The sequence below is a fragment of the Pseudomonas sp. P5_A2_2 genome (assembly GCF_054177685.1).
Genome location: NZ_JBGCUL010000005.1, coordinates 1 through 57671 on the forward strand (window position 1 = coordinate 1; position 57671 = coordinate 57671).

The window sequence follows — 57671 nt, forward strand, 5'->3', positions numbered from 1 at the left end:
GCTCTATCGTGGTTCGTTTGCCTTCCTGAGCCAGAGCTACGACAAGCAGGTTCCGGATTCGACGCCCTTCATGATCTACGACCTGGTCGGTGGTTCGTACAACATCAACGGTGTAGTCGGCCCTTACGGCGGCATTAAGTACATCGAGCCGCTCTCCAAGGCGCAGTGGTCTTCGGAATCCCTGGCCGGCGCCGGCATTCGCTAAGCCAACCGCAAGCAAACGCTCCCACATGAGCTGCACGGCGCGAGGTGTGGCGCGGTTTTCCGATGAGGACGCAGTATGTGTTCGTATAAAAATAATATTTTGCGGCTGGCGTTTGGTGTCGTGCTCGGCCTGTCGCACGGCATCGCCCAGGCGGCCAATTACGTCGATGTGCTGGACCTGCCCGCCAGGGTCAGCGCCTTGGCGATCAACAGCCCTTTGTCCGGCATGGCCCGCGCCGGCGGGCGCGTGATCGCCGTCGGCCAGCGTGGCCATATTCTGTTTTCCGATGATGCCGGCAAGCATTGGCAGCAGGCCGCCGTGCCGGTCAGTGCCGATCTCACTGCGGTGAATTTTCCGACCACCACCCAGGGCTGGGCGGTGGGTAATGACGGCGTAGTGCTGCACAGCATTGACGCTGGTGCGACCTGGCACAAGCAACTCGACGGTCGCCAGATCGGCGCCTTGCTGGTCAAGCATTACACGGCGCTGGCCAGCGCCGAACCGGGCAATGAGCAATGGCCCCAGTTGGCTATGGAAGGCCAACGACTAGCCGATCAGGGCGCGGACAAACCGCTGCTCGACGTCTGGTTCGCCAACGACAAAACCGGCTATGTGGTCGGCGTATTCAACCTGATCCTGCGCACCGACGATGGTGGCCTGACCTGGACGCCATTCCAGGACCGCACTGACAACCCGCAAGGTTTCCACCTCAACGCCATCGCCTCCACCGGTGACAGTGTGTACATCGCTGGCGAGCAAGGCCTGTTGCTCAAGTGGGACGACAGCGCCCAACGCTTCAATGCCATGCCGACGCCTTATCAAGGCAGCTTCTTCGGCGTGCTCGGCAAGCCTGGCGAAGTGCTGATCTACGGCCTGCGCGGCAACGTGCTGCGCAGCACCGACGGCGGCCAGAGCTGGACTGCGCTGGACAGCGGCCTGCACGTCAGCATCACCGCGGGCCTGATCGATGCCCGTGGCAACTATCGCTTGTTCACCCAGGGCGGGCAGATGCTGGTCAGCCAGGGGACGGGTGCGCAGTTGCATCTGGTGCGGCAACCGGCACCGACCCCGGTCGCCGGTGCCGCCCAGTCCGCCGCTGGCGCCTTGGTGCTGGCCGGCAGCCGTGGTGCCCGGACGCTGTCCGCCGACCCAGCCCTCGAACCCTAAGAGCGAGAACCCAGACATGGGCAATATCAAACAAGACGCCATGCCGGTGATCCGCGAACTGCGGGATTTCGACCAGCGCTCCGGCAACCTCCTCGAACGGCTGGTGTTCAACTACCGGCCGCTGTTCATGCTGCTGATGGCGCTCGCCACCGTGGTGCTGGGCTTCATGGCCGTGACTCGCCTGGAGTTGCGCCCCAGCTTCGAAAAAATGATTCCGCAGAGCCAGCCCTACATCCAGAACTTCCTGGAAAACCGCCAGTCGCTGCGCGGTCTGGGCAACTCGGTGCGGGTGGTGGTCGAGAACACCCAGGGCGATATTTTCGATCCGCAATACCTCGACGTGCTCAAGCAGGTCAACGACCAGCTGTTCCTCACCGAAGGCGTCGACCGCGCCTGGATGAAGTCGCTGTGGAGCCCGGCCGTGCGCTGGACCGAAGTCACCGAGGACGGTTTCCAGGGTGGCCCGGTGATGCCCGACAGTTATCAGGGCTCGCCCACCGACATTGAACAGCTGCGTCAGAACATTTCCCGCGCCGGCATCGTTGGCAGTCTGGTGGCCAGCGACTTCAAGTCGACCATGCTGATCGTGCCGCTGATGGACAAAGCCGCGGCCGGTGGCCAACGCATCAACTACCACGCCTTCTCGCAGATGCTCGAAGAGCAGTTGCGCGACAAGATCGAATACGTCGGTGACAGCGCTGCGCGTAAATCCGGGGTCGAAGGCACCGGCCATTACAAGGTCCGGGTAATCGGCTTCGCCAAGCTCATGGGCGACCTGATCGACGGCCTGATCCAGGTGATGATGTTCTTCGGCCTGGCCGTGGTCACTTCGCTGATCATCATCTACGCCTACACCCGATGCGTGCGCAGCACCCTGCTGGTGGTCGGCTGCTCGCTGATCGCGGTGGTCTGGCAACTGGGCATCGTCGCCTGGCTCGGCTACGCCATCGACCCGTACTCGGTGCTGGTGCCGTTCCTGATCTTCGCCATCGGTGTGTCCCACGCGGCGCAGAAGATGAACGGCATCATGCAGGACATCGCCCGTGGCACCCACAAACTGATCGCCGCGCGCTACACCTTCCGCCGTCTGTTCATCGCCGGTGTCACCGCACTGCTGGCCGATGCCGTGGGCTTCGCCGTGTTGATGTTGATCGACATTCCGGTGATCCAGGACCTGGCAATCACCGCCAGCATCGGTGTCGCTGTACTGATCTTCACCTCGCTGTTGCTGATGCCGGTGGCGCTGTCCTACGTCGGAGTCGGCGCCAAGGCCGCCGAGCGTGCGCTGAAAATCGACAACCGCGCAGAGACGCACAAAGGCTTCGGCAGACTGTGGGACGCGCTCGATCGCTTCACCACCGCCAAGTGGGCCACCGGTGCCGTGCTGGTCGCCATCTTGATGGGCATTGGCGGCTATGTGGTCAGCCTGAACCTGAAGATCGGCGACCTCGACAGCGGGGCGCCGGAGTTGCGCGCCGACTCGCGCTACAACCGCGACAACGCCTACATCACCCAGCATTACGCGCTGTCCAGCGACCTGTTCGCGGTGATGATCAAGACCGCGCCGGAAGGCTGCCTGAACTACCAGACCCTGGTCCTCGCCGACCGCCTGGCCTGGGAGCTGCAACAGTATCCGGGTGTGCAGGCGACTGCGTCCTTGGTCAACGCGGTACGTCAGATCACCGCCGGCACTTATGAAGGCAACCCTAAGCTCAACAGCATCCAGCGCAACCAGGACGTGCTCAACTACGCCGCGCAACAGGCCTCGGTCAACTCGCCGGAGCTGTTCAACACCGATTGTTCGCTGATGCCGGTGATCACCTTCCTCAAGGATCACAAGGCCGAAACCCTGGACGCGGTGGTGGCGATTGCCGACAAGTTCGCCAAGGAAAACAGCACCGCGGATCGCCAGTTCCTGCTCGCCGCCGGTACTGCCGGTATTGAAGCCGCGACCAACATCGTGGTGCGCGAAGCCAATCGCACCATGCTGCTGTACGTGTATGCGGCGGTGACGCTGTTCTGCCTGATCACCTTCCGCAGCTGGCGCGCCACGCTGGTGGCGCTGTTGCCGCTGGTGCTGACCTCGATCCTCTGCGAAGCCTTGATGGTGGCCATGGGCATCGGCGTGAAAGTCGCGACCCTGYCGGTGATCGCCCTCGGCGTGGGCATCGGCGTCGACTACGCCTTGTACCTGCTCAGCGTGCAGTTGCACTTCCAGCGCCAGGGCTTGCCGTTGTCCCAGGCTTACCGCAATGCCGTGTCGTTCACAGGCAGAGTGGTCGGGCTGGTGGGCATCACCCTTGCCGCCGGCGTGGTGTGCTGGGTGTGGTCGCCGATCAAGTTCCAGGCCGACATGGGCATCCTGCTGACCTTCATGTTCCTGTGGAACATGCTCGGCGCGCTGATCCTGATTCCGGCCCTGTCCTGGTTCCTGCTGCGCGAACGGGCCCCTCAGCCCGGTTCTGTCGCGGTAACCGAAAACGCTGAATCCACTGAACGTCCCGGCATGCCCCATGCCGTGACCACTTCCGAGTAAGCCAAGATGTCTGATTACAAAGCTCCCCTGCGCGACATGCGCTTCGTACTCAACGAGGTTTTCCAGGTGTCCCGGCTCTGGGCACAATTGCCCGGCCTGGCCGAGGTGATCGATGAGGAAACCGCCGCCGCCATCCTCGAAGAGGCCGGCAAGATCAGCGGCGAAGTGATCGCGCCACTGAACCGCGCCAGCGACGAACAGGGCTGCACCTGGAACGACGGCGCGGTCACCGCCCCGGACGGTTTTGCCCAGGCCTATCAAGCCTTCGCCGAAGGCGGTTGGGTGGGTGTCGGCGGTGATCCGCAGTACGGCGGCATGGGCATGCCCAAGGCGATTTCGGCGCAGGTCGAAGAGATGGTCAACTCGGCCAGTCTGTCGTTCGGCCTGTACCCGATGCTGACCGCCGGCGCCTGCCTGTCGATCAAGGCCCACGCCAGCGAAGAACTGAAAGCGGCTTACTTGCCGAACATGTACGCCGGCACCTGGACCGGTTCGATGTGCCTGACCGAAGCCCATTCCGGTACCGACCTGGGCCTGATCCGCACCAAGGCCGAACCCCAGGCCGATGGCAGCTACAAGGTCAGTGGTAGCAAGATCTTCATCACCGGCGGCGAGCACGACCTGACCGAAAACATCATCCATCTGGTGCTGGCTCGCCTGCCCGATGCACCGGCCGGGCCGAAAGGCATCTCGCTGTTCCTGGTACCGAAAGTGCTGGTCAACGCCGACGGTTCGCTGGGTGAAAACAACGCGCTGTCCTGCGGTTCCATCGAACACAAGATGGGCATCAAGGCCTCCGCCACCTGCGTGATGAACTTCGACGGCGCCACCGGCTGGATCGTCGACGCGCCAAACAAGGGCCTGGCGGCCATGTTCACCATGATGAACTACGAGCGTCTGGGCGTGGGCATCCAGGGCCTGGCGCAGGGTGAGCGTTCGTACCAGAACGCCGTCGCATACGCCCGTGACCGCCTGCAAAGCCGCGCACCGACCGGCGCGCAGCACAAGGACAAAKCGGCCGACCCGATCATCGTCCACCCGGACGTGCGCCGCATGCTGTTGACCATGAAAGCCTTGAACGAAGGCGGCCGTGCGTTCTCCAGCTACGTGGCCCTGCAACTGGACATCGCCAAGTACAGCGAAGACGCACCGACACGCCAACGCGCGCAGGATCTGGTATCGCTGCTGACCCCGGTGGCCAAGGCCTTCCTAACCGATATGGGCCTGGAAACCACTTTGCACGGTCAGATGGTATTCGGTGGCCACGGCTACATCCGCGAATGGGGCCAGGAGCAACTGGTGCGTGACGTGCGCATCACCCAGATCTACGAAGGCACTAACGGCATCCAGTCCCTGGACCTGGCCGGGCGCAAGATCGTTGGTAGCGGCGGGGCGCTGTACCGCTTGTTCGCTTCGGAAATCCGCGAATTCACCGCCAGCGCTGGCGCTGATCTCGGCGAGTTCACCCAGCCGTTGAACGCCGCCGTCGACACCCTCGACGAGCTGACCGCGTGGCTGCTCGACCGGGCACAAAACAACCCGAACGAAATCGGCGCGGCCTCGGTCGAGTACCTGCACGTGTTCGGCTACACCGCGTACGCCTACATGTGGGCACGCATGGCCAAGGTCGTCATGAGCGGCGATGCCGAGGACGATTTCTACATCAGCAAACTGGCCACCGCGCGTTTCTATTTCGCCCGGTTACTGCCGCGTATCCACTCGTTGAGCGCATCGGCCAAGGCCGGCAGCGACTGCCTTTACGAGCTGCAAGCCGATCAGTTCTGATCGAAAGGACAAGGAACCTTAATCATGATGGCGACAAAAATAATCCCGCCCGCCGACGGCGCTTATGCCTATCCCTTGCTGATCAAGCAAATGCTGCTGTCCGGCGTGCGCTACCAGCCGGGTCGGGAAATCGTCTACGCCGACAAGCTGCGTTACAGCTACCAGACCCTCAACAAGCGTATTCGCCGCCTGGCCAATGCGCTGACGGCGGCCGGGGTCAAGGCCGGTGACACTGTGGCGCTGCTCGACTGGGACAGCCACCGTTACCTGGAGTGCTTCTTCGCCGTGCCGATGATCGGCGCGGTGCTGCACACGGTGAACATTCGCCTGTCGCCGGAGCAGGTGCTGTTCACCATGAACCACGCCGAGGATGACCTGGTGCTGGTGCATGATGATTTCCTGCCCCTGGTCGAGCAGATCCACGGACGGCTGGAAACCGTAAAAGGCTACCTGCAACTCACCGACGATGAAGCGACCACGACCTCGCTGCCGGTGCTGGGCGAATACGAACACCTGCTGTCCCTGGCCCCGGACCAGTACGACTTCCCAGATTTCGACGAGAACTCGGTCGCCACGCTGTTCTACACCACCGGCACCACCGGTGACCCGAAAGGCGTGTACTTCACGCACCGCCAACTGGTCCTGCACACCCTGAATGCCGTCGGCACCCTGGGCGCCTATCAGGGCCAGCCGCTGCTGCGTTCCGATGACGTGTACATGCCGATCACGCCGATGTTCCACGTGCATGCGTGGGGCGTGCCGTATGTCGCGACCCTGATGGGTATCAAGCAGGTCTACCCCGGCCGCTACGAACCCAACAGCCTGGTCAGGTTGTACCGCGAAGAGAAGGTGACGTTCTCCCACTGCGTGCCGACCATTTTGCAGATGATCCTCAATTGCGAGGAAGGCAAGGCGACCCGTTTCGACGGCTGGAAAATGCTCCTGGGTGGCAGCGCGCTGACCCTGGGCGTGGCCAGCGAAGCCAATGCCAAAGGCATGGTGGTACACGCCGGCTACGGCATGTCCGAGACCTGTCCGTTGCTGTGCCTGACGTACCTGCGTGATGAAGACCTGCAACTGTCCGCCGAAGCGCAACTGCCGATCCGCATCAAGACCGGCACGCCGGTGCCGATGGTCGACCTGAAGATCATCGACGCCGACGGCAATGACGTGGCCCATGACGGCGAGTCCCTGGGCGAGATCGTGGTGCGCGCGCCGTGGCTGACCCAGGGCTACCTGAAAGCCCCGGACAAAGGTGCGGAGCTGTGGCACAACGGCTGGTTGCACACCGGAGACATGGCCTCGATCGACAAGCTGGGCGGCGTGGAAATCAAGGACCGCATCAAGGACGTGATCAAGACCGGCGGCGAGTGGATCAGCTCTCTTGAACTGGAAAGCCTGATCAGCGAACACCCGGGCGTGATGTCCGTCGCCGTGGTGGGCATTGCCGACGAACAATGGGGTGAACGCCCGATGGCCATGGTCGTCTGCGAACCGGGGCATTACCTCGACCGCAAGATTCTGGAGGTGCATTTGCAAGCTTTCGTTGACGGCGGGCGCATCAACAAATGGGCGATCCCCAAGCAGTTCAAGTTCGTGACCGAAATCCCCAAGACCAGCGTCGGCAAGATCAACAAGAAGCTGATCCGGGAAACTGAAGCGAACTGAGGGATAAACCTGCCGCTGCTGCTGTTGTTGTAGGAGCGAGCCTGCTCGCGATGGACTGGAGAGCGCCGCGTTTAACCAGTAAACACGCGTAATCGTTAACGACCATCGCGAGCAGGCTCGTTCCTACAAGAATCCACCGTCACCAGGCGGTTTCTGGATAGTTTGCGGGGCGTCATCTTTGTCATAGTCCTCGCCAAAGATAACGCCCCGTCGGTCGCGGTTTTCAGCGCTTGTGCCAAGCTGAACGGGGTATTGAACCGCCGCGTATTCAATTGCCGGTCAGTCAAATCCCAGGAAGCCCACGACATGAACTTCACCCGTGCATCAAACGTCCGCCACGAGTTCTACAAAGCCGTCTGGTTCTATTTCAAAGTGGTGTGGCCGATCTTCTCGATACTGCTGATAGTGATCATTGCGTTCGGCCTCATCATCGCCCAACTGGAAGGATGGAGCCCGGATGACGGTGTCTACTTCGCCTTCGTGACGGGCCTGACCATCGGCTATGGAGAACTGGTGCCCAAATTGGGCGTCTCGCGAGTGCTGGCAGTGTTGCTGGGTTTCAACGGCGTACTGATGACCGCGACGTTCGCGGCGATCAGTGTGCGGGCGATTGAAGTGACCGTGACGGCGGCGCGGAAGGGGGATGAGTAGGGCAAATCCCAACCACAACACAAATCCCCCTGTAGGAGCGAGCCTGCTCGCGATGGCTGCGTAACATTCAGCATTTGTGCTGGCTGATACACCGCTATCGCGAGCAGGCTCGCTCCTACAGTTGTTTAGCTGTTCGGTCGGGATCGTCCAAGACTAAGCCTCCCAACCCGCCCCAGTCACCGCCGCCTGCACCAGCGGGTGCAAATCCGCCCCTTGATGCTCCGTCTGCCAGGCCAGCAATTCCTTGCGCATGCTGGGCGCCCAGTACATCTGCATATGATTGCGCACGCTGAGCACCGCCTGTTGCTGGTCCGGCTGGCTGGCAAAGTACTGGGCAATCTGGTTGGCCATCTTGATCAGGTTGTCCGTACTCATCGGCGCACCTCGGCTTTGGTCCCGCGTTCCTGGCGACGAGCATCAAGCAGGCGCTGTTGTTCGTCGCTGAATTCCTGGAAGCGCTTCTGCCACTCCGAAGGGTGGTACACGCGGCTGACCTCCACGGCGGTGACCTTGTACTCCGGACAGTTGGTGGCCCAGTCGGAGTTGTCGGTGGTGATGACGTTGGCGCCCGACTCCGGGAAGTGGAAGGTGGTGTACACCACGCCCGGGGCGACCCGTTCGGTAATCCGCGCACGCAGCACGGTCTGCCCGGCGCGGCTGCCGATGCCGACCCAGTCACCTTCGTTGATGCCACGGCTCTCGGCGTCGCTCGGGTGGATTTCCAGGCGGTCTTCGTCATGCCAGGCGACGTTGTCGGTACGCCGGGTCTGGGCGCCGACGTTGTACTGGCTGAGGATGCGCCCGGTGGTCAGCAGCAGCGGATAGCGACTGTTGACCTTTTCCTCGGTGGGCACGTAGCCGGTGAGCATGAAGCGCCCCTTGCCACGCACGAATTCTTCGATGTGCATGGTCGGCGTGCCGTCTGGTGCCTCGGCGTTGCACGGCCATTGCAGGCTGCCATGGCGCTCAAGTTCGGCGTAGCTGACGTTGGTGAAGGTCGGCGTCAGGCTGGCGATTTCATCCATGATTTGCGATGGATGCTGGTAATTCATCGGGTAGCCCAAGGCATTGGCCAGGGCCACCGTGCCTTCCCAGTCGGCCTTGCCGCCCAGGGGGTCCATGACCTTGCGCACCCGGGAGATGCGTCGCTCGGCGTTGGTGAAGGTGCCGTCTTTTTCCAGGAACGAGCAGCCCGGCAGGAACACGTGGGCGAACTTGGCGGTTTCGTTGAGGAAAATGTCCTGCACCACTATGCATTCCATGGCCGACAGAGCCGCGGTGACGTGCTGGGTATTGGGGTCGCTCTGGGCGATGTCTTCGCCCTGGCAATACAGGCCCTTGAAGCTGCCACCCAAGGCTGCCTCGAACATGTTGGGGATACGCAGGCCCGGGTCGGGTTGCAGGGTGACGTTCCAGGCCTGTTCGAACTGCGCTCGTACCACCTCGTTGGAGACGTGCCGGTAGCCGGGCAGCTCATGGGGGAAGGAGCCCATGTCGCAGGAGCCCTGGACGTTGTTCTGTCCACGCAGCGGGTTCACGCCCACGCCTTCGCGGCCGATGTTGCCGGTGGCCATGGCCAGGTTGGCGATGCCCATCACCGAAGTACTGCCCTGGCTGTGCTCGGTGACACCCAGGCCATAGTAGATCGCCGCATTGCCACCGGTGGCATACAGGCGCGCAGCGGCACGGATGTCGGCAGCGGCTACACCGCAGACAGGGCCAAGGGCTTCCGGCGAGTTTTCCGCACGGCTGACAAACTCACTCCAGATCGCGAAATCGCTACCCTCGCAACGGGCGTCGATAAAGGCCTGGTTGAGCAGTCCTTCAGTGACAATCACATGAGCCAAGGCGTTGAGCATGGCGACGTTGGTGCCGGGGCGCAGGGCCAGGTGATACTCGGCGCGGGCATGCACCGTATCCACCAGATCAATGCGTCGAGGGTCGATGACGATCAGCCGCGCGCCTTCACGCAGGCGGCGTTTGAGCTGGGAGGCGAACACCGGGTGGGCGTCGCTGGGGTTGGCGCCCATCACCAGGATCACGTCGGCCTGCATCACCGAGTCGAAACTCTGGGTGCCGGCGGACTCGCCCAACGTTTGCTTCAGGCCATAACCGGTCGGCGAGTGGCAGACCCGCGCGCAGGTGTCGACGTTGTTGTTGCCGAAGGCGGCGCGCACCAGTTTTTGCACCAGGTAGGTTTCTTCGTTGGTGCAGCGGCTGGAGGTGATGCCGCCAATGGAGTCGCGGCCATATTTTTGCTGCAAGCGGCGGAATTCACTGGCGGCGTAGGTCACTGCTTCATCCCAGCTGACTTCCTGCCAAGGGTCGCTGATGTGCTTGCGGATCATCGGCTTGGTGATGCGATCCGGGTGGGTGGCGTAGCCCCAGGCGAAGCGCCCCTTGACGCAGGAGTGGCCGTGGTTGGCCTGGCCGTTCTTGTCGGGAACCATGCGCACCAGTTGGTCGCCTTTCATCTCGGCACGGAACGAGCAGCCCACGCCGCAATAGGCACAGGTGGTGATCACGCTGCGTTCGGGCTGGCCCAGTTCGACCACGCTTTTTTCCATCAGGGTCGCGGTGGGGCAGGCTTGCACACAGGCGCCGCAGGACACGCATTCCGAGTCGAGGAAATTCTCGCCACCGGCAGCGGCCACGCGGGATTCGAAACCGCGTCCGGTAATGGTCAGGGCAAAGGTGCCCTGGGTTTCTTCGCAGGCGCGCACGCAGCGGTTGCAGACGATGCACTTGCTCGGGTCGTAGTCGAAATAGGGGTTGGAGGTGTCTTTCACGTCCTCCAGATGGTTCTCGCCTTCATAGCCATAACGCACTTCCCGCAGGCCAACCTGGCCGGCGACGGTTTGCAGCTCGCAGTTGCCGTTGGCCGAGCAGGTCAGGCAGTCCAGCGGGTGATCGGAGATGTACAACTCCATGACGTTGCGGCGCAGGGTCGCGAGCTTGGGCGTCTGGGTGTGCACGCTCATGCCTTCGCTGACCGGCGTGGTGCAGGACGCCGGATAACCGCGCATGCCGTCGATCTCCACCAGGCACATGCGGCAGGAGCCAAAAGGTTCCAGGCTGTCGGTGGCACAGAGTTTGGGAATGGTGGTGCCCAGCAACGCGGCGGCGTGCATCACCGAGGTGCCTTCGGGCACGCTGATGCTGCGGCCGTCGATGTTCAGGGTGACTTGTACCTGACTGTCGCGGGCCGGCGTACCGAGGTCGATATCGGTTTTCGGGTCGAAGAGAGTGATCATTGCTCGGCCTCCGAGGCTTGCAGACCGAAGTCAGCGGGGAAGTGCTTGAGGGCGCTGGCCACGGGATAAGACGTCATGCCGCCCAACGCGCACAGCGAACCGTATTGCAGGGTGTCGCACAGGTCCTTGAGGATGATCACCTGCTCATCACGACTGTTTTGGTCTGGCGCGGCCAGCAGGCGGTCGATCACCTCGACGCCACGGGTCGAACCGATACGACAAGGCGTGCATTTGCCACAGGATTCCTCGGCGCAGAACTGCATGGCGAAGCGTGCCATGCGGGCCATGTCCAGTGTGTCGTCAGCCACCACTACACCACCGTGACCGAGCATCGCGCCGATGGCCATAAAGGCTTCGTAATCCAGCGGCGTGTCGAATTGCGAAGGTGGCACCCAGGCGCCGAGCGGGCCACCCACCTGTGCCGCCTTCAACGGCCGGCCACTGGCGGTCCCGCCGCCGTAGTCTTCCACCAGCTCCCGCAAGGTCAGGCCAAAGGCCCGTTCCACCAGACCGCCGCGACGCACATTGCCCGCCAACTGGAAGGGCATGGTGCCCAGCGAGCGACCCATGCCGTAATCGCGATAAAACTGCGCACCCTTGGCCAGAATCAGCGGCACCGAGGCCAAGGTCAGCACGTTGTGCACCAGCGTCGGCAGGCCGAACAACCCCTGCAACGCCGGAATCGGTGGCTTGGCGCGAACGATCCCGCGCTTGCCTTCGAGGGAGTCCAGCAGCGCGGTTTCTTCACCGCAGATGTAGGCACCGGCACCGACGCGCACTTCCATGTCGAAGGCCTGGCCGCTGCCGCCGACATCGGCGCCCAGGTAACCGGCATCTCGGGCGATGTTCAACGCTGCACGCAGCGTGGCCACGGCATCCGGATATTCCGAGCGCACATAGATGTAGCCGTAGGTGGCGCCGACGGTAATGCCGGCAATCGCCATGCCTTCGATCAGCAGGAAGGGGTCGCCTTCCATCAACATGCGGTCGGCAAAGGTACCGGAGTCGCCTTCGTCGGCGTTGCACACAATGTACTTCTGCGCAGCCTGAGTGCCACGCACCGTGCGCCATTTAATCCCGGCGGGGAAGGCTGCGCCGCCACGGCCACGCAGGCCGGAATCGAACACTGCCGTCGCGGTCTGCTCGCCGCCAATGGCGATGGCCTGGGTCAAACCCTCGAAACCGCCGTGGGCCCGGTAATCCTCCAGCGACAGCGGCTGGGTAATGCCGGCGCGGGCGAACAACAGGCGTTGTTGAGACTTCAGATAAGACAATTCTTCCACCAGGCCCAAGGCCAGCGGATGCGTGGATGGCTCGCCTTGCAGCGCATCAAGCACCGACGGCACATCGGCCGCCGTCAGCGGACCGAAGCCGATACGACCTTGCGGGCTGTCCACTTCCAGCAGCGGTTCCAGCCAATACAGACCGCGCGAACTGGTGCGCTGCAGCTCCAGCGGCAGATTGCGTTCCCGGGCCTGAGTGATCAGGGCCACAGCGACCTCATCGGCACCCACGGCACAGGCAAGAGAATCACAAGGCAGATAGAGCGTCGGCATCATGCGTCCTCCCGGCAAGCGTCGAGCAGGGCATCCAGCCGCTCGGCACTGAGCCGCGCATGCACCCGGCCATCCAGCTCCAGAGCGGGCGAACAGGCACAAGCACCAAGGCAATACACCGGACGCAAACTGATGCTGCCATCGGCGCTGCTGCCGTGATCGTCCAGTTGCAGGCGCTCGCGCAACTGCGCGGCCAACTGCTCGGCACCGCGGCTCTGGCAGGACTCGGCCCGGYACAACCGCAGGATATGCCGCGCGGGCGGTGCGGTACGGAAGTCATGGTAAAAACTGATCACCCCGCGAACCTCGGCCTGACTCAGGTTGAGGGCATGGGCAATCTCGGGGACGGCGACATCGGGGATGTAACCGATGCTCTCCTGAATATCATGAAGAATGGGCAACAGCGCACCCGCAGAGCCCTTGTGGCGCTCCAGCAGACTGTTGACCACAGGCAGGTGCAACATCTCATCAGGCATTCAGCAATCCTCACAGTCACGGACAAACCAGGTGGTTGTCGGTTGTCCGAAAGTGTCGGCTGCGGCATTTACACCACGTCACGGTATCGTGGCATCTACAAACCGTCGGCCAGGGCACCCTGAGCGGGCATCTTGTTGTGCCCGGCACGGTCTTCGCCGCACCTCTAAAGGGGCATAAAAGCCAGATTGCCACGCGGCCCTTGATTCGGCTGCACCAGAGCGACGTGTTCGGTTCTGTCTACGACTATCATTAAGTCTAGATGAGCGCTGCAAGGGGCGTTCACACACTGGCCTAATGCCCGAAGGGCTTGTCGATGGCTGATGTATAGCAAGCATTACATGACAAAAAAAGCATCAGATCCTAGGGCAAACCAAGGCTCAGAACTGCTGAAAACGCTGTAGGAGCGAGCGTGCTCGCGATGGACGCAAATGATGACGCAGCCGTTCCAGCATGCTGCGAAAAACCTGGTTGATTTTCAACTGTCCATATCAAGTTCGAATTTAAGGGTGTCGCCTTTAGCACTGAAGACAGGAACCCACTAATACAAAATTACATAAGGATGTAGCACCGGGAGCAGACAAGCAGATGGAGCGGTTTAGAAAAATATTTCACGTTGTTTCGTAATTACTCAAAACAGCAGTCAGTGATTAATTAAGTTTTCCGAAATATCAATGAGTTAGCGTGGTCCTACGGCCCGCGGTGTAGGACGCTGTAGTGCGTTTCCTCGCATTTCTAATTTGCACAATGAAAGAGATCGGCGCTATTTATTCGAAACAGCGAACCGGGATGCGTTCGCTGGCCATCATTCATCGCAACATCGACAAGGAAACTGTCATGACTAAAACCACCACTGCGCAGTCCTCCCCACAAGCCCAGGAAATCTTCACCAAGGAAGAACTTCAGGCGCTACGTGAAACCATCAAAAAGTCCCGAGTAAAAGTCTCGGAAACCAAAGCACAAAGCTGTGCCTATCACCGCTGAGTGACATTGAACGAAAAGCGGGAAGGGATTTTCCTGCTTTTCCAGAATTACGCTTTTATTCACAAGGTCATATCGTCTCTAAGAGAGGAACGATGTATGCGGGCAACTTTTATTGGCCATCAAACGTGGCTGATTGAGCACGGTGCTACGAAAATCCTCATCGACCCTCTGCTGTGTGAGGATTTTGGTCTGGTCGATCAGTATCGCATCGACATCTATCCTCCCAGATCCGTAGATCATCGCGCCCTCGCGGATGTTGACCTGATTTTTCTGAGCCACGAGCATTCCGACCATTTTGATATTCAGTCCCTTAATTTGTTGCCGCGCAGCGCGCAGTTTGTGGTGGGGGCGACGATCGTGGAACCGGTCAAGCAGTGCATTCGTGACCTGGGTTTCCGCCTGACGGAAATCGACAGCACCGAACCGTTGGTGGTCAAGGACTTGAGCCTGAAGTTCTATCCGGCGGATCCGAAGACTGCGTTCTGGGAAAGTCGGGTCACGCAGATTCACCTGCAAGAGGCCGCGGGGCCTGTGACTGGTGTGTTCATCGCGGTGGATGCGCTGGTGTCGGAGCTGTTCAAGAACGATATCGTCGAAGAAAAAGTGGCGCCGCCGAAGCTGATCATTGTTTCCAACAATTCGCGGGTGTCGCCACCGGGGGCTTTTCAATCGCTGGAAAACTGGGCGAAAAATGCTCCGAACAGCAATCGAAAGACCGGCCCGCTAGGGCTTGGTGTACTGAATTCGGTGCTGACTACCTATCTGGAGGACTTTCCTGCGCAACCCGAACACATCGCCATGTGCGGAGGCGGATTCATAAAGCGTTTCGACGGTTTTGCCGCGTTTCCCTTTTCCGAACAGCCGATGCTCAGCCAGGTGGCCAATCAGCTCAGCCTGGACGTCAACGTCATTGGTCTTCTGCCCGGCGAAAACATCGAGCTCGATGCGCCGGACCCGGTCAGCCAATCAATTGACTGGATCAAGGTCAATCACCTTCAACACAAGTTGTTGATCGAGGAGCTGGAAACCTTTATCGACAGCAAGCGCTGCATCGAGGTCGCCACCTCGGTGTTACCCGATTTCGACTCACCCGCGCAGTACTTCGAAACACTGCGCCGTTGTCAGGACGAGCTCGATCGGTTGGCGAAAAGCCTGATGTTGTTTATCACCGGTCGCAAGGCTTTGCAGATGTCGCATTACCGCGGCAAGAAGCTTGGCCAGCGCCGGATAGTTTTCAGTTTCTTATCGCAGGCGCTTGGTCTGCGCCACAGTTATGCATTGGACATGTGCAGTGGCAGATTCGAAGCCGAGCCAATGACCAATCTCGACGCACTTATGGCGCAATATCCCTACGGTGTCTGCATGCCGCTGGTGGACTTCATGGGCGTGGCCGAGGGTGATACGCAGATCTGGGACGTTGTGGGCGTCTCGATCAAATCCTGGTTCGAACACGGGATTTTTGACGGGCTGATTCCATTTTTCTACAGCTATTACGGTGAAAACGGCAGCCCGCAATTGCTGGGCAAAATCATCACCCGTGCCATGGGCTCTCTGGAGGTCAAGGCATGCAATTGATTAATATCGGCCATCAGAGCTGGTCGGTAACCGCCGGCAGCACACATGTGCTTATTGATCCGGTACTGGGGGAAGGCTTTGGCTCTGACCCGCATTGCAGTTTTCGGATAATCCCCTCACGGACGGTGTCGATCGCGCAGATGCCGGCAGTGGAGGCGATCATCTTCACGACCGAGCACCTGCAGCACTTCCACCCCGCGACCCTAGCGCATTTGCACAATGTATACCGGCACAAACTCAACAGCACCCGAGTGTATGTGCCTGAACTGTTTCCCCTAGTCGCGCGAGAAATGCTCCAAGAGTGTGGTTTTCACGTTTTCTGCATTGAAACCCAGCAGGATTTCGAAGTCGGAGAGCTGCGTTGTCGTTTTTACATGCCGCGCACGGATGTATTGTTCTGGGACAATCGCGTGGCATCAATCTACCTTCGCGATAGCGGGGATCGGGCGCTGTTCATTCAGTCTGACACGCGAATAGCGGACAGCTTCTATGTCGAGGCCAACGCCGGAACCATTGCGCCGCCCAATGTGATGGTGGTCACCAACAACTTTCAGGCCAGTGCTGATGGTTGTTCTATCGGGCTGGACAACCTGTTGCCGGTCGCGGACCCGAAATACGGCCGAATATCAGGGCTGAGGTTATTGGACGAGATCGTGACGCGGCCCTCGAGAAGAATTGAGGCGCCTGTCACGTTGCTGATTGCCGGTAACGGTTACATCGATCCCAAGCAGAAAATCCACCATTTGTGGAGCAACCGTCAGTTGGCGCAGATCGCGAGCCAGATGTCGCTTCTCAGAAAGGTGTATGCGCTGGCGCCAGGCGACAGTTTCGACGTGAACACCGCGCTTCCGGGTGACAACGCACACTGGATTAGCCTGACGGATGACCCACCTGAGCAACAAGAAAGTCCCCCCCGTAATGCAGGGGAAGTAGTCAGCCTGCAAGAACTCAAGGTTCATCTCGACGCGATGGCCAGGACATGGACGATTACGGCCTATGGCCAAGTGCTCATGGCGCAGACACATTATCTCGGGCGTCCATTGGGCGCCCGCAGGCTGGTAATTCAAATAGTGGTAGAGGGCTCGCAAAGCATCGATTTTGTCCTGGATGTTTCCAGAGTCGAGTTTGTCCGCGTCGAAAGCCTGGGCGCCTCGGCGATCAAGCAGTATCCCTTTGGCATTCGGGTTGACCTTGCGGATTTCAGTCGGTTGATCATGGGCGAGTTGCAAGTGTGGGAACTGATCAACATCTCAGCATCCCAATGGTACGTCTGTGATCGCTATGACAGCCCGTTGGCATTTTGGCTTGAGTTTTACAGCGAGCAGGTGGATGAGGAACGTGCTCGGCGCAGTTATCAATTTTCTCTGGTCAACGGCGTATGAGTGGCGCAGGCGTTTTTCGGAACGTAACGCTCGAGCCGATGGCGGATGCTTGCGCACATCAGCTCACCCAAGAGACTCAGACGTGGCTGGATAGTCTGACGGGAATGAGGCTTTTTCAGCCCCTTGAACAAATCGCTGGGTCGAGCAAATCGATAGTCTGGAAGGGCCGCATCGCTGGCTCCGCACAGCAGGTTGTGATCAAGCGCTATCTCGAGAAACGGCTTTATCAGGCTGAAGTCGAAGGCTACCTGGTGTTCCGCGGCGGGCCAATTGCTCGAATTCTGCATCACGATGCGACGCTGCATGCAGTTGTGCTCAGTCACGTTCCGGGACGTTCCGCGCAAGCGACACGCCGGGATCTGGATCGAATTATTCAGGCCTACGCCTTGATGCATCAGGCCGCTGTTTCAAATCTGACCGTGGCTAGGGCTTCGGAAGCGTTCGAGCCTGACTCATGCTGTTGCGCAAAGGCCGGTTCCGGTCTTGAACGACACCCGGTGAGTGTCGGAGACGTAAAGCCGGAACACATCATAATCAGTTTGGAGGGGGTACGGATCATCGATCTGGAAACCTGGTCGCTGCAGCGTACGGTCTGGTTCGACGTCATGTCGGCGGCAAATTTCATCTTGCCGCACATGAAGTGCGCTCCGGATTTGGCCTGGATCGTTCAGCGTTACTGTCACTATCGCGGCTGTTCGATTGATGAATACGACTTTCGCAAAATTCACCGTTGCTACCAGGCCGTCCAAGCGCTCTCGCCTCATCGCGACTATGTCGAAAGAGCCATCCAATGAAGTGGATGTACTGCTTCACCCCGCCGATCAAGTTTACACAAACAGACAGTACATCTGTCTGCCGTTTGCGTGGCGGCATTCTGCGCGTCGCCTTCAGGCTTTCGCCACTCGCGACGGTGACTTACCTGCTGCTGCTCGTCTCGCAGTACATCATTGCGCTGCTGTTCATCTATAAATTGTCGAGTCTGGTAGGCGGGCAAGGTATTGACAGCTTCGCGGTGGGCGATGGTGTCATCTTGCTGATGTTGGGGGGCTGTTCATTTCTGGTGGTAGTAGGGCAAATCAATGCCGAACGATACTTCAACTTGCGGTTCTGTAACATTTTCGGTCATTTGCTTTCGATGCATGTGAGACCCAGCGTAGCGCTGCCAGTGCTGGAAAGGMTGGCTTCGCGTGACCTCACCGTGGTGATGGACGGAGTGGGTGCTTCGCTGAATCTGTTTGCGATCCCTTCGTTTTTGCTGTTGGCCACGTTGGGCGTGGTGGCAATGTACGGCCCTGTGGGACTCGCCGTAGTCGGAATGATTGCTGTGTTCATTCCGGTCTCCTACGGACTCTCCAGGCTTGCTGATCGTAACTACAACAAGATCATGGATAAGGTGACCAAGCGAACGGAACAGTGCTCGCAGTGGCTGCAACATGGGCCGTTGCTCAAACAGTTCGCCGACCAAAGCGAGCAGCAGCGCATTGGCAGCACCCTGAATGAAGAGCTGTGCCTGCGCAATCGAGATACGTTGTTGCGCGGTGCAGACAGTTACATCGTTGGCTTCGGGCGTCTTGTGCCTTTTATCCTGTTGGCGAGTATCGGTGCAACGGCTTATCTGTTGTCCTGGGAAGGCGCTGTTTTCTGGCTGGCCATCCCGTTGTTGTCGGCGATGCTCGGCATGCCAAGAGCTTACCTAAGCTATAAAACGGTCGGTCGATCCCTTGACGAACTGGATACACTGTTCGTTGACTGCTGCTCAGAGTCACCCGCCCGGTCCGGTGTCGCTGACTCTCGATATGAGATCCTTTTCGATGAGAACTGGCCAGTCTGGCCTTCCACACTCCTGGGTCTGATTCCTGGTGTTCTGCCCGAAGACACCACGCAAGTCCATGCGCTCATGACGCATTTCAGGCTCGTGCCGGAATTGGGCAAGACGCCCCGCGAGGTCGCAGACAAATACATCGATCTCGACGCCAGCAATCTTTCCAGTGGCCAGCGCTTGCGCTTGCAACTAATTCGGGGCGTTTTTCTTGCCCGTCTGCAAGGTCGGTGCTTATTGATCGATAACGATCTTTCATCACTGGACAGCGCCGCGGCACTAGCTGTCAGAGATACGTTGTCTGCCTTCGCAGATATACGTTTTTGCACCACGGCATCAAAGGCGCTCGATAGTCGGCGCAGCGACGAGTACCAGGGAGGCGCAATGGATGCCCCCAAACCCAAAAATCAGTCGACTGCATCGAGCGGATATTTCGGCCTCGTGCAACTTCTGAAGTGGTCCGTCTGGGGCGTGATCGCTTTGTTGGTTCCCGCCGTGATGATGAGCTACGCAGGCAACCTCACCTTGCCGGAGTACGATCCAGGCGCAGGCTGGATACTGGCCTATGTCATTGCGGGCATCGCAACAGGTATCTGTGCCGGCCTTTATATCGAGTCGTCACTGCGCGCGCGTATGGCGCAGGCACTCAGGGAAGGACTGCGGGATACGCGCGCTGGAGGCAGAACCAACCACCTGCAGGTTGTGTCGCGTGATGTCACTACCGCATTTGAACGTATCGCCTGGTACGCCCACGACATGGCGTGGGTCGGTGCGTTGCTGACGTGCAGCATCGGTGCTCTGTGGTTCGGTTTTGGTCTGTCGGGGTTGATGCTGGCTGGCGTTTTTACTGGCGCACTGGTTTGCCTCTATCGACTGTCAATGAACGAGTTGTACCGCTCGAGATTAGCAACCGTCGCCGGATTCGATGCCCTGATCAGGTCGACGCAGGGCAGTCATTCTCTTTCCGGTGCAGGCATCAGCGGGCTCGAAAAGCTTGGCGGGTGGCTGGCTCAGACTCGCCAAACTGTCGTTCTGCAAGGCCTGGCCCATTTCTATGAGGCATGCATGATCAGTGTGATTGCGCGCACCATTTGTGCCGCCAGCTGTACCTTGCTCAGCGATATGGCCATTGTCTTGATCGTCATGCTTGGCGCATTTCATCAGGCGTCCGGCGCCGGTTTTGTTCTGGCTGTCACTGCGTTGTTGTTGGTGCGCTCAGACTTGTCCAATGTCTTTCTTGCCATTACTGGGTTCAAATCGCAGTCCATTTCGGTTGATCGATTGCTGAGTTTCAGTTCGAACAAACTCAAGGTTCCTGTTCGGATCAATGGCAAGACTATTCATATCAGCGGTTTCAGCGCCCGACGGGGTTACCTCCCACTGACAATGCAAAGAAGTGGCCTGCAACTGCTCCGGGGCGCTTCGGGAACGGGCAAGAGCGATTATCTGAAAGGCATTGCCGGGGTGATCGAAGTCCAGAGTGTGGCGCAAGACTCTTTGATCCCAGACCACTCATTACAGACCTGGTACTTCAATCCGACGGTCATGGAGCTGATCTTCAAGACTAACGATGTGGTTGGGGCTTTGATGGAATGGCTGGAAGCCCTTCCGGCCGACGGCAGCCAACTGGTGTTGCTGGATGAAGTGTTTCTGTCACTGACGGTTTCAGCTGCAGTCGATGCAGCCACGCGACTGCAAAATTATGGCCAATCCTCCACGAATACATTGGTGCTGATAGACCACAGGCTTGACCTTGATCCCACCATCGACTTGCTGGAGATTGTCCGCTGATGCCTTCCCCGAATAGCTTTGACACGCAACACCCCGACATTTATTTGGGGGATCGCGGCTTCCTTCAGCGTTACGGCAGCCCGTACTCCAATAAAGAAGTGGAGAGCTGGGCGAGGACGGTATCGCAGCGTTCGGGGCTTGGTCTTTGCAGTGGCGATTGGGTAACGGCGCAGGCTTTCAGCCAAGCATTGAAGGACGTCACGTTTCGACATCTCTACCATTCCCGGTTTCTGATTAAAGTCATCGACAAATCGTCGGCGAGGCTGCTCAGCGTCAGTGAAGTCCAACAGAACCCGACCCATTACTATAGATCGTCGCAATACGAATTCCTGCCGGATCTTGAGCAGATCGACGCGGACATCGAAATCATCAATCGCTTTGCGCCTCGTCTGGTCAGCGTCGGTGGTGACTGGCTCGATATTTTGCTGGCGCAAGGCCATACCTCGTTGATTGAGCAAATTGTCCGAGGACTCATCACTCGAGCAGTGTCAGGCACGCAATGGTTGATGTTGACGTTCAATCTGACCGATCAATGCCTGTGGCTGCTGGAGCATCTAAGGTTCGATGGCGTCCTGACATCTGTCAACCTCCTGCAAATGGATGACGTTGCAACCCTCGCTCATCTTCAAACGATCAAACATCGCTGGCCGCTGTACGCGTTGCACTGTCTGGCTGGCGGCATCATTCCACTGGCGCCGGCGCTGGATTATGCGTTGAACCATGTGGGGGTCAGGGCTTGCATCGTCGGAGCTGGCAGTGCGGAACATATTGCCGAATTGATCAAATTCGAAGCGTCCAGCGGGAGGTATCGATGACCCTGATTTTGATGCGTCGCGCCTCGCAACTGCGAATGCCCGCCAGTCTTGAGAGCTTTCAAGCGATAGCGGCGGCGCATGCTGATGCCTTGTTTGTCTCGGGCTGCTCTCGCTGTTATCAGCAGGATCTGGTTTTGGCCGCTGAATGCGGGTTGGAAACATATGAATGGCCAGAAGAGTATTACGACCCGGAGTTGATCTTTGGAGCGCGCAAGGCGGATTGGTTACTGGATGAGCACGCCGGCTTGGATAACAGCGATTCTCTCGCCGTGATTTATCACAAATTCGCCGCCCGGTTACAGGCAATGCTCGAGTCCGGAAAAAATCGAACCATGGTGCTTTACTTCGACCAGTTGATGCTTGAACTGGTGGTGGCCTGTTTGAGTGGGCAAGGTGTTGCTCTGCTCAAATCATTTTCACTGTATCTGGATGAACACGCGCTTGCCATATTTGGCCGCATTTGTTTCGGCGTAGGATTTCAGTGGGTGTTACTGCAATCCAATATCCGCGCGGCCGACGCGTTTTACACCAGGCCTGAACTTAGACTGGTCACTTGATGACCATTGGTAAATGGATGTTCACGAGGAAATGGAGATTTCATGGAACCGCTCAGAAAAGACTATCTTGAAGCCCGAGCTTTTTACTCGACCGATTCATTGCGTATCGGTGACGCCTATGTGATGCATGAGTGGGAACGCCCTCTGATCCAGCATCTGGTCGATGGTATGGCATTGAGTGACCGGGATGAAGTGCTGGAAATCGGTTTCGGCATGGGCATTTCCGCCACCATGATTCAGCAAGCGCGGCCGGCCGGCCACACAATTGTCGAACCTCATCCGCAGATACTGGATCGGGCCGACGCGTGGCAAACAGGGCGTAGCGGTGTGCAGTTGATTCCCGGCTACTGGCAGCAACTGCACGGAATGGATAAACGTTTTTCAGCGATTTTCTTCGATCCCTTCAATGACGACATCGAATCAGTCATTGAAGAAAACCTGCAATTCATTGTGTTTGCAGCACAGTCACTTTTGCTTGAAGGTGGACGCCTGGCGTTATTTTGCATTCACCCATGGCTTGATGAACTCTATCAGAAGGTCATTTATGAACATTATCGACGGGTAGAAGTAAGTCCTGTTGAAGTTGCGGTCAGAGAGACTGACGATCCGACCCGCGAATCGGGTGGGCGAATGATATCGGTCATATTGCACAAGTAATTAAAAGCTCATCCAATCAATCCATTTAGACAGGTATTGAATATGAATAATATTACTGCAGTGTTGGGCTTGTTGTTCTTTTACACCCATTTCGGTCATGCGCAAGCAACTTCAGTCGAGGTGCCTGTTGTTACAAGTAAGGCGATGACCATTGTTTTCGAGCCACCACAAGGCAAGGAAAAAGAGTTTCTGGAACAGTTCGTCCAATCCCAGGCGACCTATATGAAAACCTACGGCCGTAGTGCCAAGGCTGGCGTGAAAGTCATCAACCTGGTGCCGACGGAGCCGGGTGAGCCCCTGATTCATTTGATGATCTATCAGGACATGGCGGCTTATGAGCGGGCGAAGAAGATTTTTGCGTCCCGTGAGGCGCTGGCAGGGTATATCGACGGGCATGTCAAAGCCTATGGTGGTTATGACATTCCCAAAGAGTATCTCGCCAGCAGCAAGGTGTACCTGAGCAATGTGCTGACAGATTAGGCCTCGCCATGTTCAGAATGATCGCTGTCGTGATGATTTGGCTGACTCAGTTCTGGGGACAGGTACTGGCGCAGCCAGCCGTTGACAGCCTGATGGTCAGCAACGGCTGTATCAATTGTCACGGTACGTCCGGGCTGAGGGAGGGCGGGATCATTCCGTCGATCGCAGGTCAGCCGCATGCCTATCTGTTGCAAACACTCACCCAATACCGCGACGGCTCCCTCAAGGGCACCATCATGAACCGGGTAATGGAGCGGGTGGACGAGAAACATGCGCGGTTGCTGGCCAGCAGATTCAGCTCTATCAACGTGAAGGCGCGTTCGACTGTCGATGTCCACGCAGCGCCCGGCGAGTCTATCTACAAACGTCAATGTGCCGGGTGCCATGACGACAAGGCTGATTCCTCGCCTCGGTTACGAGGCCAGAATATCGAATACACCCGCGCCGTCATGGACGACTTGCAAAAGGGAAKGCGAACGATGTCAGCAGACATGACCGCAGCGGTGTCGGCATTGAGCGACACAGAACTGCAAAGTGTTCTGGCCTATCTGGAAAACTGGACTCTGGAGCTTGACCACTGATGGATCAGGAAAGAAGACGGCTACTCAAGTGGTTGGCGACGGGGATTGGTCTCTCGACCTTTTATACGATGGCGATGAGCGCAGGAGCGACCCGGCGAGGAGACTTTACGGTTGTAGTCATCGGTGGCGGTTTTGCCGGTGCGACCTTTGCCCGCACACTGAAGCGGCTTGACCCCGAAGTTCGTATCGTCCTGGTTGAGCCCAACCCGCAGTACCATAGCTGCCCCTTGGGGGCTGAATTCCTGGTCGGAAAACGCAGCGAACAATCGTTGAAGTTCAATTACCAAAGACTAGTCGAGAGCGGGATAGAAGTAGTTTACGACCACGCGATTTCGATCAACCCTCAAACGCAGCAGGTCTACACCCGTACGGGTCACATTTTCGGTTATGACCGCTGCGTGGTGGCAACGGGCATCGGTTTCCGGCATCACACGATTGCCGGATACGAACCCGCAGATGAGCAACTGTTTCCCCATGCCTGGGGTGGTGGCGAACAATTGCGCCTGCTAAACCGCCAGCTAATGGAAATGCGCGACGGTGCCACGGTATTGATCGCCGCACCTCAGGATGATTATCGATGCCCGCCAGGGCCCTACGAAAGGGCCAGTCTGATTGCGCAATACCTGCAAAACCACAAGCCGAAGTCGCAAGTGATCGTGCTTGACGCCAAGCCACGTTTTGCCAAACAGGCTCAGTTCGAACAGGCGTGGACGCAACTTTACGATTACGGCAGCGAGGACAGCGTTATACGCTGGATCGGCGCCAGGGAAGGAGGAACCGTGCGGGCGCTGGACAGGGAGGGACGTCGTCTGTTGACCGACTCAGGTCCTGTTGCTGGTGATGTAATAAACATCATTCCCGCTCAGCGCGCGGATAATTTTGCCCATCGCAACGGTCTGGCGGCGGATCACGGCTGGTGTCCAGTCAATACGCAAACTCTTGAGTCGCTACAGGTGCCGGGCGTGCATGTCATTGGCGACGCGGCCTATGCCGAGAAACTGCCGAAGTCGGCATTTGCGGCTACTTGTCAGGCACGTGTCTGCGCATTGGCAATCCACCATATGCGACGTGGATTACCGTTGCTGAAACCCTATTACATGAATGTCTGCTATAGCCTTTGTGGAGATGACTACGGCATTTCGGTGTTTCTGGACTATCGGCATGACGCCGTCACTAACATTATTGAAGTAGAGACTTTGCGGATTACACCACTGGAGGCTGTTCGGGAAGATCACTCTCGTGAAGCGCGGTCAGCCTACAGCATGTTCGAGAGCATGGTGAAAGAGGCGTTCGGGTAGTGATAGCTGTTGGGGAATCATCTCCCTCGCCACTAAACTGCATATCAACACACCTTGAACCGCCCCATGATCGCGCTCACCCGACTGCGCATTGAAAGCCCCGATTGACTCGGGGCTAACTTCACAGTCTTACAGCGACTAATCCACAGCCTTCGCCTCGGCCCGTTTCTGTGTCGTCACAACCGTCCGGTCCCGCGTCAGCACCTTCACCGCATCATCCACCAATGCCTTACTCAGCGAGGTCAGATAATGCGCAGCCCAGGCGTGGCGGTCAGTGTCTCTGGCATAGGCGGCATCTTCAGTGAGGGTTTTGGCCAGGAACAGGAAATCGGAGGCCATGGATAATGCATCGCCGAGAGGAACGCCGCGAGTGACATGGAACAGCGCTTGATCCGCGCAGTAGATGGCCGGTGTCAGGCCGATGGTTTTGAGTTCAGGTTGTTCGGTCATTGGCCACCTCCGAGGATGGAGAGGCAATGGGGGAGGGGGTTACGCGATTGGGACTTGTGTGAAAGGAAAAGCCAAATTTCGTACACATTGACTTGGTCATTTGGCTGCGGCAGCATTGATGTCAATCGCGCCCGATCCTCTGGTGCTGGCTCAGTCCGGCATTACGTTCGGGCCTTCTTGTTTCTGGAGCATGGAAGTTGACTGCCCCAGCTTCTCAATAAGCGTTGTCTAACCAATCCCAGAAACCAGGATAAAAACCCATCCGGTAATGAGTATTTTTCGCCTGTATGTAGGAATTCGCGTCTAGCAAATAACTCAAAATCCAAGTTTCTTTTTAGAATAGTCAGATAGCTTGTGCGGCTTCACGCCAATCAGACGCGCTGCATCTCGATAAAGCATTCTTCCACTTAATGCTTCACTTGCCACTGCTGTAGCAAGCGTTTTGCTGACTCGCCCTGTCTGCAGTCTGTTGTATGCCGGCGTGCCATTCTTGCTGCGAGCTTTGTGCTCAGCGATCTTTCTGGCAATAAATGCACCATATTCGGATGGTGTTATGAGATTGAAAGTCAGGGCGCGCCTGGCTATCACCCAGCCACTAACATGGAAGAATTTTGTTAAGGAGGGAATGTTTTCTTGCCATTCAATGTCAGCCTCCCAAGAGGCGAGGAATTCGCGCTCGGGCGTTAATAGCTCTGCCGCTACCGCATTACACAAGATTTCTTCCGATCTATGATTTGCAGGGTCACCGTCAGATACGCCAGAACGACCTATCCAGATATGAGACAGTTCATGAGCTAACGTGAACAGTCTTGCCTCAGGGCAATCGGCTGTATTGATAAAAATGACCGGCGCTAATTTATCGCTGATTGCAAAACCTCGGAACTCCTCTACAAACAATGGCCTGCTCGTATTGTTGTTGACAATGCTGTTACGCATTACAAGGATGCCCGCTGTTTCAATTCTGCTTATCAGGTCCTTGAAGTAGTCATCAAAATCTCCGCGGGTTGGTTTGTTCGGTATGCCTAAGGTCGCTCGGATGTCTGCAACGATTACTGCCACGCTGTCGCTTACCGAAAACCTTCCGACAATTCTATTTTCAGTGACGCCTTGGCTGATCAGGTAGTCGCGATACCATTCTTGTCTTTCCATGGCCCACCTGATGGTATCCATGAGGGAGAGACTGTATCCGTGGTCACGTTTTCCATTGATTGTTCTGAGATCCGGCAGCGGAAGGCTTTCCACTGGTGGCTGAGACAAGTAGAGGTACCCAAACGGGATGTACGTCTGTCGGGCGTAATTCATGGCTTGGTTGAAGGAGGGCTTTTTCTTGCCTTGCTCCCAGGCCAGCACGTTGTCTTCCTGCGTACCAAGACTTTTGGCCAGGGTGCTCGTGCTCAGGGATGCTCGCTCACGCGCCCATCGCAGAACGTCCGGATTAATCAGCGCTTCCATGTGTGATTCCGTTTTGGTGTCATAACCATTCCAGCAAAAATGCCTCTACATAGCCAATTCAAACGATAGCCGTATCTGACTACAAGGGAGGGGGGCCGTCACGTGTTTTTGGTCACCGAGCGCAGCATATTTGTAAGCCCCGAATAACTCGGGGCTCATCGGTCCTCAGGCGCTATCCTTCGGATTTCGCCGTCGGCTGCTTAGGTGTCGTTGTAGAAGTACGATTCCGCGTCAGCACCTTCACCACATCATCCACCACCGCCTTCCCCATCGCCGTCAAATAATGCGCAGCCCAGGCGTGATAGTCCGTATCCCTGGCATAAGCCGCATCCTTGCTCAGCGCCTTGGCCAGAAACAGAAAATCAGAAGCCATCGCCAACGCATCCCCAAGGGGAACATCACGCGTGACATGGAACAGCGCTTGATCCGCGCAGTAGATGGCCGGTGTTAGGCCGATGGTTTTGAGTTCGGGTTGTTCGGTCATTGGCCACCTCCGAGGATGGAGAGGCAATGGGGGAGGGGGTTACGCGATTGGGAGTGGCGTAGAGGGGAAAGCCAAATTTCAAACGGATTGATACTGCGTATTATCCAACTCCTTGATACGAGGAGCTGCCACGTTCGTTACCACACGAATGGGTGACAGCTGTGCGCAGGGTGGAAAACCGGGAATCAAGGAAACCGGCACGCCCGAAGACGTCCCACGCACAGCCGCCATAACTCACGCCGCAGGCATTAAAAAAGCGCCGGCAGACGTGATGGGGGCGCTGTTGCGCCTTGAATTACGCGGGTTTCCACACCCGGTCGCTGAATTGGCAGCGACGGTGGGAGGGTATCGTGCAGACCTTTTTCCCGCAACCTCGAAATTGCGTTCCGCGCGTATGTGCAATCAGGTATCGCGTAGTCGTAGGTTTCTAGCAGTATTCATATAATGTGCTAGTTTTAATCGAAACACCGAGTTTGGAGGCTGGTGCCGTACGTAAAATGTCAGGGTTAAATGCTGTTGCGTTTAGTTTGATTGGAATGGAAGCGAGGTTTGAAAGAATATAGTTTACTGCAATGTAAATATATACAGGGAGTGCGAATGAAAATTTGTGGGGTTGAGCTTAGTGGGGGTGATGCTATATTTGCGATTGTCGATGACGGTAACTGGCAGGAGTGTAATACCAAGAAGATAACTTTTGGTGATAGCTTGGATAGACGGTCGGCTAGGTTTTTTTATGAGGCTGTTAATGCATTTGCACGTGATCAACATATAGAGCTATTTGCAATAAAGCAAAGACAGGACTCAGGAAGGTTTGCTGGGGGCGGAATTACTTTTAAGATGGAGGCGATATTTCAGTTGTGCCCGGATGCGGATGTGATAGTGGTTCACAGTAAAACGATAGCAAAAGACCAAAAAAAGAATAATTGGCTTCGGCCTGATAGTATGAACAAGTATCAGGAGGTTGCATATTTTACAGCTCAGTGTGCATCAAGATGAGTTTTTATATTGGTAGCGCTCTCCCGAAACCGATAAGGGAGTGTTTGCTTCGGTTGGCTCAGAATATAGAGCTAGAGCGAGAGTCCAATAAAGGTGCGAATGGTTATTTATTTTTTGGTAGAAATAGGGTGAGTGGTATTCGTGTCGCAGTAAAGTTTTACTACTGGGGAGGTGATAAGTCATTGCATGTTGAACYCCAGGCACTATCTGAAATACGATCGCCAAATGTAATTGAAATTTATGATGCTGGTTACGCTGATACCTCTTACGCATATTTTGTCACCCCATACTATGAAATTGGGGACGCAGATGAGTACCTAAAGCGAAATGTAGGGAGCTTAGCTGCGTTGGACCTTACCTGTCAACTTCTGAATGGTCTAACTCATCTGCATCAGCAAAGGCTTCTACATCGAGATCTGAAACCTGAAAATATTTACATAAAAGATGAAGGTGTAGCGGTTATTGGGGATTTTGGATCAATAAAGAAAATTCCTGAGGGTAATTCAGTTGTTCCTGGTTCGAAGCATTCAATGCTCTATAGGCCTCCTGAATCAATTGATTCAAATCGATATGGCTTTACTGGGGATGTATATCAGACTGGTGTTTTTCTTTACCAGGCTTTGGGCGGATTTCTGCCATATGAGGAGATTGCGTGGCTAACTAATTCCGAGTTAAAGCATTATGAAGGGTTACATTGTCCTGGAGATCAGACGATGTTTGCTGATCAATGTCTGAGAACGAAAATTTCAAAAGGTCGCATTCTAGATTATGCCTCACTGCCTGCATGGGTGCCTGAAAACCTTAGAAGGATTATTAGAAAGGCATGCCATACCAATCCAGAAAATAGGTTTTCTACAGCATCAGAGTTTCGCTTGAAACTACATGACACTCGTCGAAATGTGTCTGATTGGAAGGTTGTTGATGCTATCCCAACGTGCAATGTTGGTGGGCGAAGTTTTAGATTAATAACTAGCCCTGGAGGTTCAATTGTGGAGAAGCGAGTAGGAGGGGGGTGGAGGCGTGCTAATAATTTCGTTGGGAAGAGTGATCAGGAGTTGTGTCGTGCTATTGACGCTAGCCAAGGTTGATACAAGGTCTATAAACAACTGGGGAAGTTAAAGTATTTGTTAAAGTCTTTATTTTGTGTATTTGCTGAGCGTCTAAGTTGTCGATGATCTGTGGTTATTTTTGAAAAAAAGCTCTTCACTTGTGTTAAGTGAGGGGGGTAGTGATGGTCAGTCAGAAGTCATTGATCAAGTTTTTCAAATTATCCTTTTTTTCTAATTTTTTTGACTAAATGAAATTTATGGCTTGACTCAAGATCTCGAGAAAAATGAGGGAAAATTTATTATTGGATTAAGTTGGCAAATAAATCCGTCCCCATTAAGTCCAAATGATATCGCTAAGGACGATGACGACGAATATAGTGATGACTATATGAGTCCAGAATGGGATGAGGAAATGTGACGGGGGGTAGAATTTCGTGAGGATTATTGTTGCTTTGTTATGAAGGCGGTTATCCGTGTGGTGGTTTGTTGTTTTTTTGCTCAAATAGAATGTTTAGCTTTATTAAGTCGAAAATATTTCCAATCATTGTGAGTCCATTAATTGCTCCCATGAACATTATAAAGGCAGAAGCAATCAAAAAATTATGGTCTGCGATAAACTTTGATAAAATTGAAAAAATTACTGCTAATAGCTCAACTAGTACTACGTATCCAAATGCTTGTAGAAATGTGTTTAAGGCTCCTCGTGAAGAAAGCCAGTTGTAAAAAGCTGAATCTGTTTTTGAGAAAATTGTCCAGATTAACGCTAAGGCACCAGCAAGGAGAATTGAGAAGATATATGCGGCCGCATCACTGGCAATAACGGATACGAACTTTGCAGTTTCAGCAAAACCATAGGTCGCACAGGTGAGAGTCGTAAGTATGGCGGATAAAATTATTTCACTTAAATACGCCCAGGCAATTTTAGCTTTTGTTTTCATGGCTATCTATCTCTGGGTGAATGCGGTCAATTTCTGCAAATACAGATTTTATCGCTTGTTTAGCTTCTTTTGTTTTTAGATTTGAGCTTAGTCCTCTGATAAAGTCTCTGAGTGCTTTGATATTTCCGCGAACCGCGTCGGTTCCGGAGTTTGCTTCTTCGTAATCTTCTCCCTTGAAACCGGCAATATATACATCTCCTACTTTATATCCTTGCTCCGCTAAAACTGCTGAGGCATATGGTCGAGCATCAGTAGCTTGCGACATTCCATTAGGGTTCTTCATGTCTTGTGTTATTTCTCTAAGGTTGCTCTTTACAAGATCGTCATAGAGGTCGCGAGTATATCTGTTCAGTTCTGGGTTGGGGATTCGTAAGGTTAATCTCATCCTTGTTACTTTGTCGAAAGATAAAAATAGACCGACTATTCCATTTTTCTCAGGAATTGGCTCGAGAGAGATGTAAGACATTTTTCCAATATTTAGCGAGGAGGTATTAAGTATTTTTTCAATGAAATCCTTCCACGCTGTTTGGCTCAAATCTCCTGTGTGTTCTACCGCTACTAAATGTCGGCTCAAGTCTACTAAAACCACAGCAGCGCTTGCGAGTGGTGGGTAGGAGGATGATGTGCCAGAAGAAATCCCGTCATCAGTGACGATTAGGCCATCTTTTTCGAGAAGGCTTCGTGCAAGAACAAGATGAATTAGTTCCCTGCCGTCGCCTAGCTCAGTTAGGTCCAAGTACTCCCGAAGGCTCCACTTAAAAACAGCACTTCTTGTTTCTTGGGTTTGATCCATCTCACTTGAGGTACTAAGTTTTAGTACTTTAATTAGATCTGCATCCCCGCGTAGTCTTTGATCAACTCCTACAGAGAACATGTCCTCTGCATCTACTATGTTTATTCTGAATAAACTAAAGGTGAATTTCCGGCTCATTACATTCCCTGTTATGTTGGTCTACGGTATTTTTGCTCAATCATGATGATATCACGGCGTCATCATGGGGTGTCGAGCGTGCGACTGACACATCCCAGCAGAAACTTAGATGTATCAGGCTCAAGTAGGGACCTGCCACTCACTGAATTTCTTTCAAATAATCCTTAAGTGCGATAAGCGGTGCATCGAACTGGTCCGTCGTCAACGCATCCCTGAGCCCACCCGCCAACCTTTGTAGTTCGCGGCCCAACGGCTTATCCACACCCCCAATAGCCTCCAACGCCAACCCCACACACTCATCCACCTTCACCTGAATCGCCTCAACATCCCCCCGCCGCACCAGCAACTCAAACACATCCCGCTGGTAGTCACCCATGACCAGATCGTCACGCAAAATCGGGCTTGAACCTTCCGATTCATAAGCCAGCTTGAGGGAGAAGAGGGCGACGGTTTCCAGGTGCAATTCCATGGGGGGAATCCTTGTGAAATGTTCCGCGGGGGTGAAGGGTAGAAGAGAAGCAAGATCAAAAGATCGCAGCCTTCGGCAGCTCCTACAGGTCGGCGCGTTGTCAGCAAAGCGTTAGCGGGGTGTCAGTGGGGGCTTTTTTGCGGGCGAAAAAAAAGGCCTTGCAAAGCAAGACCTTTCTTAATTTTGGTGCCCCGAGGGAGACTCGAACTCCCACTCCTTTCGAAAACGGATTTTGAATCCGCCGCGTCTACCAATTCCGCCATCAGGGCTCAATGGCGGCGAAGTATAGAGATGAGATAACCGCTGGTCAATCAGGTACATGGAGAATTTTTGATATTTCCGCTAGACTTCCCGGCCCTGCTAGACGACACCCCATCATGCGCGTTGCTGACTTTACCTTCGAGCTCCCTGATTCGCTGATCGCCCGCCATCCGCTGGCCGAGCGGCGCAATAGTCGCCTGTTGACCCTGGATGGGGTCAGCGGCGCCCTGGCACACCGTCAATTCACTGATTTGCTGGAGCATTTGCGCCCCGGCGATTTGATGGTGTTCAACAATACCCGGGTGATTCCGGCGCGGCTGTTTGGCCAGAAGGCTTCCGGCGGCAAGCTGGAAATCCTGGTGGAGCGGGTGCTCGACAGTCATCGCGTGCTGGCCCATGTGCGTTCCAGCAAGTCGCCCAAGCCAGGGTCGAAGATCCTCATCGACGGCGGTGGCGAGGCCGAGATGCTGGCGCGGCACGATGCGTTGTTCGAGCTTAAGTTCGCCGAGGAGGTGTTGCCGCTGCTCGACCGCGTCGGGCACATGCCGTTGCCTCCTTATATAGACCGTCCGGATGAGGGCGCCGACCGCGAGCGTTACCAGACCGTCTACGCCGAGCGTTTGGGCGCGGTGGCGGCGCCGACGGCGGGGCTGCATTTCGATCAGGTGTTGATGGAGGCGATTGCCGCCAAGGGCGTCGAGACCGCGTTCGTGACCTTGCACGTCGGCGCTGGCACTTTCCAGCCGGTGCGCGTGGAGAAGATCGAAGACCACCACATGCACAGCGAGTGGCTGGAAGTCGGCCAGGATGTGGTCGATGCCGTTGCCGCCTGTCGCGCTCGCGGTGGTCGGGTGGTGGCCGTGGGGACCACCAGCGTGCGTTCCCTGGAAAGCGCCGCCCGCGATGGCGTGCTCAAGCCGTTCAGTGGAGACACCGACATTTTCATCTACCCGGGCCGACCGTTTCATGTGGTTGATGCCCTGGTCACTAACTTCCATTTGCCCGAATCCACGCTGTTGATGCTGGTTTCGGCGTTCGCCGGTTATCCCGAGACCATGGCCGCCTATAAAGCCGCCGTCGACAACGGATACCGCTTTTTCAGCTACGGTGATGCGATGTTTATCACCCGTAACCCCGCACCACGTGGCCCTGAGGAAACAGAATGAGTCGTACCAGTCGCATGTCCTTTGAGCTCCTTGCCACCGACGGCAAGGCTCGTCGCGGTCGTTTGACCTTCCCGCGCGGTACCGTCGAGACCCCGGCTTTCATGCCGGTGGGCACCTACGGCACGGTCAAGGGCATGCTGCCACGGGATATCGAGGCGACTGGCGCTGAAATCATTCTGGGCAACACTTTCCACCTGTGGCTGCGCCCGGGCACGGAAGTGATCAAGAAGCACGGCGACCTGCACGATTTCATGCAATGGAAAGGCCCGATCCTGACCGACTCCGGCGGTTTTCAGGTGTTCAGCCTGGGCGCCATGCGCAAGATCAAGGAGGAGGGCGTGACCTTCGCTTCCCCGGTCGACGGCGCCAAGGTGTTCATGGGCCCGGAAGAGTCGATGCAGGTCCAGCGTGACCTGGGTTCCGACATCGTGATGATTTTCGACGAATGCACGCCGTACCCGGCTGACGAAGACGTCGCCCGCGTATCCATGGAATTGTCCCTGCGTTGGGCCAAGCGTTCGAAAGAAGCCCATGGCGACAACACGGCGGCGCTGTTCGGTATCGTTCAGGGCGGCATGCACCAGGACCTGCGCATGCGCTCCCTGGAAGGCCTCGACAAGATCGGCTTCGACGGCCTGGCCATCGGCGGCCTGTCGGTGGGCGAGCCGAAGCATGAAATGATCAAGGTGCTGGATTACCTGCCGGGCATGATGCCGGCTGACAAACCTCGTTACCTTATGGGCGTTGGCAAACCGGAAGACTTGGTTGAGGGTGTGCGCCGCGGTGTGGACATGTTCGATTGCGTGATGCCAACCCGTAATGCCCGCAACGGGCATCTGTTCATTGATACCGGCGTGCTGAAGATCCGTAACGCGTTCCATCGCCATGATGATTCGCCGCTCGATCCGACCTGCGATTGCTATACCTGCCAGAACTTCTCCCGCGCTTATCTGCATCACCTGGACAAGTGCGGCGAAATGCTGGGAAGCATGCTCAATACCATCCATAACTTGCGCCATTATCAAGTGCTTATGGCTGGTTTGCGCGAGGCTATTCAACAGGGTACATTGGCCGCCTTTGTCGATGCCTTCTACGCCAAACGCGGGCTTCCCGTGCCGCCTTTGGACTGAGTTTTCTGACCCCAAGATTCAACATTTGCAACTGGAGTGCTAAATGAGCTTTTTTATCTCTAATGCCATGGCTGACGCCGCTGCACCTGCTGCGGGCCCAATGGGTGGCGGTTTCGAGTGGATTTTCCTGGTCGGTTTCCTGGTCATCTTCTACCTGATGATCTGGCGTCCACAGGCCAAGCGCGCCAAAGAGCAGAAGAACCTGCTGAGCAGCCTGCAGAAAGGCGACGAAGTTGTGACCACCGGCGGCATCGCCGGCAAGATCACTAAAGTGGCCGACGATTTCGTCGTTCTGGAAGTTTCCGACACTGTCGAAATGAAGTTCCAGAAAGGCGCCATTGCCGCCACGCTGCCAAAAGGCACGCTCAAAGCGATCTAAGTTTCAACTTCATCTTCAATCGACGGGGCGCGCAAGGCGCCCCGCGTCATAAACGGGCGGCGTGATGCTGAACAAATATCCTCTGTGGAAATACATTCTGATCCTGGCGGTGCTGGCGGTCGGTCTGATTTATTCCGCTCCCAATCTTTATCCTGATGACCCGGCCATTCAGGTCAGCGGTGCCAGCACGGCGCTGCAGGTCAATCAGGCTGATCTGGACCGTGTGAGCGCTGCGCTCAAGGAATCCGGGATCAACGTCAAGGCTGCCACCCTGGCTGCCGGCGGCAAGGGCGGGCTGATTCGCCTGACCAAGGCTGAAGACCAGCTGCCGGCCAAGGACGTCGTACGCAAGGCATTGGGTGATGACTACGTCGTCGCGCTGAACCTGGCACAAACCACCCCGCAATGGCTGCGCAACCTCGCTGCGCACCCGATGAAGCTGGGTCTGGACTTGTCCGGTGGTGTGCACTTCCTGCTGGAAGTGGACATGGAAAAAGCCCTCGACGCACGCCTGAAAGTCTACGAAGGCGACGTCAAGAGCCTGCTGCGTAAAGAGAAGCTGCGCTATCGCAGCCTGCCGCAACTGGGCGGTGCCATCCAGCTGGGCTTCGCTGATGAAGACAGCCGCGAACAGGCTCGTTCGATCATCCGCAAGAACTTCAACGATTTCGACATTGTTCCGGCCGACCTCAATGGTCAACCGGTGCTGCGTCTGGCGATGACCCCGGCCAAGCTGGCGGAAATCCGTGAATACTCCATCAAGCAGAACTTGACCACGGTACGTAACCGCGTCAACGAGCTGGGTGTTGCCGAACCGATCGTTCAGCGCCAGGGCGCCAACCGCATTGTGGTTGAGCTGCCAGGCGTGCAGGACACCGCCGAAGCCAAGCGTATCCTCGGCAAGACGGCCAACCTGGAGTTCCGTCTGGCTGCCGAGCCGGGTGCTTCGAAAGCCACTTCCGAGGAATTCGAGTTCCGTGAGGGCAAGCGTCCTCCTGCGCTGATCGAACGTGGCCTGATCATCACCGGTGACCAGGTGACTGACGCCAAGGCTGGCTTCGGCGAGCACGGCACGCCGGAAGTGAACATTCGTCTGGACGGTCACGGCGGCGAGTTGATGAACCGTGCGACCCGTTCGAACGTGGGTCGCAGCATGGCGGTGATCTTCATCGAGCAGCGTCCGATCACCACTTACACCAAGCAGATGGTCAACGGCGTCGAGAAAGACGTGCCGGTTCAGACCTTCAAGGAAGAGAAGAAGATCATCAGCCTGGCGACCATCCAGTCGCCGCTGGGTGCGCAGTTCCGCATTACCGGCCTGAACGGCCAGGGCGAATCGTCCGAACTGGCGCTGCTGCTGCGTGCCGGTGGTCTGGCTGCACCGATGTACTTCGCTGAAGAGCGCACCATCGGCCCAAGCCTGGGTGCCGACAACATCACCAAGGGTATCGATGCATCGCTGTGGGGCATGCTGTTCGTCTCGCTGTTCATCATGGCCATCTACCGCTTCTTCGGCCTGATCGCCACCGTCGCTCTGGCGGTGAACATGGTGATGCTGCTGGCCCTGATGTCGCTGCTGGGTGCAACGCTGACCCTGCCGGGTATCGCCGGTATCGTGTTGACCATGGGTATGGCGGTCGACGCCAACGTACTGATCTTCTCGCGGATCCGTGAAGAGATCGCCGCCGGCATGACCGTGCAGCGCGCAATCAATGAAGGCTTCGGCCGGGCATTCACCGCGATTCTCGACGCCAACCTGACCACCTTGCTGGTCGGCGGCATCCTCTTTGCGATGGGCACCGGCCCGGTCAAGGGCTTCGCAGTGACTATGTCCCTCGGGATCTTTACCTCGATGTTCACGGCCATCATGGTGACCCGCGCGATGGTCAACCTGATCTTCGGCGGTCGTGACTTCAAGAAGTTGTGGATTTAAGGGGCTGCCATGTTACGTACAATCAACTTCATGGGCGTTCGCAACTTTGCGTTCGGCGTCACATTGTTCCTTACCGCACTGGCAATATTCAGTGTCTTCCATAAGGGCATGAACTGGGGTCTGGACTTCACCGGCGGTACGCTCATCGAGCTGACCTACGAGCGTCCGGCCGATGTCACCAAGGTGCGTGAGCAACTGGTGACCGCGGGTTATCACGAAGCCATCGTGCAGAACTTCGGTGCAACTACCGACCTGCTGGTGCGCATGCCTGGCGAAGACCCGCAACTGGGGCACCAGGTAGCCGAAGCCTTGCAGAAGGTGGGCGGCGAGAACCCGGCGACGGTCAAGCGTGTCGAGTTCGTCGGCCCGCAGGTGGGTGAAGAGCTGCGCGACCAGGGCGGCCTCGGCATGCTGATGGCGCTGGGCGGTATCCTGATCTACCTGGCTTTCCGCTTTCAGTGGAAGTTTGCGGTCGGCGCGATCGTGTCCCTGATCCACGACGTTATCGTGACTGTCGGTATCCTGTCGTTCTTCCAGATCACCTTCGACCTGACGGTGCTGGCAGCGGTACTGGCGATCATCGGTTACTCGCTCAACGACACCATCGTGGTATTCGACCGGGTTCGCGAGAACTTCCGTGTACTGCGCAAGGCCAGCCTGATCGAGAACATCAACATCTCGACCACGCAAACCCTGCTGCGGACCATGGCGACTTCGATCTCCACCTTGTTGGCGATCGCGGCCCTGCTGTTCTTCGGCGGCGACAACCTGTTCGGTTTCTCCATCGCCCTGTTCATCGGTGTTCTGGCGGGTACTTACTCGTCGATCTACATCGCGAACGTGGTGCTGATCTGGCTGAACCTGAGCACCGAGGATCTGATTCCTCCGGCCAATACCGAGAAGGAAGTCGACGACCGTCCTTGAGGGAGCAATCCTTAAGCGGTGTCATCCAAAAAGGCGCGAGTTGAACTCGCGCCTTTTTTTGTGCTCCAAGGCAGGGAGAAGCGCGGACACGTTCCGCATGTGATGGTCCAGGAGGTTCATGTGAACAAGTCGATGCTGGTTGGTGCTGTACTGGGTGCTGTCGGTGTAACTGCCGGGGGTGCTGTGGCCACCTACAGCCTGGTTAAAAGCGGCCCAGAGTACGCACAAGTACTCGCCGTTGAGCCGGTCAAGACACAAATCAAGACTCCACGTGAAGTATGCAAGGATGTAACGGTCACCCGGCAGGCGCCGGTGAAAGATCAACATCAGATCGCCGGTACGGTGGTCGGTGCATTGGCAGGTGGTCTGCTGGGTAACCAGATTGGTGGCGGTACCGGCAAGAAGATCGCCACGGTCGCGGGCGCTGTCGGTGGTGGTTACGCCGGCAACAAGGTGCAGGAAGGCATGCAAGAGCGTGATACCTACACCACCACCCAGACCCGCTGTAACACGGTTAACGACATCAGTGACAAGGTTGTAGGTTACGACGTGCGGTATTCGCTGGACGGCAAGGAAGGCAAAGTGCGCATGGATCGTGATCCAGGCAACCAGATTCCGGTGGATAAGGAAGGCAAGCTGATCTTGTCGGAGAATCAGGCGGCCCAGTGATCTGCTGATGTTGGATAAAAAAGAAGCACCCTGCGGGGTGCTTTTTTTGTGTGCGCGATTTATGCATCACCGCTAACCCTCTGTGGGAGCGAGCTTGCTCGCGATGACGGTGTCACATTCAGCATATGAGGTGACAGTTACATCGCTATCGCGAGCAAGCTCGCTCCCACAGGGGTTTGTGGTGTTTTGAAGGGCAAATTCCAGGCATAAAAAAAGCACCCCGAAGGGTGCTTTCTCTGTCGCTGGAAGCTTAGCGCTTCAGCGAGGCCGGCAGGTGCGGCTGGATCGCCGTCAGCACTGCCTTGAAGCATTTGGTGTTGCCGGCAACGACGTGGCCTTTCTCAAGGAAGTCGTGACCGCCGGTGAAGTCGCTCACCAAACCGCCGGCTTCCTGGATCAGCAGGGCGCCTGCAGCCATGTCCCACTCGGACAGGCCCGACTCCCAGAAGGCGTCGAAACGGCCGGCGGCCACGTAGGCCAGGTCCAGGCTCGCGGAACCTGCGCGGCGGATGCCGGCGGTCTGGCCAACCAGGGCGCGGAACATGCCCAGGTAGTTGTCGAGGTTGTCCATCTGGTCGTCACGGAACGGGAAGCCGGTACCCAGCAGGGCGCCGTCCAGGCTGGTGCGGCCGCTGACGCGCAGGCGACGACCGTTCAGTTGAGCACCGCGACCACGGCTGGCGGTGAATTCTTCCTGGCGAACCGGGTCGAGAACAACGGCGTGTTCCAGGCGGCCACGGTATTTGCAGGCGATGCTGACAGCGAAATGAGGAATGCCGCGCAGGAAGTTGGTGGTGCCGTCCAGCGGATCGATGATCCACAGGTACTCTTCGCCTTCGATGCCGGTGCCGGCGTGCATGCCGGTTTCTTCACCCATGATCGAGTGATTCGGGTAGGCCTTGCGCAGTGCATCGATGATTTTCTGTTCGGCAGCGCGATCCACCTCGGATACGTAATCCTTGGCGTCTTTTTCGTCGACCTTGATGGTATCCAGGCGCTCGATGGAGCGGAAGATCAATTCACTGGCGCTGCGGGCGGCGCGCAGCGCGATATTCAGCATGGGCTGCATGGATGTGTCACCTAAGGTTGTTAAAGAAAGCCGGGCATTCTATCAGAAAGTTTCTACAGGAGAAGGACGACGTTCGCTTTCATGGCTTAACGGTAGCCAGCGCTGTAAGATTCCGCTCCCGATTATCGTGTTCGAGAGCGCCTCCCTTGCTGCAAAACATTCGTGTCGTCCTGGTCAATACCAGCCATCCGGGCAATATCGGCGGGGCTGCGCGTGCCATGAAGAACATGGGGCTGTCGCGGCTGGTGCTGGTCGAGCCTCGTCTGTTCCCGCATCACGAGGCCGATGCCCGTGCCTCCGGTGCCGGTGACATCCTTGAAAACGCGCAAGTCGTCGCCACCTTGGAAGATGCCTTGGTCGGCTGCAATCTGGTGCTCGGTACCAGTGCCCGCGACCGGCGCATTCCCTGGCCGCTGCTCGATCCCCGCGAATGCGGAACGAAAGTGGTTGAGGAGGCCGGGCAGGGCGCCCAAATCGCCCTGGTGTTCGGTCGTGAAGACTCCGGCCTGACCAATGAAGAGCTGCAGCGATGTCATTATCACGTGCACATTCCATCAGACCCTGAGTTCAGCTCGCTGAACCTTGGGGCGGCGGTGCAGGTGTTGAGCTATGAAGTGCGCATGTCCTGGCTGGCCGCCCAAGGTCAGCCGAGCAAGGTCGAGAAGGAAGAAGTGGCCTCGGTGAAAAGCGCTGAGCTTGCGACCATGGATGAGCTGGAGCGATTCTATGAGCACCTGGAGCAGACCCTGGTGGCCATCGAGTTCCTCGACCCGGAAAAGCCACGGCACTTGATGGCGCGCCTGCGCCGGTTGTACGGACGCAGCTCGGTCAGCCGGGCGGAAATGAATATTTTGCGTGGCATCCTCACGGAAACCCAGAAAGCGGCCCGTGGTGAGCTACTAAACCGGAAGGATTAATGATGTTCGAGCGTTTGCGTGAAGATATCCAGAGCGTATTCCACCGAGACCCGGCGGCGCGTAACGCTTTTGAAGTCCTGACCTGCTACCCCGGCATGCATGCCATCTGGATTCACCGTTTGTCGGCGATGCTGTGGCACATGGACCTGAAATGGCTGGCGCGGCTGGTGTCGAACTTCGGTCGCTGGTTGACCGGGATCGAGATTCATCCGGGCGCCAAGGTGGGGCGTCGCTTCTTCATTGACCATGGCATGGGCATCGTCATCGGTGAAACCGCCGAAATTGGCGATGACGTGACTATTTATCAGGGTGTGACCCTCGGTGGTACCAGCTGGAACAAGGGCAAGCGCCACCCGACGCTGGGTGATGGTGTCGTTGTCGGTGCCGGCGCCAAGGTGCTTGGCCCGTTCACTGTTGGTGCGGGTGCGAAGGTCGGCTCCAACGCCGTGGTGACCAAAGAGGTGCCACCGGGCGCCACTGTGGTGGGGATTCCGGGGCGGATCATCGTCAAACCCGACGAAGAGCAGGACGCCAAGCGCAAGGCCATGGCCGAGAAGATCGGTTTTGATGCCTACGGCGTGACTGAAGATATGCCTGACCCGGTGGCTCGCGCCATTAACCAGTTGCTCGATCACCTGCAGGCGGTCGATGGTCGTCTGGAGGGCATGTGCGGGGCGTTGAAAGATCTGGGCAGCAATTACTGTGCGAAAGATCTGCCTGAGCTGCGCGAAGAAGATTTCGCCTGTGTGAAGGACAAGGATCAGAGTCAGGCCAGTTAAACCGAGTTGACCTTATCGCGAGCAGGCTCACTCCTACATTTGAAATGCGTTTCCCTGTAGGAGTGAGCCTGCTCGCGATGAACGATGACTCGGTACTGCTGGCTGTTCTCAGCCAGCCTTTGCTATGATGCTGCCGCTCTTTTGCGGGTAAACCTGACTAAAGTACTAGGTCTTATAGTTGACTTAAATACTCGGGAATTGCATACTCGCCTCATTCCGAACTCCGTGGTAATTGTCCATGCGACTGACTACAAAAGGCCGATACGCCGTGACCGCCATGCTTGACCTGGCGTTGCACGCGCAGCACGGGCCCGTGTCCCTGGCCGATATCTCCGAGCGCCAAGGCATCTCCCTGTCCTACCTCGAACAGCTTTTCGCCAAGCTGCGCCGCAGCAATCTGGTGTCCAGCGTGCGTGGTCCGGGCGGTGGCTACCAATTGTCCCGCGATATGCAGGGCATCCAGGTCGCCCAGGTGATCGATGCAGTGAACGAATCGGTCGATGCAACCAAATGCCAGGGGCAGGGTGATTGCCATTCCGGCGACACTTGCCTGACTCACCACTTGTGGTGCGATCTGAGCCTGCAGATTCACGAATTTCTGAGCGGTATCAGCTTGGCTGACCTTGTGACTCGCCGTGAGGTGCAAGAAGTAGCCCAGCGTCAGGACCAGCGCCGTTGCAACAGCAAGGTGCCACGCCTGGACAAGATTGAAGCGTCCGCCGTCGAATGACAGCCGAAGAGCTAGCGGCACGCCAGCCAGCCTGATTTAGGAGATAGTCCATGAAATTGCCGATTTACCTTGATTACTCTGCGACCACCCCGGTTGATCCGCGTGTCGCGCAAAAAATGAGTGAATGCCTGCTGGTCGACGGAAACTTCGGTAACCCGGCGTCCCGTTCCCACGTGTTCGGCTGGAAAGCCGAAGAGTCCGTCGAAAACGCCCGTCGTCAGGTCGCCGACCTGGTCAACGCCGATCCGCGTGAAATCGTCTGGACCTCCGGTGCCACCGAATCCGACAACCTGGCAATCAAGGGTGCGGCGCATTTCTATGCCACCAAGGGCAAACACCTGATCACCACCAAGATTGAGCACAAGGCTGTCCTGGACACCATGCGCCAACTGGAGCGTGAAGGTTTTGAAGTGACCTACATCGAGCCTCGCACTGACGGCCTGGTGACCCCGGAGATGATCGAAGCCGAACTGCGCGACGACACCATCCTGGTTTCGGTCATGCACGTGAACAACGAAATCGGCACCGTCAACGACATCGCAGCGATCGGCGAACTGACCCGTTCCAGGGGCATTCTGTTCCACGTCGACGCCGCTCAGTCCACTGGCAAGGTCGAGATTGACCTTTCGAAGCTGAAAGTCGACATGATGTCGTTCTCCGCCCACAAGACCTACGGTCCTAAAGGCATCGGCGCCCTGTACGTAAGCCGCAAGCCGCGCGTACGTATCGAAGCGACCATGCACGGTGGCGGCCACGAGCGCGGCATGCGTTCCGGCACCCTGGCGACCCACCAGATCGTTGGCATGGGCGAGGCTTTCCGCGTAGCCAAGGAAGACATGGCTGCCGAGAACGCGCGCATCAAGGCGTTGAGCGACCGTTTCTACAAGCAGGTCGAGCACCTGGAAGAGCTGTACGTCAACGGCAGCATGACCGCCCGCGTTCCGCACAACCTGAACCTGAGCTTCAACTACGTTGAAGGCGAGTCGCTGATCATGGCGCTCAAGGATCTGGCGGTATCGTCCGGTTCGGCCTGCACCTCGGCATCGCTTGAGCCTTCGTACGTACTGCGCGCCCTGGGCCGCAACGACGAACTGGCACACAGCTCGATCCGTTTCACCTTCGGCCGTTTCACTACCGAAGAAGAAATCGACTACGCCGCGCAGAAAGTCTGCGAGGCCGTTACCAAGCTGCGCGCTCTGTCGCCGCTGTGGGATATGTACAAAGACGGTGTCGACATTTCGAAAATCGAGTGGGCGGCACACTGATTTCAAGTCGCCGCGAACCAGCCCTGCTCACGATGGTGACGGGGCTCAAAGAGCGACTCTCTGATGAGTGAGGATTGAGAATCATGGCTTACAGCGAAAAGGTCATCGACCACTACGAAAACCCGCGCAACGTCGGCAAGATGGACGCGGAAGATCCTGATGTCGGCACCGGCATGGTCGGCGCTCCGGCGTGCGGCGACGTGATGCGCCTGCAGATCAAGGTCAACGACGCCGGCATCATCGAAGATGCCAAGTTCAAGACTTACGGCTGCGGTTCGGCTATCGCTTCCAGCTCCCTCGCCACCGAGTGGATGAAGGGCAAGACCCTGGACGAAGCAGAAACCATCAAGAACACTCAGCTGGCTGAAGAGCTGGCCCTGCCGCCAGTGAAAATTCACTGCTCGGTACTCGCTGAAGACGCCATCAAGGCGGCTGTTCGCGATTACAAGCAGAAGAAAGGCTTGATCTGATTTTCGAGTTTTGGCGACGAGTAAGGAGTCACCGATGGCTATCAGCATGACAGAAGCGGCTGCTCGACACGTGCGGCGCTCCCTCGACGGGCGCGGCAAAGGTGAAGGGATTCGTCTGGGTGTTCGCACCACAGGCTGTTCCGGCCTTGCCTACGTGCTGGAGTTTGTCGACGAGGTGGTTGCAGAGGACCAGGTGTTCGAAAGTCACGGCGAAAAAGTGATCATCGACCCGAAGAGCCTGGCTTACCTGGACGGCACCGAGCTCGATTTCGTCAAGGAAGGGTTGAACGAAGGCTTCAAGTTCAACAACCCCAACGTGCGCGGTGAATGTGGCTGCGGCGAAAGCTTCAACATCTGAGGCTTGTCGTGGGTACTCCTTGTCATTTCGCTTTATTTGAGCTGCAACCGAGTTTCGATCTGGACCTCGATCAGCTGGCTACGCGCTACCGTGAGTTGGCGCGCAGCGTTCATCCGGACCGCTTTGCCGACGCTTCCGAGCGTGAGCAGCGGCTGGCCCTGGAGCAATCGGCGAGCCTCAACGAGGCCTACCAGACGCTCAAGAGTCCGCCCAAGCGCGCGCGCTACCTGCTCGCCCTGAATGGGGGCGAGTTGCCGCTGGAGGTCACGGTGCATGATCCGGAGTTCCTGTTGCAACAGATGGAGTTGCGCGAAGAGCTCGAAGACCTGCAGGACAGCGCCGACCTCAATGGCGTTGCCGTCTTCAAGCGTCGCCTGAAGGTTGCCCAGGATGAACTGAACCAAAGCTTCGCAGCTTGCTGGAACGATACCGCGCAACGTGAACGGGCCGAACGCCTGATGCGGCGCATGCAGTTCCTCGACAAGCTCACCTACGAAGTGCGCCAGTTAGAAGAGCGCCTCGACGATTAACCCAGTGCCGCTCCGGTCGCACGCCTGATATACAGATAAGTCCTGATAACGATGGCCCTACTGCAGATCGCCGAACCCGGCCAAAGTCCTCAACCGCACCAGCGTCGTCTGGCTGTGGGGATCGACTTGGGCACTACCAATTCGCTGGTCGCTGCATTGCGCAGTGGTCTTTCCGAGCCACTTGCCGACGCAGAAGGGCGGGTTATCCTGCCGTCTGCCGTGCGCTACCACGCCGATCGCGTCGAGGTTGGCGAATCCGCCAAGCTGGCCGCCGCCACCGATCCGTTGAACACCGTGCTGTCGGTCAAGCGCTTGATGGGTCGTGGTCTGTCCGACGTCAAGCAGCTGGGTGATCAGTTGCCGTACCGCTTTGTCGATGGCGAGTCGCACATGCCGTTCATCGACACGATCCAGGGCCCGAAAAGCCCGGTCGAGGTGTCCGCCGATATCCTCAAGGTTCTGCGTCAGCGCGCCGAAGCGACCTTGGGTGGTGAATTGGTGGGGGCGGTCATCACCGTTCCGGCCTATTTCGACGACGCTCAACGTCAAGCTACCAAGGATGCGGCCAAGCTGGCCGGTCTGAACGTGCTGCGTTTGCTCAACGAGCCGACCGCCGCCGCTGTGGCTTACGGTCTGGATCAGCACGCCGAAGGCCTGGTCGCGATTTACGACCTGGGCGGCGGCACCTTCGATATTTCGATTCTGCGCCTGACCGGCGGTGTCTTCGAAGTTTTGGCCACTGGCGGCGACAGCGCCTTGGGTGGCGATGACTTCGACCACGCGATCGCTGGCTGGATCATCGAGAGCGCTGGCCTGTCCGCCGATCTCGACCCGGGCGTGCAACGCAACCTGCTGCAGACTGCTTGTGCGGCAAAAGAAGCGCTGACCAACTCTGCGACCGTCGAAGTCGCTTATGGCGACTGGAAGGCTGAACTCACTCGTGAAGCCTTCAATGCGCTGATCGAGCCGATGGTTGCCCGCAGCCTGAAAGCCTGCCGCCGTGCGGTGCGTGATTCCGGGATCGAACTGGAAGACGTGCTTGCCGTGGTCATGGTCGGTGGTTCGACGCGCGTACCTCGCGTTCGCGAAGCCGTCGCCGAAGCCTTCGGCCGTGAGCCGTTGACTGAAATCGACCCGGATCAAGTGGTAGCGATTGGCGCTGCGATCCAGGCCGATACCCTGGCCGGTAACAAGCGCGATGGCAGCGAATTGCTGCTACTGGATGTGATTCCGTTGTCCCTGGGGCTGGAAACCATGGGCGGCCTGATGGAGAAGGTGATTCCGCGCAACACCACCATCCCCGTTGCCCGCGCCCAGGACTTCACCACTTATAAAGACGGCCAGTCGGCCATGGCGATTCACGTGTTGCAGGGTGAGCGCGAGCTGATCAGCGACTGTCGCTCCCTGGCTCGCTTCGAGCTGCGCGGGATTCCGGCGATGGTGGCTGGCGCAGCGAAGATTCGCGTGACCTTCCAGGTCGATGCCGACGGTCTGCTCAGCGTTTCCGCCCGCGAACTGGGTTCGGGCGTCGAGGCCAGCATCCAGGTCAAGCCGTCCTACGGCCTGACCGACGGCGAAATCGCCAAGATGCTCAAGGATTCGTTCCAGCACGCCAATGACGACAAGGTTGCCCGCGTATTGCGCGAGCAACAGGTCGACGCCCAGCGCCTGATCGAAGCGGTACAGGCTGCTCTGGAGGCTGATGGCGAGCGCTTGCTCGACGCCGACGAGCGCATGGTCATCGACCTGCAGGTGCAGGAACTGAGCGAGCTGATGAAAGGTACCGATGGTTACGCCATCGAGCAGCAGACCAAGCGTCTGTCGCAAGTGACCGACGCCTTTGCCGCCCGCCGCCTGGATTCGACGGTGAAAGCCGCGCTGGCGGGGCGCAACCTGAATGAGATTGAGGAATAACGATGCCGCAGGTCATTTTTCTGCCACACGAAAAGTTTTGCCCGGAAGGCATGGTCGTGGAGGCTGAGACGGGTATTTCCATCCTCGAGCTGGCCCATGAGCACCATATCGAGATGGAAAGTGCCTGTGGCGGCGTCTGCGCCTGCACCACCTGTCACTGCATCATCCGCGAGGGTTTCGACTCGCTGGAAGAGGCTGACGAGCTGGAAGAGGACTATCTTGACAAGGCATGGGGGCTCGAAGCTCAATCGCGCCTGGGTTGCCAGGCCAAGGTCGGCACCGAAGACCTGACCGTCGAGATTCCGAAGTACTCGCTCAATCACGCAGCCGAAGCAGCGCACTGATTCAAGGAATTGTCATGAAACTCAAGTGGACTGATGTGCTGGAGATCGCGATCCAGCTGGCTGAAAGCAAGCCCGACGTGGACCCTATGTCGGTCAACTTCGTCGATCTGCGTAAATGGGTGATGGAATTGCCCGATTTCGACGATATGCCTGAGCATTGTGGCGAGAAGATCCTGGAGGCCATTCAGGCCCACTGGATCGAAGAACGCGACTGAGCCACGCTGCAGGTTAGGCAATACCCGAGAACCCGCGTATAATTCGCGGGTTTAATTTTTCGTAAATTACCGTTTCTGGAGTTACACCATGGCTGTTCAACGTACTTTCTCCATCATCAAGCCTGACGCAGTTGCAAAAAACGTTATCGGCGAGATCACCACTCGTTTCGAAAAAGCTGGCCTGCGCGTTGTAGCTTCGAAACTGAAGCAACTGTCCAAAGCCGAAGCTGAAGGCTTCTACGCTGAGCACAGCGCTCGTGGTTTCTTCAACGACCTGGTTGCTTTCATGATCTCCGGTCCGGTTGTCGTTCAGGTTCTGGAAGGCGAAAACGCTATCGCTCTGAACCGTGAGCTGATGGGTGCTACCAACCCTAAAGAAGCTGCTGCCGGCACCATCCGTGCTGACTTCGCTGACTCCATCGACGCCAACGCTGTTCACGGTTCGGACTCCGAAGCCGCTGCCGCTCGCGAAATCGCATACTTCTTCGCAGCTACTGAAGTAACCACTCGCTAAGCATTGGCTTAAGAGTGAAGGTGAATCCATGACTACATCGACTGTAAAAACTAACCTGCTGGGTCTGACTCAGCTGGAAATGGAAAAATTCTTCGACTCAATCGGGGAGAAGCGTTTCCGTGCCGGTCAGGTAATGAAATGGATTCACCACTTTGGTGTCGATGATTTCGATGCCATGACGAACGTCAGCAAGGCCTTGCGCGAAAAGCTCAAGACTGTTGCCGAGGTCCGTGGTCCGGAAGTGGTCAGCGAGGACATCTCCAGCGACGGCACCCGCAAGTGGGTGGTGCGCGTGGCGTCCGGCAGCTGCGTCGAGACCGTATACATTCCCCAGGGCAAACGCGGCACCTTGTGCGTTTCGTCCCAGGCAGGCTGTGCCCTGGATTGCAGTTTCTGCTCCACCGGCAAGCAAGGTTTCAATAGCAACCTCACCGCCGCCGAAGTCATCGGCCAGGTGTGGATTGCCAACAAATCCTTTGGCAGCGTCCCGGCAACCGTCGACCGTGCCATCACCAACGTGGTGATGATGGGCATGGGTGAGCCGCTGCTGAACTTCGACAACGTCGTCGCGGCCATGCATTTGATGATGGACGACCTGGGCTACGGCATTTCCAAGCGCCGTGTGACCCTGTCGACCTCTGGCGTGGTGCCGATGATCGATGAGCTCTCCAAGCACATCGACGTCTCCCTGGCGTTGTCCCTGCACGCACCCAATGACGCATTGCGTAACCAATTGGTGCCGATCAACAAGAAGTATCCGCTTAAGATGCTGCTCGAGTCGTGCCAGCGCTATATGTCGAATCTCGGCGAAAAGCGCGTGCTGACCATCGAATACACCTTGCTCAAAGACATCAATGACAAGGTCGAGCACGCGGTGGAAATGATCGAGCTGCTCAAGAACATCCCGTGCAAGATCAACCTGATCCCGTTCAACCCGTTCCCGCACTCCGGGTACGAGCGTCCGAGCAACAACGCCATTCGTCGTTTTCAGGATCAGCTTCACCATGCAGGTTTCAATGTCACCGTCCGCACCACCCGTGGTGAAGACATCGACGCCGCATGTGGTCAATTGGTAGGGCAGGTGCTGGATCGCACCCGTCGCAGCGAACGTTACATCGCCGTGCGTGAGTTGAACGCCGACAGCGATCTGGCGACGAACGCTGCGAACAATAACTAAGAGAGGATCTCTATGTCCCTGCGCTTTGCGCTGCTTTTGTTGTTGGCCAGCCTGTGTGCTGGCTGCGTGCTTTCGGGTGACTACAACCCGATGAAGACCAGCAAGGGCCGCGATGAAGCGCGTGAGGCGTACGTTCAGTTGGGTATCGGGTATTTGCAACAAGGCATGACCGAGCGCGCCAAGGTTCCGCTGAAGAAAGCGTTGGAGCTGGATGGCTCCGACCCGGATGCCAATGCGGCACTGGGGCTGGTGTTCCAGGCCGAGATGGAACCTGCACTTGCCGACGAGCATTTTCGCAAGGCACTGTCTTCCCGTCCCGCCGATGCACGAATCCTCAATAACTACGGCAGTTTTCTGTTCGAGCAGAAACGTTACAAGGAAGCCTACGAGCGCTTTGAACAAGCCGCCGCCGATACACTGTATCCTGAGCGTTCGCGGGTGTTCGAGAACCTGGGCATGACCGCTGCAATGCTCGGTCAGCGTGATCTGGCCCTGCAGCAACTGGAAAAAGCCCTGCGCCTGAACCGCCAACAACCTCGTGCATTGCTGGAAATGGCTGAGTTGTCTTACGAAGACAGGCATTATGTGCCCGCGCGTGATTATTACGACCGTTTTAGCCAGCTCTCCGAACAAAATGCACGTAGTCTGTTGCTCGGCGTTCGGCTGGCAAAAGTGTTCGAAGACCGCGACAAGGCCGCAAGCAAAGGCCTGCAACTAAAAAGACTCTATCCCGGTACGCCGGAATATCAGCAATACCTGTCGGAGCAATGATGAAAGCGGCGCATCCTGAAGTTGTAGCAGCGAATCGCGTTAACCCCGGTGAGATTTTGCGCCAGGCCCGCGAAAGCAATGGCTGGTCGCTGGCCGAAGTGGCCCTCAAGCTCAACCTCACCACCACTTCCCTGAGCAATCTGGAAGCCGGCGCTTTCGACAAGTTGCCCGGGCATACTTTTGCCCGTGGTTATATCCGTACCTATGCCAAATTGCTCGGCATGGACCAGGCCGTACTGGTCAAGCAATTCGATCAATCCACCGGTACCGACTCCCAGGGCAGCAGTGTTCACAGTCTGGGTCGTATCGAAGAGCCGGTCCGGGTTTCCCACACCATCCTGCGAATCGTCAGCCTGCTGTTGCTGATCGCGGTGATCGGTGGCGGTTTCGTCTGGTGGCAGGATCAGACCTCGATGCGTACCAAGGACCTGATCGGGCTGGTTCCGGAACACGTTGAAGTCGAAGGCGCCGACGGTACTACGCAGATTCATCCGCTGGACGAGCCGGAAGACCAGGCCGTCGTGGAAGGTCAGACCGAAGGCGGAACCGTCCTCGTGCTGCCACAGGCCGACACTCCGGCTGAAGTGCCGGCGGATGCTCAGGCGACTGCGCCGGCCGTCCCTGCTGCGCCGGCAACACCAGCCGCACCCGCTCACAATCCGGCGCCAGTTGTCGCGGCGCCAGTGACGCCGGCGGTGCCTGCCGTCCCGGCCCCGGTCGTGACTGCTCCGGCAGCCCCGAGCGCTCCTGCTCCAGCGGTAACCGCGCCAGTGGCCGGTCAAGGCCAGGTCAAGGTGCAGTTCACCGCCGATTGCTGGACACAAGTGACCGACGGTAGCGGCAAGGTGCTGTTCAGCGGTCTCAAACGCAAAGGCGACAGCCTGGCAGTCAATGGTAAACCACCGTTTACCGTGCGTCTGGGCTTTGCCCGCGGCGCTCAGGTCAGCTACAACGGCCAGCCGGTTGATGTCGCTCCGTTCACCAGTGGCGAGACTGCTCGCCTGAAGTTGGGTCAATAAGTCATGCACGGCGAATCTCCAATCAAACGTCGCGAATCCCGCAAGATCTGGGTCGGTAACGTGCCTGTTGGCGGCGATGCACCTATCGCTGTGCAGAGCATGACCAACAGCGACACCAACGATGTCGCGGCCACTGTCGCGCAAATCAATCGTCTGGAAGCGGCCGGCGTCGATATCGTGCGGGTCTCCGTACCGGACATGGACGCCGCCGAAGCCTTCGGCAAGATCAAGCAGCTTGTCAAAGTACCCTTGGTTGCCGACATTCACTTCGACTACCGGATCGCTCTACGCGTAGCTGAACTGGGTGTCGATTGCCTGCGGATCAACCCGGGCAACATCGGCCGCGAAGACCGCGTGCGTGCGGTGGTGGATGCCGCCCGTGACCGCGGGATCCCGATCCGTATCGGCGTGAACGCCGGTTCCCTGGAAAAGGACCTGCAAAAGAAATACGGCGAGCCGACCCCGGCTGCACTGGTCGAGTCTGCCTTGCGTCACGTCGAGCACCTTGAGCGCCTGAACTTCCAGGATTTCAAGGTCAGTGTGAAAGCCTCCGACGTGTTCATGGCCGTCGAAGCGTACCGCCTGCTGGCCAAGGAAATCGTCCAGCCGCTGCACCTGGGCATCACTGAAGCCGGTGGTTTGCGTTCCGGCACGGTGAAATCTGCCGTGGGCCTCGGTATGCTGCTCGCCGAAGGGATTGGCGATACTATCCGCATCTCGCTGGCGGCCGACCCGGTCGAGGAAGTGAAAGTCGGCTACGACATTCTCAAATCCCTGCACCTGCGTTCCCGTGGCATCAACTTCATCGCCTGCCCGAGCTGCTCGCGGCAGAATTTCGATGTGGTCAAGACCATGAACGAGCTGGAAGGGCGCCTCGAAGACTTGCTGGTACCGCTGGATGTCGCGGTCATCGGTTGCGTGGTCAACGGTCCGGGCGAAGCCAAGGAAGCCCATATTGGCTTGACCGGTGGCACGCCGAACCTGATTTACATCGACGGCAAGCCGTCGCAGAAACTGACGAATGACAATCTGGTGGATGAGCTTGAACGCTTGATCCGCCAGAAAGCGGCCGAAAAGGTCGAAGCTGACGCTGCCGTTATTGCGCGCGGCTAAGCCTGGCTAAAAAGAGCCGAACGAATTAAGGAATTTTTGTGAGCAAGTCTCTGCAAGCCATTCGTGGCATGAACGACATCCTGCCCGAACAGACCCCCCTGTGGCGTCATTTCGAAGGCACCGTTTCGCGGCTGCTGGATAACTACGGTTACAAGCAGATCCGCATGCCGATCGTCGAGTTCACCGAACTGTTCAAGCGTTCCATCGGTGAAGTGACCGACATCGTCGAAAAAGAGATGTACACCTTCGACGACCGCAACGGCGACTCCCTGACCCTGCGCCCTGAAGGCACGGCGGCCTGTGTGCGCGCAGTGCTGGAACACGGCATCACCGGCGGTGGCCAGGTTCAGAAGCTCTGGTACATCGGCCCGATGTTCCGCCACGAGCGTCCGCAGAAAGGCCGTTATCGCCAGTTCCACCAGATCGGCGTGGAGGTGTTCAACCTCGACGGTCCGGACATCGACGCCGAGCTGATCGTGCTGACCTGGCGCCTGTGGGGCGAACTGGGCATCCGCGATGCGGTAAAACTCGAGCTCAACAGCCTGGGTACCAGCGAATCCCGTGGTCGTTATCGCGAAGCACTGGTCGAGTTCCTCTCGGCGCACATGGACAAGCTCGACGAAGACAGCCAGCGTCGCCTGAAAACCAACCCGCTGCGGGTTCTTGATACCAAGAACGCCGATACCCAGGCGGTATTGGTCGATGCGCCGAAAATGGCCGACTACCTCGACGAAGAATCCCGCGTGCATTTCGAGGGCCTCAAGGCTCGCCTGGACGCTGCCGGCATTCCTTACGTGATCAACCCGAAGCTGGTTCGCGGGCTGGATTACTACAGCAAGACCGTTTTCGAGTGGGTCACCGACAAGCTCGGCGCCCAGGGCACCGTATGTGCCGGTGGCCGTTACGACGGTCTGGTGGAGCAGATGGGCGGCAAGCCGACCGCCGGCGTTGGTTTTGCCATGGGCATCGAACGCCTGGTGCTGTTGCTGGAAACCCTGGAGCAGATCCCGCAAGAGATCTCCCGTCAGGTCGACGTCTACCTCTGCGCCTTCGGTGAAGCCGCCGAGCTCGCCGGCCTGACCCTGGCAGAGCGCGTTCGTGATCAGTTGCCCAACCTGCGCCTGCAAGTGAATGCCGGCGCCGGCAGTTTCAAAAGCCAGTTCAAGAAAGCCGACAAGAGCGGCGCGCTGTATGCGCTGATCCTCGGTGACGACGAAATGGCCCGGCAAGTGGTAGGTTTCAAACCCCTGCGTGGCCAGGGCGAACAACAAAGCATTGCCTGGGATGCGCTTGCCGCTCACCTGGCCACCTGCGTCGTGCAGGGTTGAAGCTGTCTAAACAGCCGAATTAGCGATTAAGGAGTATTGGGGTGTCGAGTACCGAAGACGAACATGTGGCGGAATTGAAGGAATGGTGGTCACGCAACGGTAAGCCCCTGGTCACTGGCGGCCTGTTGGCGCTGGTCATCGTGTTCGGCTGGCAGGCGTTCCACAAGTATCAGAGCAATCAGTCGCAAGGCGCCTCGATGCTCTATCAGCAATTGCTCGAAACCACGCTGACGCCTGACGGCAAGCCTGATGCGGCCCGTGTTTCGGACCTGGCCCGCAAGCTCAACAGCGAGTTCGGCGGCAGCGCCTACGCGCAGTACGGCAGCCTGTTCGTGGCCAAGGTTGCGGTCGACAGCGGCAAGCTGGACGACGCTGCCAGCGAGCTCAAAGCCATTGTCGACAAACCGGCCAACCCGGCGCTGGGCGAAATCGCCCGTCAGCGTCTGGCCCAGGTACTCGGCGCGCAGAACAAGGCCGACGAAGCACTGAAGCTGCTCGAAGGCGATGCCGACAAGGCATTCCTGGCCACTCGCGAAGAGCTCAAGGGCGACCTGCTGGTGCAGTTGGGTCGTACCGATGAGGCGAGCGCGGCGTATCAAAAAGCCAAGGCGGCACTGTCGGATGAAGCGGCGGTCGGTGGCCTGCAAATCAAGCTGGACGACCTGGCCAAAGGGGATGCGTGACGTGATTCGTTGGAAACATGCAGCATTGCTGGCCCTGGCCTTGTTGGCCGCGGGTTGCAGCAGCAACAGCAAAAAAGAATTGCCTCCGGCCGAACTGGTCGACTTCAAGGAAGAAGTGGTTCTGCACAAGCAGTGGAGCCGTTCGATCGGTGACGGTCAGGGCGAAACCTACAACATGCTGGTTCCGGCCATCGATGGCGATACCATCTATGCTGCCGACGTCACTGGCGTGTTGATGGCGATGGACCGCAACACGGGCGACGTCAAGTGGAAGAAAGATCTCGAGCTGCCTGTCTCCGGCGCCGTTGGCGTAGGTTACGGTCTGGTCACCATCGGTACGCTCAAGGGTGAAATCGTTGCCCTGGACGCTATCAACGGTGAAGAGAAGTGGCGCGCTCGCGTGTCCAGCGAAGTGCTGGCTCCGCCAGCCAACAACGGTGACGTTGTGGTGGTTCAGACTCAGGATGATCGCCTGATCGGCCTGGATGCCTCCACCGGTAACCGTCGCTGGATCTATGACAGCACGCCTGCGGTACTGACCCTGCGTGGTACCAGTGCGCCGATCGTGACCAACCGCCTCGCGGTGGCTGGCCTGTCGACCGGTAAAGTGGTTGCCGTGGATATCTCCAACGGCGTACCGGTGTGGGAGCAGCGCGTAGCGATCCCGCAAGGTCGTTCGGAGCTGGAGCGTGTGGTCGATATCGACGGTGGCTTGCTGCTGTCGGGCGAGACGCTGTATGTCGCCAGCTATCAGGGGCGCGTTGCCGCTCTGGACCTGCAAAGCGGCCGTCAGCTCTGGCAGCGTGATGCTTCCAGCTACTCCGGTGTCGCCCAGGGTCTGGGCACCGTTTATGTGAGCCTGTCTTCGGGCACCGTTGAAGGCGTCGACGAGCGTTCCACCACAGCCTTGTGGAGCAACGATTCGCTGGCCCGTCGTCAACTGTCGGCCCCGGAAGTGTTCTCCAGCTACGTTGCAGTCGGTGACCTGGAAGGTTACCTGCACCTGCTGAGTCAGGTGGACGGTCGTTTCGTCGGCCGCGAGCGCATCGACAGCGACGGCCTGCGTGCCCGTCCGCTGGTGATGGGTGACACGATTTATGTATATGGCAACAGCGGCAAACTGGAAGCCCTGACCATCAAGTAACGACTATGCTTGGGGTTAACCCCCCAGGCGGCTCCGGTTTACCGGGGTTTGCAGCGCTTTCAGGCGCTGCCCCGAGCACCAGCCGCTGCCACGCAGCGGCTTTTGTATTTTCTGAAATAACGAAGTGGAGAGCCGCATGGTTCCCGTAATCGCCCTGGTGGGCCGACCAAACGTCGGCAAGTCCACCTTGTTCAACCGCCTGACCAGGACTCGTGATGCCATCGTCGGCGACTTGTCCGGTCTGACCCGTGATCGCCAGTACGGTGAGGCCAAGTGGCAAGGGCGTTCCTACATTCTGGTCGACACCGGTGGTATCTCCGGTGACGAGCACGGTATGGACGAAAAAATGGCCGAGCAATCGCTGCTGGCCATTGAAGAAGCGGATGTCGTGCTGTTCCTGGTAGATGCCAAGGCCGGTTTTACCGCCGCCGACCAGATGATCGCCGAGCATTTGCGCAAACGTAACAAGCGTTCCTATGTGGTTGCCAACAAGGTCGACAACATCGACCCTGAAATGGCCCGCGCCGAATTCGCTCCGTTGGGCATGGGACACGCGATCCCGATCGCTGGCGCTCATGGTCGTGGCATTACTCAGATGCTGGAAATCGCCCTGAGCGAATTCCCGAAAGACGAAGAAGAGCCGGAAGAAGGCGAGGAAGAAGACGTCGCCGAAGGCGAGGAAGCCAAGCGCATTCCTGGCCCAAGCGAAAAAGACGGGATCAAGATCGCGATCATCGGCCGTCCGAACGTCGGCAAGTCGACCCTGGTCAACCGCATGCTCGGCGAAGACCGGGTCATCGTCTATGACCAACCCGGTACCACCCGCGACAGTATCTACATCCCGTTCGAGCGTAATGACGAGAAGTACACGCTGATCGACACMGCCGGTGTGCGCAAGCGCGGCAAGATCCACGAAGAAGTCGAAAAGTTCTCCGTGGTCAAAACCCTGCAAGCGATCAAAGACGCCAACGTGGTGATCTTCGTGATGGACGCCCGCGAAGGCGTGGTGGACCACGACCTCAACCTGCTGGGCTTTGCCCTCGAGGCCGGTCGTGCATTGGTCATCGCGATCAACAAGTGGGACGGCATGACGCCAAGCGAGCGCGACTTCGTCAAGATCGAGTTGCAGCGTCGCCTGTTCTTCGTCGAGTTTGCCGATATTCACTTTATCTCGGCACTGCACGGCACCGGCGTGGGCAACCTCTACGCCTCGGTACAGAACTCGTTCAAATCCGCAGTAACCCGCTGGCCGACCAACCGCCTGACCCAGATCCTGGAAGATGCAGTCGGTGAGCACGCCCCTCCGATGGTCAACAACCGCCGGATCAAGCTGCGTTACGCCCACTTGGGTGGTGCGAACCCGCCGATCATCGTGATTCACGGTAACCAGATCGAGAAGGTGCCGAAGTCTTACGTTCGTTACCTGGAAAACACTTACCGTCGTGTCCTGAAGCTGGTCGGTACGCCGATCCGCATCGAGTTCAAGGGTGGCGAGAACCCGTACGAAGGCAACAAGAACACGCTCACCGACCGTCAGGTCAACAAGAAGCGTCGCTTGATGTCGCACCACAAGAAAGCCGACAAGAAGCGCCGCGACAAGAAGTGATTCATCACTTCATGTAGGAGCTCGGCGATAAGAAGGGTGCTCACCAGAGCGCCCTTTTTTTATGGGCGCCGTTTGGGCTATCCTCGGACTCCCCCGCGCCGCCGTAGAGCCGGGTGTAGAGCAGGGAACCACCGATGATCACCAGCAAGCTGCCGAATGTCGGCATCACTATCTTCACTCAGATGTCTCAGCTCGCGGCACAGACCGGCGCGCTCAATCTGTCCCAGGGCTTCCCCGATTTCGCTGCCCCGCAGGCCCTGTGCGATGCGGTCGGCCGGCATATCGCCAGCGGCCATAACCAATATTCGCCAATGACCGGGCTGCCGGTGTTGCGTCAGCAGATCGCGGCGAAGATCGCCCGCAGCTATGGTGTCAAGGTCGATGCCGATAACGAAGTGACGGTCACCCCCGGTGCGACCCAGGCGATCTTTTGCGCCATCCAGGCAGTTATCCACAGCGGTGACGAAGTCATTGTGTTTGACCCGGCCTACGACAGCTACGAGCCCTCGGTAGAACTGGCCGGCGGTCGTTGTGTACATGTGCAGCTGGGCCTGAACGATTTCAGCATCGACTTCCAGAAGCTCGCCGAGGCAATGAGTCCGCGCACGCGGATGATCATTCTCAACACTCCGCACAACCCTAGTGGTGCGTTGATCAGCCGTGCCGAACTCGACCAGTTGGCAGCGTTGATCCGTGATCGCGATATCTATGTGATCAGCGACGAAGTCTACGAGCACCTGGTGTATGACGGCGTACCCCACGTCAGCGTGCTGGCCCATGAAGAGCTGTATCAGCGTGCATTCGTGGTCAGTTCGTTCGGCAAGACCTACCACGTCACCGGCTGGAAAACCGGCTACGTGATCGCGCCCCCGGCCCTGACGGCGGAATTGCGCAAGGTGCACCAGTACGTCAGTTTCTGCGGCGTGACACCGCTGCAGTATGCCTTGGCCGATTTCATGGCCGAGCATCCTGAACACGTCGAAGAGCTGCCGGACTTCTATCAGGCCAAGCGCGATCTGTTCTGCGATCTGCTGACGCCGTCACGCTTCAGTTTTACTCGCGTGGCCGGTACTTACTTCCAGCTGGTCGATTACTCGCAGATCCGCCCGGACCTCAATGACGTCGAGATGGCCCTGTGGATGACGCGCGAGCATGGCGTGGCGAGTATCCCGATTTCCGTGTTCTACCAGACGCCGCCAGAAGGCCAGCGCCTGGTGCGGCTGTGTTTTGCCAAGCGTGAGGAGACCCTGCGGGAAGCA

56 protein-coding genes, 1 tRNA gene and 1 pseudogene (1 of these 58 running past the window's edge) are annotated in these 57671 nt (G+C 57.6%); 45 read left to right on the top strand and 13 right to left on the bottom strand.

Features of this window, described 5'->3' with window-relative positions; translation table 11 throughout:
• From ACXRVY_RS01495 to ACXRVY_RS01520, 6 genes and pseudogenes are all read left to right on the top strand, one after another.
• Positions 1–205 (top strand): annotated as a pseudogene (locus tag ACXRVY_RS01495) (DUF1329 domain-containing protein); the annotation flags it as partial.
• A gap of 75 nt (positions 206–280) precedes the next feature.
• Positions 281–1372, top strand: a complete 1092-nt coding sequence (locus ACXRVY_RS01500; protein WP_223460174.1) for a WD40/YVTN/BNR-like repeat-containing protein — start codon at positions 281–283, stop codon at positions 1370–1372.
• Between the two features lie 16 nt (positions 1373–1388).
• Positions 1389–3908 carry an efflux RND transporter permease subunit gene (locus tag ACXRVY_RS01505; protein ID WP_458236972.1) on the top strand — a complete coding sequence of 840 codons (2520 nt, stop codon included), beginning with the start codon at positions 1389–1391 and terminating at the stop codon, positions 3906–3908.
• A gap of 6 nt (positions 3909–3914) precedes the next feature.
• On the top strand, positions 3915–5693 hold the full coding sequence (locus ACXRVY_RS01510; RefSeq protein WP_458236973.1) for an acyl-CoA dehydrogenase C-terminal domain-containing protein: 1779 nt from the start codon (positions 3915–3917) through the stop codon (positions 5691–5693).
• Between the two features lie 24 nt (positions 5694–5717).
• Positions 5718–7361 (top strand): fatty acid--CoA ligase, encoded by a 1644-nt coding sequence (locus ACXRVY_RS01515; protein WP_223460180.1) that lies wholly within the window; start codon positions 5718–5720, stop codon positions 7359–7361.
• A 306-nt stretch (positions 7362–7667) separates the two neighbouring features.
• On the top strand, positions 7668–8012 hold the full coding sequence (locus tag ACXRVY_RS01520; RefSeq protein ID WP_223460182.1) for a potassium channel family protein: 345 nt from the start codon (positions 7668–7670) through the stop codon (positions 8010–8012).
• Positions 8013–8165: 153 nt separating this feature from the next.
• On the opposite strand, the gene ACXRVY_RS01525 is transcribed toward ACXRVY_RS01520, so the two are convergent.
• Genes ACXRVY_RS01525 through ACXRVY_RS01540 form a run of 4 tightly spaced genes read right to left on the bottom strand, consistent with a single transcriptional unit; the run spans position 8166 to position 13298 of the window.
• Positions 8166–8387: a formate dehydrogenase subunit delta gene (locus ACXRVY_RS01525; RefSeq protein ID WP_046040259.1), complete on the bottom strand. Its 222-nt coding sequence runs from the start codon at positions 8385–8387 to the stop codon at positions 8166–8168.
• Positions 8384–11266 carry a formate dehydrogenase subunit alpha gene (gene fdhF / locus ACXRVY_RS01530; RefSeq protein ID WP_223460184.1) on the bottom strand — a complete coding sequence of 961 codons (2883 nt, stop codon included), beginning with the start codon at positions 11264–11266 and terminating at the stop codon, positions 8384–8386. The genes ACXRVY_RS01525 and fdhF overlap by 4 nt, the downstream gene beginning before the upstream one ends.
• A complete protein-coding gene (locus ACXRVY_RS01535; protein ID WP_223460186.1) occupies positions 11263–12825 on the bottom strand; it encodes a formate dehydrogenase beta subunit in 1563 nt (520 codons plus the stop codon). The genes fdhF and ACXRVY_RS01535 overlap by 4 nt, the downstream gene beginning before the upstream one ends.
• Positions 12822–13298, bottom strand: a complete 477-nt coding sequence (locus tag ACXRVY_RS01540; RefSeq protein ID WP_458236974.1) for a formate dehydrogenase subunit gamma — start codon at positions 13296–13298, stop codon at positions 12822–12824. The genes ACXRVY_RS01535 and ACXRVY_RS01540 overlap by 4 nt, the downstream gene beginning before the upstream one ends.
• Positions 13299–14013: 715 nt before the next feature.
• Here ACXRVY_RS01540 and ACXRVY_RS01545 point away from each other — a divergent pair.
• The 11 genes from ACXRVY_RS01545 to ACXRVY_RS01595 are packed head-to-tail and all read left to right on the top strand — an operon-like array spanning position 14014 to position 25235.
• Positions 14014–14280 (top strand): hypothetical protein, encoded by a 267-nt coding sequence (locus ACXRVY_RS01545; protein WP_223460190.1) that lies wholly within the window; start codon positions 14014–14016, stop codon positions 14278–14280.
• Between the two features lie 6 nt (positions 14281–14286).
• Entirely contained in the window at positions 14287–15855 is a 1569-nt protein-coding gene (locus ACXRVY_RS01550) for an MBL fold metallo-hydrolase (RefSeq protein ID WP_223460192.1), read from the top strand.
• On the top strand, positions 15846–17237 hold the full coding sequence (locus ACXRVY_RS01555) for an MBL fold metallo-hydrolase (protein ID WP_223460194.1): 1392 nt from the start codon (positions 15846–15848) through the stop codon (positions 17235–17237). The genes ACXRVY_RS01550 and ACXRVY_RS01555 overlap by 10 nt, the downstream gene beginning before the upstream one ends.
• Entirely contained in the window at positions 17234–18031 is a 798-nt protein-coding gene (locus tag ACXRVY_RS01560; RefSeq protein ID WP_223460196.1) for a hypothetical protein, read from the top strand. The genes ACXRVY_RS01555 and ACXRVY_RS01560 overlap by 4 nt, the downstream gene beginning before the upstream one ends.
• Positions 18028–20847: a hypothetical protein gene (locus ACXRVY_RS01565; RefSeq protein WP_458236975.1), complete on the top strand. Its 2820-nt coding sequence runs from the start codon at positions 18028–18030 to the stop codon at positions 20845–20847. Before ACXRVY_RS01560 ends, ACXRVY_RS01565 begins: the two co-directional genes overlap by 4 nt.
• Positions 20847–21662, top strand: a complete 816-nt coding sequence (locus tag ACXRVY_RS01570) for an aldo-keto reductase family protein (RefSeq protein WP_223460200.1) — start codon at positions 20847–20849, stop codon at positions 21660–21662. The genes ACXRVY_RS01565 and ACXRVY_RS01570 overlap by 1 nt, the downstream gene beginning before the upstream one ends.
• Complete coding sequence (locus ACXRVY_RS01575; RefSeq protein ID WP_223460202.1) at positions 21659–22219, top strand: hypothetical protein; 561 nt, start codon at positions 21659–21661, stop codon at positions 22217–22219. The genes ACXRVY_RS01570 and ACXRVY_RS01575 overlap by 4 nt, the downstream gene beginning before the upstream one ends.
• Before the next feature lie 42 nt (positions 22220–22261).
• A complete protein-coding gene (locus ACXRVY_RS01580; RefSeq protein ID WP_223460204.1) occupies positions 22262–22876 on the top strand; it encodes a hypothetical protein in 615 nt (204 codons plus the stop codon).
• A 42-nt stretch (positions 22877–22918) separates the two neighbouring features.
• Positions 22919–23356, top strand: a complete 438-nt coding sequence (locus ACXRVY_RS01585) for a hypothetical protein (protein ID WP_223460206.1) — start codon at positions 22919–22921, stop codon at positions 23354–23356.
• Between the two features lie 8 nt (positions 23357–23364).
• Positions 23365–23937: a c-type cytochrome gene (locus ACXRVY_RS01590; RefSeq protein WP_458236976.1), complete on the top strand. Its 573-nt coding sequence runs from the start codon at positions 23365–23367 to the stop codon at positions 23935–23937.
• Positions 23937–25235, top strand: a complete 1299-nt coding sequence (locus tag ACXRVY_RS01595; protein ID WP_223460210.1) for an FAD-dependent oxidoreductase — start codon at positions 23937–23939, stop codon at positions 25233–25235. Before ACXRVY_RS01590 ends, ACXRVY_RS01595 begins: the two co-directional genes overlap by 1 nt.
• 138 nt (positions 25236–25373) lie before the next feature.
• Here the strand turns inward: ACXRVY_RS01595 and ACXRVY_RS01600 are convergent, their stop codons facing one another.
• The 4 genes from ACXRVY_RS01600 to ACXRVY_RS01615 form a co-directional block, all read right to left on the bottom strand.
• Positions 25374–25685, bottom strand: coding sequence for a DUF3077 domain-containing protein (locus tag ACXRVY_RS01600; RefSeq protein ID WP_223460212.1), 312 nt, complete (start codon positions 25683–25685; stop codon positions 25374–25376).
• A 214-nt stretch (positions 25686–25899) separates the two neighbouring features.
• Positions 25900–26004, bottom strand: coding sequence for a DUF4411 family protein (locus ACXRVY_RS01605; protein WP_223460214.1), 105 nt, complete (start codon positions 26002–26004; stop codon positions 25900–25902).
• Complete coding sequence (locus tag ACXRVY_RS01610; RefSeq protein ID WP_223460217.1) at positions 26001–27137, bottom strand: ImmA/IrrE family metallo-endopeptidase; 1137 nt, start codon at positions 27135–27137, stop codon at positions 26001–26003. The genes ACXRVY_RS01605 and ACXRVY_RS01610 overlap by 4 nt, the downstream gene beginning before the upstream one ends.
• 172 nt (positions 27138–27309) lie before the next feature.
• Complete coding sequence (locus ACXRVY_RS01615) at positions 27310–27621, bottom strand: DUF3077 domain-containing protein (RefSeq protein ID WP_223460219.1); 312 nt, start codon at positions 27619–27621, stop codon at positions 27310–27312.
• 549 nt (positions 27622–28170) lie between these two features.
• Here ACXRVY_RS01615 and ACXRVY_RS01620 point away from each other — a divergent pair.
• Positions 28171–28617 (top strand): DUF3010 family protein, encoded by a 447-nt coding sequence (locus tag ACXRVY_RS01620; RefSeq protein WP_223460221.1) that lies wholly within the window; start codon positions 28171–28173, stop codon positions 28615–28617.
• Positions 28614–29705 (top strand): serine/threonine protein kinase, encoded by a 1092-nt coding sequence (locus tag ACXRVY_RS01625; RefSeq protein WP_458236977.1) that lies wholly within the window; start codon positions 28614–28616, stop codon positions 29703–29705. Before ACXRVY_RS01620 ends, ACXRVY_RS01625 begins: the two co-directional genes overlap by 4 nt.
• Before the next feature lie 428 nt (positions 29706–30133).
• Here the strand turns inward: ACXRVY_RS01625 and ACXRVY_RS01630 are convergent, their stop codons facing one another.
• The 4 genes from ACXRVY_RS01630 to ACXRVY_RS01645 all read right to left on the bottom strand — a co-directional run bounded on the left by ACXRVY_RS01630 (position 30134) and on the right by ACXRVY_RS01645 (position 32273).
• On the bottom strand, positions 30134–30604 hold the full coding sequence (locus ACXRVY_RS01630; protein WP_223460226.1) for a hypothetical protein: 471 nt from the start codon (positions 30602–30604) through the stop codon (positions 30134–30136).
• Entirely contained in the window at positions 30588–31535 is a 948-nt protein-coding gene (locus tag ACXRVY_RS01635; RefSeq protein WP_223460229.1) for a hypothetical protein, read from the bottom strand. The genes ACXRVY_RS01630 and ACXRVY_RS01635 overlap by 17 nt, the downstream gene beginning before the upstream one ends.
• Before the next feature lie 139 nt (positions 31536–31674).
• On the bottom strand, positions 31675–32004 hold the full coding sequence (locus ACXRVY_RS01640) for a hypothetical protein (protein ID WP_223460232.1): 330 nt from the start codon (positions 32002–32004) through the stop codon (positions 31675–31677).
• A gap of 184 nt (positions 32005–32188) precedes the next feature.
• A tRNA-Leu gene (locus ACXRVY_RS01645) sits at positions 32189–32273 on the bottom strand.
• 108 nt (positions 32274–32381) lie between these two features.
• Between ACXRVY_RS01645 and queA the strand changes: the two genes are divergently transcribed.
• The 6 genes from queA to ACXRVY_RS01675 all read left to right on the top strand — a co-directional run bounded on the left by queA (position 32382) and on the right by ACXRVY_RS01675 (position 38466).
• Positions 32382–33431, top strand: a complete 1050-nt coding sequence (queA, locus tag ACXRVY_RS01650; protein WP_108216506.1) for a tRNA preQ1(34) S-adenosylmethionine ribosyltransferase-isomerase QueA — start codon at positions 32382–32384, stop codon at positions 33429–33431.
• A 14-nt stretch (positions 33432–33445) separates the two neighbouring features.
• On the top strand, positions 33446–34561 hold the full coding sequence (tgt, locus tag ACXRVY_RS01655; RefSeq protein WP_177413271.1) for a tRNA guanosine(34) transglycosylase Tgt: 1116 nt from the start codon (positions 33446–33448) through the stop codon (positions 34559–34561).
• Between the two features lie 43 nt (positions 34562–34604).
• On the top strand, positions 34605–34940 hold the full coding sequence (gene yajC / locus ACXRVY_RS01660; RefSeq protein WP_007982729.1) for a preprotein translocase subunit YajC: 336 nt from the start codon (positions 34605–34607) through the stop codon (positions 34938–34940).
• Positions 34941–35004: 64 nt separating this feature from the next.
• On the top strand, positions 35005–36873 hold the full coding sequence (gene secD / locus ACXRVY_RS01665) for a protein translocase subunit SecD (protein WP_108216508.1): 1869 nt from the start codon (positions 35005–35007) through the stop codon (positions 36871–36873).
• A gap of 9 nt (positions 36874–36882) precedes the next feature.
• Complete coding sequence (gene secF / locus ACXRVY_RS01670; RefSeq protein WP_108216509.1) at positions 36883–37797, top strand: protein translocase subunit SecF; 915 nt, start codon at positions 36883–36885, stop codon at positions 37795–37797.
• Between the two features lie 120 nt (positions 37798–37917).
• A complete protein-coding gene (locus tag ACXRVY_RS01675; RefSeq protein WP_223460234.1) occupies positions 37918–38466 on the top strand; it encodes a glycine zipper 2TM domain-containing protein in 549 nt (182 codons plus the stop codon).
• Positions 38467–38716: 250 nt separating this feature from the next.
• Here the strand turns inward: ACXRVY_RS01675 and suhB are convergent, their stop codons facing one another.
• Positions 38717–39535, bottom strand: a complete 819-nt coding sequence (gene suhB / locus ACXRVY_RS01680) for a type III secretion system regulator SuhB (RefSeq protein WP_007982736.1) — start codon at positions 39533–39535, stop codon at positions 38717–38719.
• A 146-nt stretch (positions 39536–39681) separates the two neighbouring features.
• Here suhB and trmJ point away from each other — a divergent pair, with 146 nt between their 5' ends.
• The 20 genes from trmJ to ACXRVY_RS01780 all read left to right on the top strand — a co-directional run.
• The gene (gene trmJ / locus ACXRVY_RS01685) at positions 39682–40452 is read left to right on the top strand and encodes a tRNA (cytosine(32)/uridine(32)-2'-O)-methyltransferase TrmJ (RefSeq protein ID WP_223460237.1); all 771 of its coding nucleotides are present in this window, start codon (positions 39682–39684) and stop codon (positions 40450–40452) included.
• Between the two features lie 2 nt (positions 40453–40454).
• Positions 40455–41231 (top strand): serine O-acetyltransferase, encoded by a 777-nt coding sequence (gene cysE, locus ACXRVY_RS01690; RefSeq protein WP_223460239.1) that lies wholly within the window; start codon positions 40455–40457, stop codon positions 41229–41231.
• 238 nt (positions 41232–41469) lie between these two features.
• On the top strand, positions 41470–41961 hold the full coding sequence (gene iscR / locus ACXRVY_RS01695) for a Fe-S cluster assembly transcriptional regulator IscR (RefSeq protein ID WP_007982741.1): 492 nt from the start codon (positions 41470–41472) through the stop codon (positions 41959–41961).
• Positions 41962–42011: 50 nt separating this feature from the next.
• On the top strand, positions 42012–43226 hold the full coding sequence (locus ACXRVY_RS01700) for an IscS subfamily cysteine desulfurase (protein WP_223460241.1): 1215 nt from the start codon (positions 42012–42014) through the stop codon (positions 43224–43226).
• An 83-nt stretch (positions 43227–43309) separates the two neighbouring features.
• Positions 43310–43696, top strand: a complete 387-nt coding sequence (gene iscU / locus ACXRVY_RS01705; RefSeq protein WP_007974006.1) for a Fe-S cluster assembly scaffold IscU — start codon at positions 43310–43312, stop codon at positions 43694–43696.
• Positions 43697–43730: 34 nt separating this feature from the next.
• Entirely contained in the window at positions 43731–44054 is a 324-nt protein-coding gene (gene iscA / locus ACXRVY_RS01710; protein ID WP_003227904.1) for an iron-sulfur cluster assembly protein IscA, read from the top strand.
• An 8-nt stretch (positions 44055–44062) separates the two neighbouring features.
• On the top strand, positions 44063–44584 hold the full coding sequence (hscB, locus tag ACXRVY_RS01715) for a co-chaperone HscB (RefSeq protein ID WP_223460244.1): 522 nt from the start codon (positions 44063–44065) through the stop codon (positions 44582–44584).
• 51 nt (positions 44585–44635) lie between these two features.
• Complete coding sequence (gene hscA, locus ACXRVY_RS01720) at positions 44636–46498, top strand: Fe-S protein assembly chaperone HscA (RefSeq protein ID WP_223460246.1); 1863 nt, start codon at positions 44636–44638, stop codon at positions 46496–46498.
• 2 nt (positions 46499–46500) lie between these two features.
• Complete coding sequence (gene fdx, locus ACXRVY_RS01725) at positions 46501–46842, top strand: ISC system 2Fe-2S type ferredoxin (RefSeq protein ID WP_223460248.1); 342 nt, start codon at positions 46501–46503, stop codon at positions 46840–46842.
• Positions 46843–46856: 14 nt separating this feature from the next.
• Positions 46857–47057, top strand: coding sequence for a Fe-S cluster assembly protein IscX (gene iscX, locus ACXRVY_RS01730; protein WP_007973999.1), 201 nt, complete (start codon positions 46857–46859; stop codon positions 47055–47057).
• An 88-nt stretch (positions 47058–47145) separates the two neighbouring features.
• Complete coding sequence (ndk, locus tag ACXRVY_RS01735; protein WP_007982755.1) at positions 47146–47571, top strand: nucleoside-diphosphate kinase; 426 nt, start codon at positions 47146–47148, stop codon at positions 47569–47571.
• A 28-nt stretch (positions 47572–47599) separates the two neighbouring features.
• Complete coding sequence (rlmN, locus tag ACXRVY_RS01740) at positions 47600–48748, top strand: 23S rRNA (adenine(2503)-C(2))-methyltransferase RlmN (protein WP_223460250.1); 1149 nt, start codon at positions 47600–47602, stop codon at positions 48746–48748.
• 12 nt (positions 48749–48760) lie between these two features.
• Entirely contained in the window at positions 48761–49519 is a 759-nt protein-coding gene (gene pilW, locus ACXRVY_RS01745; RefSeq protein WP_223460252.1) for a type IV pilus biogenesis/stability protein PilW, read from the top strand.
• On the top strand, positions 49519–50538 hold the full coding sequence (locus ACXRVY_RS01750) for a RodZ domain-containing protein (RefSeq protein ID WP_223460254.1): 1020 nt from the start codon (positions 49519–49521) through the stop codon (positions 50536–50538). The genes pilW and ACXRVY_RS01750 overlap by 1 nt, the downstream gene beginning before the upstream one ends.
• Positions 50539–50541: 3 nt before the next feature.
• Complete coding sequence (ispG, locus tag ACXRVY_RS01755; protein ID WP_003185136.1) at positions 50542–51651, top strand: flavodoxin-dependent (E)-4-hydroxy-3-methylbut-2-enyl-diphosphate synthase; 1110 nt, start codon at positions 50542–50544, stop codon at positions 51649–51651.
• Positions 51652–51689: 38 nt separating this feature from the next.
• The gene (gene hisS, locus ACXRVY_RS01760) at positions 51690–52979 is read left to right on the top strand and encodes a histidine--tRNA ligase (RefSeq protein WP_223460256.1); all 1290 of its coding nucleotides are present in this window, start codon (positions 51690–51692) and stop codon (positions 52977–52979) included.
• Between the two features lie 41 nt (positions 52980–53020).
• Positions 53021–53662 (top strand): YfgM family protein, encoded by a 642-nt coding sequence (locus tag ACXRVY_RS01765; protein ID WP_223460258.1) that lies wholly within the window; start codon positions 53021–53023, stop codon positions 53660–53662.
• A complete protein-coding gene (bamB, locus tag ACXRVY_RS01770; RefSeq protein WP_223460260.1) occupies positions 53655–54806 on the top strand; it encodes an outer membrane protein assembly factor BamB in 1152 nt (383 codons plus the stop codon). Before ACXRVY_RS01765 ends, bamB begins: the two co-directional genes overlap by 8 nt.
• A 136-nt stretch (positions 54807–54942) precedes the next feature.
• A complete protein-coding gene (der, locus tag ACXRVY_RS01775; RefSeq protein WP_108216525.1) occupies positions 54943–56412 on the top strand; it encodes a ribosome biogenesis GTPase Der in 1470 nt (489 codons plus the stop codon).
• 134 nt (positions 56413–56546) lie between these two features.
• Positions 56547–57671 carry the 5' portion of a pyridoxal phosphate-dependent aminotransferase gene (locus ACXRVY_RS01780; protein ID WP_223460262.1) on the top strand. The gene runs 24 nt beyond the window's last position, so the window shows 1125 of its 1149 coding nt (coding positions 1–1125); it begins with the start codon at positions 56547–56549; its stop codon lies off the right edge, out of view.

What these genes read in the sequence shown, in the direction of transcription:
- ACXRVY_RS01500 (WP_223460174.1), top strand. Translation starts at nt 281, where the DNA reads ATGTGTTCGTATAAAAATAATATTTTGCGGCTGGCGTTTGGTGTCGTG.
- ACXRVY_RS01515 (WP_223460180.1), top strand. Translation starts at nt 5,718, where the DNA reads ATGATGGCGACAAAAATAATCCCGCCCGCCGACGGCGCTTATGCCTAT.
- ACXRVY_RS01520 (WP_223460182.1), top strand. Translation starts at nt 7,668, where the DNA reads ATGAACTTCACCCGTGCATCAAACGTCCGCCACGAGTTCTACAAAGCC.
- ACXRVY_RS01525 (WP_046040259.1), bottom strand. Translation starts at nt 8,387, where the DNA reads ATGAGTACGGACAACCTGATCAAGATGGCCAACCAGATTGCCCAGTAC.
- fdhF (WP_223460184.1), bottom strand. Translation starts at nt 11,266, where the DNA reads ATGATCACTCTCTTCGACCCGAAAACCGATATCGACCTCGGTACGCCG.
- ACXRVY_RS01535 (WP_223460186.1), bottom strand. Translation starts at nt 12,825, where the DNA reads ATGATGCCGACGCTCTATCTGCCTTGTGATTCTCTTGCCTGTGCCGTG.
- ACXRVY_RS01555 (WP_223460194.1), top strand. Translation starts at nt 15,846, where the DNA reads ATGCAATTGATTAATATCGGCCATCAGAGCTGGTCGGTAACCGCCGGC.
- ACXRVY_RS01560 (WP_223460196.1), top strand. Translation starts at nt 17,234, where the DNA reads ATGAGTGGCGCAGGCGTTTTTCGGAACGTAACGCTCGAGCCGATGGCG.
- ACXRVY_RS01570 (WP_223460200.1), top strand. Translation starts at nt 20,847, where the DNA reads ATGCCTTCCCCGAATAGCTTTGACACGCAACACCCCGACATTTATTTG.
- ACXRVY_RS01575 (WP_223460202.1), top strand. Translation starts at nt 21,659, where the DNA reads ATGACCCTGATTTTGATGCGTCGCGCCTCGCAACTGCGAATGCCCGCC.
- ACXRVY_RS01580 (WP_223460204.1), top strand. Translation starts at nt 22,262, where the DNA reads ATGGAACCGCTCAGAAAAGACTATCTTGAAGCCCGAGCTTTTTACTCG.
- ACXRVY_RS01585 (WP_223460206.1), top strand. Translation starts at nt 22,919, where the DNA reads ATGAATAATATTACTGCAGTGTTGGGCTTGTTGTTCTTTTACACCCAT.
- ACXRVY_RS01595 (WP_223460210.1), top strand. Translation starts at nt 23,937, where the DNA reads ATGGATCAGGAAAGAAGACGGCTACTCAAGTGGTTGGCGACGGGGATT.
- ACXRVY_RS01600 (WP_223460212.1), bottom strand. Translation starts at nt 25,685, where the DNA reads ATGACCGAACAACCTGAACTCAAAACCATCGGCCTGACACCGGCCATC.
- ACXRVY_RS01610 (WP_223460217.1), bottom strand. Translation starts at nt 27,137, where the DNA reads ATGGAAGCGCTGATTAATCCGGACGTTCTGCGATGGGCGCGTGAGCGA.
- ACXRVY_RS01615 (WP_223460219.1), bottom strand. Translation starts at nt 27,621, where the DNA reads ATGACCGAACAACCCGAACTCAAAACCATCGGCCTAACACCGGCCATC.
- ACXRVY_RS01630 (WP_223460226.1), bottom strand. Translation starts at nt 30,604, where the DNA reads ATGAAAACAAAAGCTAAAATTGCCTGGGCGTATTTAAGTGAAATAATT.
- ACXRVY_RS01635 (WP_223460229.1), bottom strand. Translation starts at nt 31,535, where the DNA reads ATGAGCCGGAAATTCACCTTTAGTTTATTCAGAATAAACATAGTAGAT.
- ACXRVY_RS01640 (WP_223460232.1), bottom strand. Translation starts at nt 32,004, where the DNA reads ATGGAATTGCACCTGGAAACCGTCGCCCTCTTCTCCCTCAAGCTGGCT.
- queA (WP_108216506.1), top strand. Translation starts at nt 32,382, where the DNA reads ATGCGCGTTGCTGACTTTACCTTCGAGCTCCCTGATTCGCTGATCGCC.
- tgt (WP_177413271.1), top strand. Translation starts at nt 33,446, where the DNA reads ATGTCCTTTGAGCTCCTTGCCACCGACGGCAAGGCTCGTCGCGGTCGT.
- yajC (WP_007982729.1), top strand. Translation starts at nt 34,605, where the DNA reads ATGAGCTTTTTTATCTCTAATGCCATGGCTGACGCCGCTGCACCTGCT.
- secD (WP_108216508.1), top strand. Translation starts at nt 35,005, where the DNA reads ATGCTGAACAAATATCCTCTGTGGAAATACATTCTGATCCTGGCGGTG.
- secF (WP_108216509.1), top strand. Translation starts at nt 36,883, where the DNA reads ATGTTACGTACAATCAACTTCATGGGCGTTCGCAACTTTGCGTTCGGC.
- suhB (WP_007982736.1), bottom strand. Translation starts at nt 39,535, where the DNA reads ATGCAGCCCATGCTGAATATCGCGCTGCGCGCCGCCCGCAGCGCCAGT.
- cysE (WP_223460239.1), top strand. Translation starts at nt 40,455, where the DNA reads ATGTTCGAGCGTTTGCGTGAAGATATCCAGAGCGTATTCCACCGAGAC.
- iscR (WP_007982741.1), top strand. Translation starts at nt 41,470, where the DNA reads ATGCGACTGACTACAAAAGGCCGATACGCCGTGACCGCCATGCTTGAC.
- ACXRVY_RS01700 (WP_223460241.1), top strand. Translation starts at nt 42,012, where the DNA reads ATGAAATTGCCGATTTACCTTGATTACTCTGCGACCACCCCGGTTGAT.
- iscU (WP_007974006.1), top strand. Translation starts at nt 43,310, where the DNA reads ATGGCTTACAGCGAAAAGGTCATCGACCACTACGAAAACCCGCGCAAC.
- iscA (WP_003227904.1), top strand. Translation starts at nt 43,731, where the DNA reads ATGGCTATCAGCATGACAGAAGCGGCTGCTCGACACGTGCGGCGCTCC.
- hscA (WP_223460246.1), top strand. Translation starts at nt 44,636, where the DNA reads ATGGCCCTACTGCAGATCGCCGAACCCGGCCAAAGTCCTCAACCGCAC.
- fdx (WP_223460248.1), top strand. Translation starts at nt 46,501, where the DNA reads ATGCCGCAGGTCATTTTTCTGCCACACGAAAAGTTTTGCCCGGAAGGC.
- iscX (WP_007973999.1), top strand. Translation starts at nt 46,857, where the DNA reads ATGAAACTCAAGTGGACTGATGTGCTGGAGATCGCGATCCAGCTGGCT.
- ndk (WP_007982755.1), top strand. Translation starts at nt 47,146, where the DNA reads ATGGCTGTTCAACGTACTTTCTCCATCATCAAGCCTGACGCAGTTGCA.
- rlmN (WP_223460250.1), top strand. Translation starts at nt 47,600, where the DNA reads ATGACTACATCGACTGTAAAAACTAACCTGCTGGGTCTGACTCAGCTG.
- pilW (WP_223460252.1), top strand. Translation starts at nt 48,761, where the DNA reads ATGTCCCTGCGCTTTGCGCTGCTTTTGTTGTTGGCCAGCCTGTGTGCT.
- ACXRVY_RS01750 (WP_223460254.1), top strand. Translation starts at nt 49,519, where the DNA reads ATGAAAGCGGCGCATCCTGAAGTTGTAGCAGCGAATCGCGTTAACCCC.
- ispG (WP_003185136.1), top strand. Translation starts at nt 50,542, where the DNA reads ATGCACGGCGAATCTCCAATCAAACGTCGCGAATCCCGCAAGATCTGG.
- bamB (WP_223460260.1), top strand. Translation starts at nt 53,655, where the DNA reads ATGCGTGACGTGATTCGTTGGAAACATGCAGCATTGCTGGCCCTGGCC.